Here is a 55426-nt window from a genome sequence, read left to right as displayed (position 1 = left end):
GCTGGCTTGCGGCTGACCGTCGACCTGACGGCACTGACGGAAAACTGGAAAGACATGGCCCGCCGCTCCGGCAAGGCGCGAGCCGCGGCGGTCGTGAAAGCGGATGCCTATGGCACCGGCATCGAAGACGCCGGCGAAGCACTGTTTATGGCGGGCGCGCGTGATTTCTTCGTGGCGACGGTCGATGAAGGCGTGACGCTGCGGCCCTACGCCCCGGATGCGCGCATCTTTGTCCTCTCCGGCATCTGGCCGGGCACGGAGCGGCGCTTCTTCGAAAACGATCTCGTGCCGGTGATTTCGTCGGAAGAACAACTCGCCTTCTGGATGGCGGTGCTTGCCGAATACGGTGACTACCCCTGTGTGCTCCACGTCGACACCGGCTTCAACAGGCTTGGCCTTTCCATGAATGAAGCGATCGCGCTTGCCAACGACGTTTCGCGTCCGGCAAGTTTTGCGCCAGTGCTGGTCATGAGCCACCTTGCCTGCAGCGACGACCATTCCTCCGACATGAACCGGCAACAGCTTGAATCATTCCGGCAGGTTAAGGCCGCCTATGAAGGTATCGATGCAAGCCTTGCAGCCTCGGCCGGCATCTTCCTCGGCAGCGATTATCACTTCGATCTCACGCGCCCCGGCATCGCGATCTACGGCGGCGAAGCCGTCAACGGCCTGGCGAACCCCATGCGCCCGGTGGTGACCGCCGAGGCCCGGGTCCTTCAGGTTCGAACGGCCAAGACGGACGAGACCGTCGGCTACGGCCGCGCCATGCAATTGACCCGCGACAGCAGGCTCGCCATCGTATCGGCCGGTTATGCCGATGGATACCTGAGAAGCCAGTCGAGCGGTGGCGTCCCCCTGCGCCAAGTCGTATCGCAGGGAGGGTATGGTTTCGTGGCTGGTCGGAAAATTCCCGTTGCCGGTCGCGTCACCATGGACCTGACGATTTTCGATGTCACCGATCTTCCGGAAGATGCAGTGCGCGCGGGCGATTACGTGGAACTGTTCGGAAAGAACGTGCTCGTCGACGACGTAGCGCGCGCCGCCGGCACAATCGGCTATGAAATCCTGACCAGCATCGGCCTGCGGCACGAGCGGCGTTACCTGTACGAGGAAGACTAAGGATTTCAGCGCGTCGTCAGGGCCAGCCGGGCGCCGAGCGCGACGAGCAGCGCCCCAAGCCCGCGATCAAGCCAGAGGCCGATGCTCTGCCTGCGTTTGATGAGATCGGCAAGCCGCCCTCCCGCCAGGATGAGCGGCGGCTCGATGAAGGCTGCAACGACAATGATGAGTACACCGTGGACCGTCAGCTGCAGCCAGGTCGGTCCAGCGCCCTCGACCACGAATTGCGGCAGGAAGGCGAGGAAAAAGATCGCAACCTTCGGGTTCAACAGCGAAACGAGGATTCCCTGCCTGTAGACACGCCTCCAGGGCAGGACGTCCTTTGCCGCATTGACCAGACCGCCCTCGCCCTTCGAGCGTAACGCCTGAATGCCGAGCCAGACGAGGTAGATCGCCCCCACCCACTTGACCACCGAGAAAGCCAGTGCGGAGGCTTTGAGGATCGCGGAGAGGCCGAATGCGGCCATCGCGACATGCACGCAAGCGCCGGTCCAGATACCGAGCAAAGCGGCAAAGCCGGTCCTCGTCCCGCTCTTGATCGTATGGCCGAGGATGAAAGCCATGTCGGGCCCGGGCGACAAATTAAGCAGAACTGCCGCGGTCAAGAACGCGATCCAGTGCGCGAGTGAATAATCCAGCATCGTCTTGGCCCCCAATACAGTGGAGAACAAGTGCCACCGCTACCGCTGATAGGGAAATCATTAGTTTTGATCGGTGCCGCGAATAATCTATTTGGGCAGTCAAAGTGATTCGATGCGACGTGCGAGCGACCATCCAACCGAAAGCATGATTGATGGCGAAGGCCAGGACACAATTCATCTGCCAGAGCTGTGGCGCGGTTCATAACCGCTGGGCGGGCAAGTGCGACAATTGCGGCGAGTGGAATACCATCGTCGAAGAAGACCCGATGGGCGGCATCGGCGGCGGGCCGGCAAAGACGCCGAGGAAGGGTCGCCCGGTAACGCTGACGACACTCTCCGGCGAAATCGAGGAAGCGCCACGCATCCACACAGGTATTACGGAACTCGATCGGGCGCTCGGCGGCGGCTTCGTGCGCGGCTCGGCCGTGCTGATCGGCGGCGATCCCGGTATCGGCAAGTCGACGCTTTTGATGCAGGGGGCAGCCGCATTATCGCGCCGCGGGCATCGGATCATCTACGTCTCGGGCGAAGAGGCGGTAGCCCAGGTACGGCTGCGGGCGCAGCGCCTGCAATCGGCCGATACCGATGTCCTTTTGGCTGCGGAAACCAATGTCGAGGACATTCTGGCGACGGTGGCCGAAGGCAAGCGGCCCGATCTCGTGATCATCGACTCCATCCAGACGCTTTGGAGCGAACTGGCCGAATCCGCGCCCGGAACCGTGACGCAGGTCCGCACCGGCGTTCAGTCGATGATCCGCTTCGCAAAGCAGACCGGCGCTGCGATGGTTCTCGTCGGCCATGTCACCAAGGACGGGCAGATCGCAGGTCCGCGTGTCGTCGAGCACATGGTCGATGCCGTACTCTACTTCGAAGGCGATCGCGGTCACCACTACCGCATCCTGCGCACGGTCAAGAACCGTTTCGGGCCGACCGACGAGATCGGCGTTTTCGAAATGTCCGACAGGGGGTTGCGCGAGGTCGCCAATCCGTCCGAACTCTTCCTTGGCGAGCGCAACGAAAAATCGCCCGGGGCTGCCGTCTTTGCCGGCATGGAAGGCACACGCCCGATCCTGGTCGAAGTGCAGGCGCTTGTTGCCCCGACATCGCTTGGCACGCCTCGCCGTGCTGTCGTCGGCTGGGATTCGGCACGCCTGTCGATGATCCTTGCCGTACTCGAAGCCCATTGCGGCGTCCGGCTCGGCCAGCACGACGTCTATCTGAATATCGCAGGCGGCTACCGCATCTCCGAGCCAGCCGCCGATCTCGCCGTGGCCTCGGCCCTGGTTTCGTCGCTTGCCGGTATTGCTCTGCCGGCCAATTGTGTCTATTTCGGCGAAGTCAGCCTGTCGGGCGCGGTCCGGCCGGTTTCACAAACGTCCCAGCGCCTCAAAGAAGCCGAGAAGCTGGGCTTTTCTGCCGCGCTGCTTCCCTCGGCGTCAGCCGACCTGCCGAAGGGTTCCGGCGGTCGCTGGAGCGAGATCGAGAGCCTTCCGGATCTGGTTGCGCGCATTGCCGGGTCGAAAGGCGCGCTGCGACGTGTGGAAGACGAGGTTTGATCCTTTCATCGCCAGCATCGGTGATGTTATAGGAAACACGCAATGAGGCGCGACCAAGCCGTAGATAAAACGGCGGTCCTGGAGTTAAATTTATATGCCCATTACGATTTTCGACGGTATTGTTATCGGCGTCGTTCTTTTCTCCGCCGTACTTGCAATGGTGCGCGGCTTCTCCCGCGAAGTTCTTTCGATCGCAAGCTGGGGTGGCTCCGCAGCCGCCGCATACTATTTCTATCCCTACCTCGTTCCTTACGCGAAGAAGTACACGGATGACGACCGTATCGCGATCGTCGGCTCGGCCGCGGTGGTGTTCCTGATCGCTCTGATCGTGATCTCCTTCATCACCATGAAAATCGCGGACTTCATCATCGACAGCCGGATCGGCGCTCTGGACCGTACTTTGGGCTTTCTCTTCGGCGCGGCTAGGGGCATACTTCTTCTCGTCGTCGCTGTTGCTTTCTGGAACTGGCTCGTGGACGTGGATCACCGTCCGGCCTGGGTGAACAACGCCAAGTCGAAGCCGTTCCTGGACTCAATGGTTGTCAAGTTGCAGTCCGTACTGCCGGCCGAATTCGCGCAGATGGTGCGGGCGAGCGTGATGGACAAAATTCAGCCGCAGGGCGGCAATACTGAAAGCGGCAACGCGCCTGCATCCGACCAAGCGCCAGCCGAAGATGCAGCGCCCGCCCCTGCGAATGGTGCACAGCAGCCGTCTAATTGACGCAGTGTTCAACAGCTTGACCCGCCGCCTGGCAACTGCCATTTGGGGGGAACGTGAATAAAGGTCCGGCCGGGCATCCGCTCCGCCGGGCCTCAGCCGTTTAAAACGCATGATGACGGCGTCATGCTATGGAAAGCCGATCCATTCTTGTGAGAGCAAAGGCCCGCATCGATGAACCAGTCTCATTCCTTGACGCTCAATGATGAAATCGATGGAGACACTCTCCACGAAGAGTGCGGCGTCTTTGGCATCCTTGGCCATGACGATGCGTCTACCTTGACGGCCCTCGGCCTGCATGCCCTCCAGCATCGCGGGCAGGAAGCAGCGGGTATTGTCTCCTTCGACGGACTGCGCTTCCACTCGGAACGACATATGGGCCTGGTCGGCGATCACTACACGGACCCGACCACCCTCGCCCGCCTTCCCGGCAACATCTCGATCGGCCACAATCGCTATTCAACGACCGGCGAAGTAGCGCTGCGCAACGTGCAGCCGCTCTTTGCGGAACTTGAAGTCGGTGGCATCGCCATCGCCCATAACGGCAACTTCACGAACGGGCTCACCCTTCGCCGACAGTTGATTGCCGGTGGCGCCATCTGTCAGTCTACGTCCGATACGGAAGTCGTCCTCCACCTCATCGCGCGCTCGCGCTATACCTCTACCGCCGACCGCTTCATCGACGCGATCCGCCAGATGGAAGGCGGTTATTCGATGCTCGCCATGACGCGCACGAAGCTCATCGCAGCCCGTGATCCCACCGGCATCCGTCCCCTCGTCATGGGCGAACTCGACGGCAAGCCAATCTTCTGCTCGGAGACTTGCGCGCTCGATATCATCGGCGCGAAATTCGTTCGCGATGTCGAAAACGGCGAAGTCATTATTTGCGAAATCCAGCCTGATGGGTCGATCTCGATTGACGCTCGCAAGGCTGGCAACGGCCAGCCGGAGCGCCTCTGCCTGTTTGAATACGTCTACTTCGCCCGTCCGGACTCAGTCGTCGGCGGCCGCAGCGTGTATGTCGCCCGCAAGAACATGGGCATCAATCTGGCCAAGGAATCACCTGTTGAGGCTGATGTCGTCGTTCCCGTACCGGATGGAGGCACGCCGGCTGCGCTCGGTTATGCGCAGGAGAGCGGCATTCCGTTCGAATACGGCATTATCCGCAACCACTATGTCGGCCGCACCTTCATCGAGCCGACGCAGCAGATCCGCGCCTTTGGCGTGAAGCTGAAGCATTCGGCCAACAGGGCGATGATCGAGGGCAAGCGCGTCGTTCTCGTTGACGATTCGGTCGTGCGCGGCACCACCTCGCTGAAGATCGTGCAGATGATCCGCGATGCCGGCGCCAAGGAAGTGCATCTGCGTGTCGCCAGCCCGATGATCTACTATCCCGACTTCTACGGCATCGACACGCCCGATCGCGAGAAGCTGCTGGCCAACCAGTACGACAGTCTCGAAGCCATGTGCAAATACATCGGCGCCGACTCCCTGGAGTTCCTATCGATCAACGGCCTCTACCGTGCCGTGGGCGGTGAGGACCGTAATGATGCCCGTCCGCAATTCACCGACCACTACTTCACCGGCGACTATCCAACCCGCCTTCTCGACAAGGACGGCGAAACGATGGGTCGCAAGGTTTCCTTGTTGGCGACCAACGGCTGACAGCCATTGGCTTTGACATTTGAGCAAGGGGCGCTTATTGCGCCCCTTGCTTTTTCAGCTACGGGAGACCGGGGACCATGACCATCAACCTTGAAGGCAAGATTGCGCTCGTCACCGGCGCATCCCGCGGCATCGGTTATTTCACGGCGCTGGAGCTCGCAAAGGCCGGGGCGCATGTGATTGCCTGCGCCCGCACGGTCGGTGGTCTCGAGGATCTCGATGATGCGATCAAGGCGGCTGGCGGCTCGGCAACCCTCGTCCCGTTCGACCTCGCCGACATGAACGCGATCGACGCGCTCGGCGCCTCGATCTTCGAGCGCTGGGGCAAGCTCGACATTCTCGTGGCTAACGCAGGCGTACTCGGCGTGATTTCGCCGATCGGGCACATCGAGGCAAAGACCTTCGACAAGGTGATGACCATCAACGTCACCGCGACCTGGCGGCTGATCCGTTCCGTCGATCCGCTGCTGTCGCGCTCCGAGGCCGGCCGCGCCGTTATTCTTTCGTCCGGTGCTGCGCACAAGTGTCGCCCGTTCTGGGGTCCCTACTCCGCCTCCAAGGCCGCTGTCGAGGCGCTTGCCCGCACCTGGGCAGGCGAAACACAGCGCACGCCCCTTCGCATCACCAGCGTCGATCCGGGTGCGACCCGCACCGCCATGCGTGCTCAGGCGGTTCCCGGAGAAGATCCGGAGACATTGCCGCATCCCTCGGAGGTCGCCAAGGCGATCCTGCCGCTGGTCGGACCAGATGTGACCGAGACCGGCAAGCTCTTCATCGTTCGCGAGAACAGGCTCGTCGATTATCATCTGCCGAGCTGAGCGCGTTCCTCAGTTCCTAGCAATCGCCGGGAACAGGTCGGCGAGGCCTGTTTGCGACAGGCATAGCACGTTGAGATCCACCATCCCCTGAATACCCTCGAGCCTGCCGTTGTCGGCATACTGCCAGATTGTCCAGTCGCGGCAATCGTTCTGCCGTGGCTCCTGTGCGATGCTGCGTAGCCAGAGATAGTGATCGGGGAAACGGGCCTTGTTTCCCTTCAGATATTGGTCGAAGAACTGCTGGTTCAGATAGAAGATCGGCCTGCCTGGATAGGTACCGTTCAGTTCGTCAAAAAATGCGTTGATCTCCGCGCTCAGTTCATCAAGCGTCGGCACCTTGCCGCAGTTGCCGGTGAACTCGAGGTCGATCACGAGAGGCAGCGTACCCACCTCGACCGGGACGGTTGTCATCACATTGCGCGCTTGCTCGCGGCCTGGACGGCAGAAGGTGAAGAAGTGATACGCGCCGCGCACGATACCGGCTTCCTTCGCCGCCTTCCAGTTTTCCGCAAAAAGCCTGTCGCGGTGGTCGCCGCCCTCGGTCGCCTTCATGATCGCGAAGCGGACGTTCGGTTGGCGCGCCACGACATGCCAGTCAATGACGCCCTGGTGGTGGCTAATGTCGATGCCCTGTATGGGATAGTCCGTAAGCGTCGGTGGAGTGAACGGTGCCATGGCGCGATCGTATGCCAGATACGATGCGATCGCGACAGCCAGAATCACCGCTGCGAGAGCTGTCCGATAGAGGGTTTTCACGCCACCACTCGATAGTTGCTTGCACCGTTGTAGCAAAATTTTGTGAGGTCGCGGCAGATGGCGCCAGCCCCGGACTGCATTTGCGATTCGGGCGTTCGTCGCGGCAATCGAATTGCATACGACGAACGCCCTTGACCAAACCCGGATCACGCGCCATAAAACCCGCCATGAAAACGGTTATCTGCATTATCTGCCGGAAAATTATTCGCTAGCGCGCTCGCTGGCCTGGCCGTTTTCGTCTCCTGAAAAGTCCAAGATGAGAAACGCCCCGGCCCGCCGGGCAGAAGCATTTTTCGGATCATTGCATTTGGGAGAGTAGACATGGCCGGCGCGCCAGACACGAAGAAGCCGGAACTGAAGCTTTACAACACGCTGACACGCGAAAAGACGGCATTCGCGCCGATCGATCCGCATAATGTCCGCATGTATGTCTGCGGCCCGACGGTTTACGACTATGCCCATATCGGCAACGCCCGCCCGGCGATCGTATTCGACGTTCTGTTTCGGCTGCTGAACCATGTCTATGGCGCCGAGCATGTCACCTATGCCCGCAACATCACCGACGTCGATGACAAAATCAACGCGCGGGCACTGCGTGACCATCCCGGTTTGCCGCTGAACGAAGCGATCCGGCTCGTCACCGAAAAAACCGAGACGCAATATCTCGAGGATGCAAAGGCGCTCGGCTGCCTCGACCCAACGATCCAGCCTCGGGCAACGGACAACATCGCCCAGATGATCGAAATCATCGAGAAACTGATCGCCAAGGGCCATGCCTATCAGGCTGCCGGCGAAGTGCTGTTCGACACCAAATCGATGGTCGACTACGGTCAGCTTTCGAAGCGCAATCTCGATGAACAGCAGGCCGGTGCCCGCATCGCCGTCGATGCGCACAAGAAGAACCCCGGCGACTTCATTCTCTGGAAACTTTCGAGCGAGAGCGAGCCGGGCTGGGAGAGCCCATGGGGTCGCGGCCGCCCCGGTTGGCACATCGAATGCTCGGCCATGAGCGAGCGCTATCTCGGTCAGGTCTTCGACATACACGGCGGCGGACTCGACTTGATCTTCCCCCACCACGAGAACGAGATTGCCCAGTCGCGTTGTGCCCATGGCACCAAGGTCATGGCGAATGTCTGGATGCACAATGGCTTCCTGCAGGTCGAAGGCCGCAAGATGTCGAAGTCTGAAGGCAACTTCGTGACAATCTATGAGCTACTGCACACCGAGAAGTTCGGCGGCCGGAAATGGCCGGGCGAGGTACTGCGCCTCGCGATGTTGATGACCCATTATCGCGAACCGATCGATTTTTCGGTCAAGCGTCTGGAGGAAGCCGAGCGCCTGCTGGCCAAGTGGCCTGCAGCCGATGCTGCCGATGCGCAGCCCGACGCTGCAGTCGTCAGCGCTTTGGCCGACGATCTCAACACAGTGGCAGCAATCCAGGCGTTGCATGTGCTTGCCCAGTCGGGCGACCACGCGACATTCGCCGCCAGCGCGGCTTTGCTGGGTGTCCTACCCGCCAAGGCGGAGATCGACGAAGCTGTCGCGATCGAAATTGACCGGCGTGTCAAGGCGCGTCTCGAACTTCTTAAGGCGAAGAACTTCGCCGAAGCCGACAAGATCCGTGAGACGCTGCTTGCCGAAGGCATCCAGCTCAAGGACGGCAAGGATCCGGCCACCGGAGAGCGAGTGACCAAGTGGGAGGTGAAGAGATGAACACCTATACCGGTGGATGCCAGTGCGGAGCGATCCGCTTCCGGGTTCGCGGAATGTTGAATGATTCGTCCATCTGTCATTGCCGCATGTGCCAGAAGGCGTTCGGCGCCTACTATGCCCCGCTGGTTTCCGTGCGCGGCGCCGAGTTCGAGTGGACGCGCGGCGAGCGCAAGCGATTTCGCTCGTCCAACTTCGTCGAGCGCGGCTTCTGTTCCGATTGCGGTACGCCGCTGACCTACGAGGCACCGGATGGCATGGCGGTCGCGGCGGGCGCCTTCGACGATCCGTCCGCTCTTCCTCCAGTCATCCAGTTCGGCACCGAGGGAAAGATCGGTTTCGTCGATCACCTGCATGAGTTACCCGCACGCGAGACAGAAGAAGACGCTGAGGCTGCTCCGTTCGTACTCGACATTATCTCCTACCAGCATCCGGACCACGACACGACCAAGTGGCCTGTGGAGAGAAATCCGTGACAGCGGCTGCGGAAAACATTGGCGGTTGCCAGTGCGGCGCGGTTCGCTACCGGGCCGCAGGCGAACTCGGTTATCCGCATCTTTGCCACTGCCGTATGTGCCAGAAGGCCGCCGGGAACTACTTCATGCCGCTCGCGGCGGCCAAGCGAGAGGATTTTATCCTGACGCGCGGCGAACCGAAGTGGTTTCACTCCTCCGACATCGTTCGCCGCGGCTTTTGCGCAGACTGTGGGACACCGCTTTTCTATGATGTTCCGGATGCGGATTTCATCAACATCGTGCTCGGTTCACTGGACGATCCAGATAGCGTCAAGCCGGTGATGCAATCGAACACCGGACGCAGAATGAGCTGGTTTCACGAACTCGACGCTCTGCCCATCGAGCCGGAACCTGATACGCCCGAGCGTGGGAATGCGATCGCCGCGAGCAACCACCAGCATCCCGACCACGACACAGCCTATTGGCCAACCGGAGCGTCAACATGAGCGAACCCATTCGAACCGGCGGCTGCCAGTGCGGCGCGGTCAGATTCCGCATCAGCGGCAAGCTTGGCCGGCCTTCGATCTGCCACTGCCGCATGTGCCAGAAGCAGTTCGGCGGCTTCTTTTCCGCGCTCGTGACCGCGCCCACCGAAGGCATGGAGTGGACGCGCGGCGAGCTGAGCTACTTCCAATCCTCCGTCAACATCGAACGCGGGTTCTGCAAGAACTGCGGCACGCCAATGACCTACCGCCACCCGGGCGGCCTCGAGCTGGCGATCGGCACGTTTGACGATCGTAGCGATCTGGCACCGCAGATCCAGGTCAACTACGACGCACGCATCCCGTGGGTCGAGACGATCTTCGACCAACCTGTCCACCAAGACCCGGATTATTACTCGCAGCAGGAGAAGATCATCTCCTTCCAGCATCCTGATCACGATACTGCAATCTGGCCAGCCGAAGGCGTCAAAATATGACTGAAGTGCTCCGTACCCTCTATCCTGAAATCGAGCCCTATGCGTCTGGTCATCTCGACGTCGGCGACGGCCACAAGATCTACTGGGAGCGTTCAGGCACGCCGGGCGCCAAGCCGGCGGTTTTCCTGCATGGCGGACCAGGCGGCGGCTTCTCGCCGAGCCACCGCCGTCTGTTCGATCCTGCACTCTACGATGTGCTGCTGTTTGACCAGCGCGGCTGCGGCAAGTCCACGCCGTACGCGGATCTGAACGCCAACACCACCTGGCATCTCGTCGCCGACATCGAGCGGCTGCGCGAGATGGCAGGTGTTGAAAAGTGGCAGGTATTTGGCGGGTCCTGGGGCTCGACGCTGGCGCTTGCTTATGCCGAGACCCATCCGCAACGGGTGACCGAGCTGGTTGTGCGCGGCATCTATACGCTCACCAGGGCCGAGCTCGACTGGTATTATCAGTTCGGGGTGTCGGAAATGTTCCCCGACAAGTGGGAAAGGTTCATCGCCCCGATCCCGCCGGAAGAGCGCCATGAGATGATGTTGGCTTACAATCGCCGGCTCACCGGTGCGAACCGGGCTGTCGCGCTCGAGGCCGCGCAAGCCTGGAGCATCTGGGAAGGCGAAACCATCACGCTATTGCCCGAGAAGGCAACCAGCGGCAAGTTCGAGGACGCCGACTTTGCCTATGCCTTTGCCCGGATCGAGAACCATTTCTTCGTCAATGCCGGCTGGATGGAAGAAGGCCAACTGCTGCGCGATGCCTACAAGCTGAAGGATATTCCGGGTGTCATCGTGCACGGCCGCTACGACATGCCGTGCCCGGCCAAGTATGCTTGGCTGCTGCACAAGGCCTGGCCGACGGCCGAGTTTCACCTGATCGAAGGCGCCGGCCATGCCTATTCTGAGCCCGGCATCCTCGACAGGCTCATCCGCGCCACGGACACGTTCGCCGGAAAGCGATAACAGCCGCAAGGCCGACAGGACCACCATCATGACTCGCGAAAAGATCTACCTCTTCGACACGACGCTCCGCGACGGGCAGCAGACGCCCGGCATCGACTTCTCCGTCGAGGATAAGATCGCGATTGCGAGCTTGCTCGATGAGTTCGGCCTTGATTATGTCGAAGGCGGCTATCCCGGCGCCAATCCGACGGATACTGCCTTTTTCAGTGAGAAACGCACGACACAGGCTCGCTTCGTTGCCTTCGGGATGACGAAGCGAGCCGGTATCTCGGCTTCGAACGATCCCGGCTTGGCAAGTCTGGTGCAGGCCAAGAGTGACGCAATTTGTTTTGTCGCCAAGAGCTGGGACTACCATGTGAAGGTGGCGCTCGGCTGCACCAACGAGGAAAACCTCGAAAGCATTGCGCAGAGTGTCACGGCCTGCGTCACCGCGGGCAAGGAGGCTTTGGTCGACTGCGAGCATTTCTTCGACGGCTATAAGGCAAACCCCGCCTATGCCATTGCCTGTGCAAAGACGGCTTACGAAGCGGGTGCGCGCTGGGTCGTGCTCTGCGATACCAATGGCGGCACTCAGCCGCCGGAGATCCGTGCGATCGTCGAGGCGCTGATCGCTGCGGGCGTACCGGGGAACTGTCTTGGAATTCATGCGCACAACGATACCGGTCAGGCAGTGGCCAATTCGCTGGCAGCCGTGGAGGCAGGCGTTCGGCAGATCCAGGGCACCCTGAACGGAATTGGCGAACGCTGCGGCAATGCCAATCTTGTGACTTTGATCCCGACGCTGGCGCTGAAGGAAACCTATTCCAACCGCTTCGAAACGTCCATCGACAGCGAGCGGCTGACCAGCCTGACGCGCCTGTCGCATGCGTTCGACGAGCTTTTGAACCGCTCGCCGGACCACCAGATGCCCTATGTCGGTGCCTCCGCCTTTGCGACGAAGGCGGGCATTCACGCATCTGCTTTGCTGAAAGATCCTCGTACTTACGAGCATGTGACACCTGAAAGCGTCGGCAATTTCCGCAAGGTCATGGTCTCCGACCAGGGTGGAAAGGCGAACTTCATCAACGCGCTGAAGCGCCGTGGCATCGAGGTCGGGAAGGACGATCCGAAGCTCGATCACCTGATCGCACTGGTCAAGGAACGCGAAGCTTCCGGCTATGCCTACGAAGGCGCCGATGCGAGCTTCGAGCTGCTGGCACGCCGCACGCTCGGGACGACCCCGGAGTTCTTCTCGATCGAAGGTTTCCGCGTCATGGTCGAGCGCCGCTTCGATTCCCATGGGCGCGTGAAAATCGTCTCGGAAGCCGTCGTAAAAATTGTGATCGATGGACAGACGATCATGTCGGTCGCGGAAGGCGACGGCCCGGTCAACGCGCTCGACCTCGCACTGCGCAAGGATTTCGGCAAATACCAGCATGAGATAGACGATCTGGTTCTGGCCGACTTCAAGGTGCGTATCCTCAACGGCGGCACCGAGGCCGTCACCCGCGTCCTCATCGAATCGACCGATAGCGACGGCGTTCGCTGGTGGACGGTCGGCGTGTCTGAGAACATCATCGATGCGTCGTTCCAGGCGCTGATGGACTCGGTGATCTACAAGCTGATGAAGAACCGGCAGCTAGCCGGCAAGATTGCCGCCGAGTAGGCTTCACGCTCCGAAAGCGAGGCCCCAGTCCGCCTCCGAATACCATTCCTTGCCGTGCCGCGCGGTCTTCCAGCGCAGGGCGCGGACCTGGTCCATACCCCCCTTGTAGAAGGCCGCTTCGAGCCGCCTGTAACTATCGAAACCACCCCTTACGGCCTCCGCCCAAACAAACGCGACGGCCCCAAGATATTCGGCAGCATAACCATGCTCCTCGCGGCGGAACAGGAAGAAGCCAGCGTATGAAGCAAGGCCGGTCGGCCCCGCGGCGTCGACATCAGGGACACCCAGCGGCAGAATCAGCCGACCGCCGACGCGCAACCGCTCCACCCAGGGTTCGGCCGGAAAATGAATGGCAAAATTCACATAGACGGCATCCGTCGGCTCACGCGGCCACTCGATCCCATTGCCATGGACGACATGAACGTTCGGATAGTCGCGGAGATTGTCTTCTGCGCGTCTCGCCAGTTCGCCGTCGAATTCGATGGCGGTGACATGACCTTCACTGCCAACGAGCAGGGAGATGATCGCCGTGTAGTAACCGCTGCCGGCGCCCACATGACAGACGGTGTCCCCCTGGCGGAGCGCCAACTTGTGGATGCCCCGGGCGTGGAGGCTTGGGCTACCGTTGTTGATATGCCGCTCATGCTGAAGCGCAAACAGGACGTCCTGATAGACGACGGAGGGGTCTCCCGAGGCATCGACATAACCGCCCCACCCGGCCATCCTCCATGGCGGCGGCCCCAGGAACCGCTCGCGCGGAACTGTTGCGAAGGCCCGCAGCAGCGCGTCGTCGCCTTGCACACCCTCCTTCGCTAGCACCCGGGAAGCAAATGCCCTGCGGCACTTCGCAAGAGCCTCTTCGTCCATGCTATTCACCGTCGCGATCACCCGGCATTCATTCACCGAAATGAATTGGCCTATTCACGTCCGTTACGTTAAGCGGATCCTTAACCAGACCAAATATGGAAACACTCGATGTCCTCCAATGCAAGCGCAAGCGCTCCGATCGTCAAGAACGAGGACAGTCCGCGTGGATTCGCCTTTGCGCTGACGGCCTATCTCCTTTGGGGTTTCTTGCCGATCTACATGAAGGCCGTCGCTCATATTTCGCCGGCCGAGGTCATCGCCCATCGCATTCTCTGGTCCCTGCCCCTGGCAGGGCTCGTGCTCATCGTTCTCGGCCGGACGCAGGATATCCGAACGGCGTTGCGTTCACCACGTATGATGGCCATGGCGGCGCTCACAGCCTCGCTGATCACAGTCAACTGGGGCACCTATGTTTGGGCGATCGGCACCGGTCATTCGCTCGACGCCGCGCTCGGCTATTTCATCAATCCGCTGTTCAGCATATTCCTTGGCGCCGTGGTACTGAAGGAGCGGCTACGGCCTGTTCAGATCGCAGCGATTGCGTTGGCCGGCCTAGCGGTCGTTGTATTGGCGCTTGATAGCGGCGGCGTTCCTTGGGTATCGCTCACTCTGACCATTTCCTGGGGTCTCTACGCGCTGTTTCGCAAGACGTTGCCGCTAGGTCCGAATCAGGGCTTCTTTCTCGAAGTGATGATCCTCAGCGTTCCGGCGTTTTTCTACATTCTCTATCTCGAGCTCGGCAGCGGACAAGGACATTTCTTTCGCACGGGACTGGGCGACACCGCACTGCTGCTCGGTTGCGGCGTCGTCACGGCCGTCCCCCTGATGATTTACGCCAACGGTGCCAAACTGTTGCGGTTGTCGACGATCGGGATCATGCAATACATCGCGCCGACGATGATTTTCCTGATTGCAATTTTCGTTTTCCGCGAGCCGCTCGGCACGGCACGCATGATCGCGTTCCCTCTGATCTGGGCAGGTCTGTTCCTCTACAGCTGGGCGATGCTCAAGGGGAGCCGGGAGCGCTAAGCCCGGCCTTGGCCCTAGCCTTGGCCCTGGCCTTACATCTTTGAGATGACGGCATCTTCACCGTCGCGGTCGATTGAAGCATTTTCGGCCGCCTGCGCCATAATGCCGGGGATGATTTCGGAAATGTCGTCGATGACGAGCGGCTGGACGCGATGGGCCGTGTGGACGAAGCCCTCGTCCGTCATGTGCCGCATGAGCTCCATCATCGGGTCCCAAAAACCGTTGACGTTGGCAAAGACCATCGGCTTTTCGTGACGGCCGAGCTGCGCCCAGGTCATAATCTCGACGATCTCCTCCAGCGTGCCGATGCCACCTGGCAGAGCCACGAATGCATCGGAGCGCTCGAACATCGCATGTTTGCGCGTATGCATGTCAGGCGTTACAATCAACTCGTTGAGCTGGCCGAGGGAATGGCGCGTAGCCTCCATGTCAATCAGGAACTCGGGGATGATGCCGGTTACCTGACCACCATTCGAAAGCACGCCGCTCGCCACAGCCCCCATGATGCCTTTGGTGCCTCCACCATAAATGAGGCGCAGGCCATATTCGGCGATTTCCTTCCCCAGCGCACGACCGGCCGCCATGTGGCGCGGATCGCTGCCCGGTCGGGAGCCGCAGTAAATGCAAATGGAGCGAATGGAATGAGATTGATCGGTCATAGGGGCAAACAACTATTCTATCTGCCTTCAGTCAAGAAAAATGACGGAAAACCTGCGTCCTGCATTTGCCTGGCTACTTTGACTGCTTGTGCAAAGCAGCGGGAATCGCTAGCAATTTTAGGAAGTCCGGCAGAATTGCCGCCTGGGGAGACGTGATGATGAGAAATCGTGCCGGCTTGCTGGCCCTTGCAGTGCTTGTAGTCGCAATTCTTTTGATGGTCTTTTTCGTCATGCCCCGCATCGGCGGAGACGCCGCCAAAGTTGGAGACGCAATAAACCAGGCCGGCTCCGAAGTGAAAAAGACGGTCGCCGAATCCGCGAAAACTTCACGCTCCTCAGCTCCCGACGATGCGGAAACAACTCAGAAAGTCGGCCGCCTCGCTTCAGAGGCAGGCCAAGCCATGTCGGAACTTAAGGCGCTCTTTGCAGACGGCAAGGCCCCCGATCAGGACGTTTCCGAAGCGGCCAAGTTGAAGGCGTCGACTTCGCTCCAGACACTCGCCGACTTTGCAATCCCGGACGGCACGAACCCAGTTACGGCGGCTGCCGCCACCAAGGTCAAGAATGGCGCAGCAACGGCACTGAGCATCATCAAGGCGCTGCCGGAAAACACTGCCGACGTGGCAGCCGCGATCGCAAAGGCTGAAGCAGCCCTGACCGGCTCCTCCTCGGAGCCGACGGCATCTGCCAATCAGCCATCGTCGGCGACTTCCCCAGCCGAAAACAAGCTTCCAACTTTCGACGTACTGCGGGTAGAGCCGGATGGCTCCACCGTCATCGCCGGTTCGGCTGAGCCGAACAGCAAGCTTGAAATCATTGACGGGGATAAGGTCGTGACTACGACCGACGTCGGCCCCACCGGTGATTTTGCCGCGGTGCTTGACAACCCGCTTACTGCCGGCGACCACCAGATCGTCCTGCGGGCCATAGGTAAGGATGGTGAAGCCTCGACATCGGAAGAAGTCGCGACCGTATCGGTTCCCAAGGATGGCAATACTGCCGACCTGCTGGCAATGGTGTCGAAGCCGGGCACTGCCAGCCGCGTCATCGTGGCGCCCAAGCCGGGAGCCCAGGTTGCTTCCGCCACGCCGTCCAATCAGTCTGCGGCCCAAGCCGAGCAAGCATCGAGTTCGATGGATGTGACTAGCGCGCCAGCAGCCGCCAGCCCCCCTGCCGCTGTCGACGTCATGGTCAGCGCCGTCGAGATCGAAGGTGACAAGATCTTTGTCGCGGGTACGGCCAAACCCTCGGCCAACGTCGTCGCCTATGCCGACGACAAGCTGATCGGCAAGGCGAAGGCCGGTCCCGACGGTCACTTTGTCGTCGATGGTGTTATGCCGCTCGCCGTCGGCGATCACAAGATTCGCGTCGACGTTCTCGACGACACCGGCAAGGTCGCCGTTCGCGCCTCTGTGAATTTCAACCGTCCGGAAGGAAATCAGGTGACGGTTGCCGCGCAAGGGACCAAGGCTATCGCCGGAAGCCCGGCAGCGATGGTGCCTCTGGATGAGGGCAGGCTTGGAAAACTGAAGAGTGATGCCGCCAAGGCCTTCTCTCTGCTCAGCGATCTCTTCGCCGACGGCAAGACACCCACCGCTGAACAGCTGGCAGCGGCCCGTTCCGCCAACGAATTCGCCCTGCGTGCCATCGTGGAATTCCGACCAGCGGCCGACGCCACCGCCGATTTCAAGCAGAAGACTTCCACAGCGGCACAGTCTGCTGCAGACGCCTTGAGGATACTGCAGGCATTGCCAAACGATACAAAATCCGTAGGCGCGGCCCTCGGCAAACTCGGCGCCGACATAGCCCAGTTGACCGAGCCTGCCCCAGCGCAGGCGCCGAATGCGCCTGCGACCAACGAAGTGGCGGGAAATCAAGACGGACCCACGACGATTGAGCAGGCACCGCTTGCTCCGAGCAGTGAGACGGTCATCATCCGCCGGGGCGATACCCTCTGGCAGATATCGCGGCGTGTTTACGGCGCAGGCGTTCGCTATACGACAATCTATGTCGCCAACGAGGACAAGATCATCAACCCGGACCGGATCCTGCCAGGACAGATCTTCGGCCTTCCAAAAGATGCTCTGCCGAACGCGGAAGAGCTTCACCGCAAGCGGCTTTCGGGTGAGCACCTCTAAGCGCTCATGGCCTAATCGAGCGGCTGGACGGACATCATGTCCGGCCGCTCTTTTCCTGCAGCGTCCATTTGTTGTATTGCTCCTGCCAACCCCTATATGGCGGTGACGACGATCACGTTCGGCAAGGCCGTTTCGGCATTTCCGCCGCTCCCGAATCTGTCGGCAACTCAGCGCCATGAGCGCCTTTCGGCGGGAGAATCGCATGGCAAACAACAAGACAGTCTCAGATTCCAACCTCCTGCGGACACTGTTCAATCTCTGGCCCTACATGTGGCCGGCCGGTCGAACGGATCTCAAGATGCGAGTGGTCTGGGCGTCAGTGTATCTGCTTGTCTCCAAGTTCGTGTTGCTGCTCGTCCCCTATTTTTTCAAGTGGTCCACCGACGCGCTGAACGGGAAGATGGACCTGGCTGGCAAAGTGCCGGAGCTGCTTACCGGTGCGATCGCCTTGGTAATCGCCTACAACCTGACCCGTCTCATCCAACTCGGCTTGAACCAGCTGCGCGACGCACTGTTTGCCAGCGTCGGCCAGCACGCAGTTCGGCAGCTGGCCTACAAGACCTTCGTGCATATGCACGAGCTATCTCTGCGTTTTCATCTCGAGAGAAAGACTGGAGGTCTATCCCGTATCATAGAGCGCGGTACCAAAGGCATCGAGACGATCGTGCGGTTTACGATCCTCAACTCGGTTCCGACGCTGATCGAGTTTCTTTTGACCGCGATCATCTTCTGGTGGGGCTACGGCTTTTCCTATCTTGCCGTGACCGCCATCACCGTCTGGGCCTATATCTGGTTCACGATCCGCGCCAGCGACTGGCGCATCGCCATCCGCCGCGCGATGAACGACAGCGATACCGACGCCAATACCAAGGCGATCGACTCGCTCCTCAACTTCGAAACGGTCAAATATTTCGGCAACGAAGAGATGGAGGCCCGGCGCTTCGACAGGTCTATGGAACGGTACGAGAAAGCGGCCACGGATGTCTGGACCTCGCTCGGCTGGCTCAATTTTGGCCAGGGTGTGATTTTCGGGCTGGGCACGACGGTGATGCTCATCCTGTCGGCGCTTGCGGTCCAACGCGGCGAGCAGACGGTCGGCGATTTCGTCTTTGTCAACGCTATGCTTCTGCAGCTTTCCGTCCCGTTAAACTTCATAGGCTTCGTCTACCGCGAAATCCGCCAGGGGCTGACGGATATCGAACAGATGTTCGATCTCCTCGAAGTCAAGGCGGAAGTGAGGGATGCCCCCGATGCAACGCCTCTCGATATCAAGCAAGGCGCCATTTCCTTCAAGGACGTGCATTTTTCCTATGATCCTGCCCGTCCGATTCTGAAGGGTATTTCCTTCGACGTGCCTGCCGGCAAGACCGTCGCAGTGGTCGGCCCGTCAGGCGCCGGTAAATCGACCTTGTCGCGCCTCCTCTACCGCTTCTACGACATTCAGAGCGGCTCGGTCTCGGTCGACGGCCAGGATATCCGGACGGTGACCCAGAAGACCTTGCGGGCGTCCATCGGCATGGTTCCGCAGGACACCGTCCTTTTCAACGATACGGTTTCCTACAACATCCGCTACGGGCGTCCATCGGCTAGCGATGCAGAGGTCAAAGCTGCGGCCGAGATCGCCCAGATCGCGCACTTCATCGATCTGCTACCCGAGGGCTTTGATACCAAGGTTGGCGAGCGTGGCCTGAAGCTCTCCGGCGGCGAGAAACAGCGCGTTGCAATCGCCCGGACGGTCCTGAAGGCGCCGCCGATTCTGATCCTCGACGAAGCAACCTCAGCCCTCGACACCACCACCGAGCGCGACATCCAGACCGCACTCGATGTCGTGTCCAAGAACCGGACGACGCTCGTTATTGCCCACCGGCTGTCCACTGTCATCGGCGCAGACGAGATCATCGTTCTGAAAAGCGGCGAGATCGCTGAACGCGGGACACATACCGCACTTCTTCAGAAGAATGGCTTATATGCCTCGATGTGGAACCGCCAGCGCGAAGCCACGCAGGCTGAGGAGCACCTGAAGCAGGTTCGCGAGAGCGACGACATGGGCGTCGTGAACAGGCTTGCGCCGGCGAGCTAATCTCGTGCAGGGCACTTCGCGGTGCTTTGCTGTTCAGAAGCCCGTCATAGATGTGAGGTCAGGGAGAGGCAGCATTGCCCCGGCGGCGGTTTCCCTGTAACCAGCGGTGAGAAAAGAACGCTAAAGCATGGCGCGATCTTCCAGATTCGCCTGTCGCGCTTTCGTTCTTTGTTTTCACGCATGTCTTTGTCCCGAGACCGGTTCCCGCTTTCGGCAGACATGCTTTAGGAGAGCGGTATAAATGAGCTTGTTCAATACGGTGCGCAACACGATCGTTCCGGTGCACAAGGAAGGTTATCCCTTCATCGCCGCCTTCTTCGTCGCATCACTGATCCTGGGCTGGATCTTCAAGCCGCTGTTCTGGATCGGACTGATCCTGACTCTGTGGTGCGCCTACTTCTTCCGTGATCCCGAGAGAATGACGCCTCAGGATGACGATCTCGTCATCTCACCCGCTGATGGCAAGGTGTCCTCCGTTCAGCTCGTGGTGCCACCTGCCGAACTGAACCTCGGCAGCGAGCCGATGCTACGCATCTCGGTGTTCATGAATGTCTTCAACTGCCACGTGAACCGATCGCCGGTGCGCGGGCGAATAGTCAGCGTCAACTACCGGTCGGGCAGCTTCGTGAACGCCGAACTCGACAAAGCAAGCGACGAGAACGAGCGCAACGGCCTCGTGATCGAGACGAAGCATGGCCAGATTGGCGTTGTTCAGATTGCCGGCCTGGTTGCACGGCGCATCCTTTGCTGGTCCAATACGGGCGAACCTCTGGACGCCGGCGAGCGCTTCGGCCTCATTCGCTTCGGGTCACGTCTTGACGTATTTCTCCCGGCAGGCGCAGCGCCACGCGTGACGCTCGGCCAGACCGCGATCGCCGGTGAAACCGTGTTGGCCGAGTTCGGCTCAGCCAAGGGCCCGGTCGTCAGCCGTCGAAGCTAATAGCACTGGAGAGCGACATGGAAACGCCCTTCCCGCCCTTCGAACCCAACGGCCCTCCTGATGATTCGGGGCGCGGACCGCGCCTTCGCGAGATACCGCTTCGCCTCATCATTCCTAATCTCATCACGGTTTTGGCAATCTGCGCCGGTCTCACCGGCATCCGCCTGGCTTTCGAGAACCGGTACGAACTTGCGGTTGGCATGGTCCTTCTCGCTGCATTCCTTGACGGGATAGACGGCCGCGTTGCGCGCCTTATGAAGGCCACCTCGAAGTTCGGCGCGCAAATGGATTCGCTGGCGGATATCGTGAACTTCGGCGTCGCGCCCGCACTGGTCGTCTACGTCTTCGCGCTCGATCAGGCCCGCTCGATCGGCTGGATCGCCGCCCTGATCTATTCCATTGCGGCAGGCCTTCGCCTGGCTCGCTTCAATGTCATGGCCGAGCGCGAGAACAAGGCAACGTGGCAGTCGGAATATTTCGTCGGCGTGCCTGCACCGGCCGGCGCGATGCTGGTGCTGCTGCCGGTCTATCTCGGCTTCCTCGGCCTGACGACGGATCGCACCTTCGCTTACTTTTCATCCGCTTATACGGTTCTGATCGCGTTCCTGCTTATCAGCCGTCTCCCCGTCTGGTCCGGCAAGTCCGAGGGCAGCAGGCTGCGGCGTGATCTGGTGCTGCCAGTCATGCTTGGGGTCGTTCTGTACGTGGCTCTCCTGTCGAGCTTTACATGGGAAGTCATGGTCCTAACCGCCGTTATCTACCTCCTGACGCTGCCATTCGGCGCCCGCAAGTGGAAGCGGAAATACGGCACGCTGACCATCGAGGAACCGGGCGTCGGCGAGGACGATATCGGCCGCCACATCTGACATTTTCAACTGTCTCTTGCCGAAGAATGCCTCACCCAAGCCTCGCGGATTATGCATCGGATACACAATTCCTGATAAGCGGCGCCTCGATTTTGTCGCTATTACACGCAAAAGAGCAATAAATATAAGAGTCTAGGGATAGCACACGTGAGGAGAGTATTGTGACCCCGAAGAAGACAAGCGTCGAACAGCCGGCAAAATCGGACCTCAGCGCCAATTATCGCCCGCTCGGCCTGAAGGCCGTTCTTGCAGCCGCCCTGATGCTCAAGAGCAAGCCTCCGCTCGTCAAGAAGATTGCATAGGGCGAGGCTGTTGCCCCGCTGAAACCGCAGCGAAGATCAGACCTTACCTTCCTGATTCATTGAAAATCCAACGCGCGTTTCTCGCAACGCGCGACATGGTTGAGCCGAACCGCCAAGACCAACGTCCATAAGCCTAGTTCGGAGCCTGGATGACCGAGGTCGGACAAATCGCAAGCTAAAGTGCGATCATTGTCGCTGATGTCCTTGGTTATTCGCGCATGATGACAAACGATAAGCAGACACGCTGGCGGCGCTGAAGCATCACCGGCAGGCTGTCTTCAATCCTGCGGTCCTAGGATCACAACGGCGTCATCAAACTGGGACTGGGGCAGCGCCGTTGATGCGGTCAATTTTGCGCTTTCTGTGCAACTGACGGCCGCCGCTGACAATAAGGCTTCCCACTCAAGAATCGAGTTGCCCATCGTGCCCACGTCCGCGCTGGCCAGGTCGCCAAGAACCCTGACCGGATCGAACCGATCCTCGAAGGGTTGGCGCTCGCCGGTATGCCGGACGACTATGCGGGATGGAAGAAGCGCATCAGCAGACTGATTGCCAATAGCCCCATGACAATGCCGATGATGACATCGAGAACCCGCCAGGCAGCGGGTTTTGCAAAGACTGGCTGCAAGAGGCGGGCGCCATAACCCAAACCGAAGAACCAGATGAACGAGGCGGCGGCAGCACCGACGCCGTATGCGATGCGGTCCGCACCGCTATAGGCAGCGGACAAACTGCCGAGCAAAAGGACCGTGTCCAGATAGACATGCGGGTTGAGAAAAGTGAAGGCCAGGCATGTCGCCACGGCTGCCTTCAGGCTCAGGGCCTCAGGCGCACCGGCCTTCATTGCACCTGGATGATAGGCGCGACGGAATGCAATCACCGCATAGCAACCAAGAAAGATAGCACCCACGAGCGTCACAACCGAAATGAGCATCGGTGACTGGCCAACGAGCGTTCCGAGACCAGCAACGCCTGCGGCAATTAGGACGGCATCCGATAACGCACAGATCAGGCACAGGATGAAAACGTGCGACCGCATTAAACCCTGACGTAGAATGAACGCGTTCTGTGCGCCGATTGCGATAATGAGCGAGGCGCCAAGAAAGAAGCCTGCAAGGGCGGCCGAGATTGAGATCATGGGATTTACCGGAGAACGATGCGGTGGGATTATCGAATTAGAAGAAACTCAGTTGGCCGTGGTCCGGTTTTATCTTAGGCGACGATGGCGGCTTCTCGACGGTCACCCTGTCGTGAAGATCGGCCGACATATTGGTGACTTTGTTGACCCTGTCAGAAATGGGGATCGCCTCGAAAAAATCCTCTTCGACCGACTTCATCAGGTCGGCAACGTCACGTGGCTCCTGTGTTTTGCAATCCAGCCAGCGCGAAAACTCCTCCGGCTTGATGACGACGGGCATGCGGTTATGGATCGGCGCGATGGCGGCGTTTGCCGCAGTCGTCAGAATCGCGCCGGTGTCGACTTCCGAACCATCGGCGGAGGACCACGTTTCCATCAGGCCCGCGAAGGCGACAACGCCGCCGCGTCGCGGCTTGATCCAATAGGCCTGGGGCTTTTCGCCGCTCCCCTTGCTCGGCCGATGCCATTCATAGAAGCCAGAGGCAGGTACAAGGACGCGCCGGTGACGCATCGCAGCGCGAAACGAAGCCTTGCCGATCGCTGTTTCGGCGCGAGCATTGATCAGCAGTGGAAACTGCTTCGGATCTTTCACCCAGCCCGGCGTAAAGCCCCAGCGCACAAGCACTGCGCGCCGCTCCGGAAGGTTGCTGCCCTTTTTTCGCGCTTCCTGCGAAACGACAACAAGAATAGGCTGGGTCGGGGCAATGTTGTAGCGCGCGGGAAAATCCTCGAGATCCATGATTCCGAGGATTTCATTGAGTTCCTCAGGGGATATCGTCAGAGCATAGCGTCCACACATGAAGGTTGTCTTTGCACTCCGACCGGCAGCGGTCAAGCCTCAGCCACGCGGCGCGAAGAGGATCATCGCCGTGCCAAAGAGGCAGACGATCGCACCGCCAATATCCCAGCGGTCGGGCACACGACTTTCCACAATCCACAGCCACATCAGGGAAGCCACAATATAGATACCGCCATAGGCCGCGAAAGTGCGACCTGCCGCCTCACTTGGTATCATGGTCAGGAGCCAAGCAAATAGCGCCAACGACGCCATCCCAGGTGCCAGCCACCATATGGGCTTTGCCCTTCTCAGCAAGGCCCAGAAGGCAAAGCATCCGGCAATCTCGAAAACAGCCGCAGCGGCATAGATGATATAAGTCACGAGAGCTCCTTCGAATCGCCGAGCATAATATCCTGCGGAACGATGGCGGCGCCAAGCACAACCAATAGAGATCAACGCGGCATCCATGAGTTCCATTCCGAAGGCGGCCTCCTCCGCCATCCTCCAGCGCGGCAACCGCTTCCTGCTCGTGCTCCGGCGCAATCCGCCGTCAGCCGATATGTATGCCTTTCCGGGAGGACGGGCCGAACCCGGCGAAACGCCCGAGGAAACCGCGCTGCGCGAATTAGAGGAGGAAACAGGCATAAGAGCGCGCAGCCCTCACCTCTTCGCGACGTATGACCTCAAGACACACGCCGCCGACGGCATGGTCGTTAGCCACTTCGTTCTTTCCGTTTTTCGCGTCGAGGCAGAAGACACGGCTGTCGCAGAAGCAGGCGACGATGCCGCGGGCCTCGGCTGGTTCACCATAGAAGAGATCCGCCGACTGCCGGTCCCTCAAAGTGTGCTGGAATGCGCCGAACGTTTGGCGGTCGGCAGCGAATAAGCAGGTGAAAACTCCTGAATGCGCCTTGTTCCCGTCACTGTCAGGGTATCAACTGCGGACATGATTCCCGTTCGCCGCGCGTTCCTGTCTCTCGCATTGTGCGCAAGCGTTGCCCTACCCGCCTCTACATTGGCACAGGGCCCAACGCCAACACGACCGCCAGAGGAGAATGCGCTCAAAACGGTCGCCGTGCCTTATGACGATAAGCTTTCGCGGCTTGCCGAAGTGTTGGGGTCGGTCCACTATCTGAGAACCCTATGCAAAGCGGAGGACAGCGGTGAGTGGCGAGTGCATATGCAGCAACTGCTTGATTCGGAGGCGAAAGACGAGCCGCAACGCAAGGAACAGCTGACCGCCGCCTTCAATCGCGGCTATCGTGCGTTTGCTTCGGTTTATACGGATTGCACGCAGGCAGCCATCGTGGCAGAAGAACGATACCGTGCCGAAGGTGCAACACTCGCCATAGAAATTACGTCACGGTTCGGAAATTAACGGTTAATTAACCTCTTTTCACTGGCGGCCGTGTCGTTTTGGGAAAAGGCTGATAAGGTTGTTAACCAGGTAGTAAGGCATGCAGTTTGAGGAAATGACAATGGAACCAAGCCTCAATGACATCGACGATATGATCGTTCATGAGAAGACTCAGGCGGCCTTGGAGTACCATAACGAAGCCTGGGCCGATGGCATGGCAGACGGAATCGAACCCGAGATCATCGCCGATACAGCAATCATTCACGCGCTCCGTGAGACCATTCGCCTCCATGGCGAAAATAGTGCCGAAGCGCTGCTGGATTCCCTGCGCGAGCGCATGCTTGCCGGCGAGTTTTCTCCGAACCGCACATTGCAATAACAATCACAGAGAGTTTCATGCATACCGCTAGGGACAATGCTTCGCGGCCCGCGATTGTGCCGCTTTTGCTTGCAATCGGCCTTAGCGCCAGCAGCCTTTTGACAGCGACCTCCGCACTGGCGCTGTCTGAGCTGCAGAAGACACCGGGCCAAGCCGCGCAAAGCGCCCCGGGCCCAAGCGGCGACAAGCCGGCACCCTCTCCTACCGCGCCCGGCGTTCCAATGCCCGACCCGTTGGTCAATTCACAGGCCGGTCAGGGCAACGACAAGACGCCCGGGGCCCAGGACAGTACAAAGCCCGTCGAGGTCATCTACGATATCAGCAAGGTCCCCGAGCCGGTTCGCAAGATGCGCGAACAGATCGTCGAAGCCGCTGCTTCAGGCGATCTCGAGCGGCTGCGGCCCCTGCTCGGCACGGGCGCCAACCAGACCCAGGTGACGGTCGGAGAGCCGACGGACGACCCGATCGGCGCACTCAAGGACCTTTCCGGCGATCCCGAGGGCGATGAGATCCTGGCGATCATGCTCGACGTCATTTCCACCGGCTTTGTCCACGTTGGCCAAGGCACGGCTGACGAGATGTATGTCTGGCCTTATTTCGCCGAGAAGGATCTGAAGGCACTAACACCTCCCGAACGGGTGGAATTGCTGCGCATCGTTACAGCGGGTGACCTCGCTGACATGCAGGAATTCGGTGGCTATAACTTCTACCGACTGGGCATCACCCCCGATGGCAAATGGAAGTACTTCACGGCCGGCGACTGAGGCTTGCGATCCTTTAAGCGAAGACATACTTCTGAGCGATAACGAACGCGACAGGTGCCGCCATGCCAGCCGTATATCTGAAGAACCGCTCGCTCATTAAGGTCAGCGGCTCGGAGGCACAATCATTTCTGCAGAATCTGATCACGACGGACCTCGCCGCGCTTGCTGCGAACGAAGCGCGACCGGGCGCGCTATTGACCCCGCAGGGCAAAATCCTGTTCGACTTTATGATCTGGCAGGACGGAGACGGGTTTATCATCGAAACGGACGATGATCAGCGGGATGCGCTCCTCAAGCGACTATCGATGTACAAGCTCAGGGCAGCCGTCGACATATCGCCTGCCGGCGATGGCGTGACGGTTTCCTGGGAGAACACAAATACGGGACCAGTCGACAGCCGCTTTGCCAAGGCAGGCGTTACGCTTATCCGCCAAGCAGGGCAGCACGGAACCGATGATCTCAAGACTTACGATGCGTTACGTACGGCAAACGGCATCGCTGTATCGGGACAGGACTATGAGCTGCAGGATGCTTTCCCGCACGATGTCTTGATGGATTTTAATGGCGGGCTCTCCTTCAAGAAGGGCTGCTATGTCGGGCAGGAGGTCGTCTCGCGAATGCAGCATCGAGGAACGGCGCGCCGCCGCATCGTCACCGTAAAGGGCGAGACGGCGCTGCCTCCGCCCGGGACGGAAATCACTGCCGCAGGCAAGCTGGTCGGCACGCTCGGCTCGGTTGTGGGAAAAGGCGGCCTTGCGATCGTTCGCATCGACCGTGCCGGTGAGGCCATCGCAACAGATACGCCTCTGTTGGCAGGCGAGACCCGCGTCACCCTCGAACTACCAGCCTGGACAGGACTGATATTTCCGACGGCGAACGAGGCCAGCGCGTGACCACAAAGGCGCCACGCGCATGGCAACGCATGCTCTCCGGCCGCCGGCTCGATCTGCTCGATCCCTCTCCGCTTGACGTCGAGATGAGCGATATCGCACACGGGCTTGCACGCGTTGCCCGCTGGAATGGACAGACCTCAGGGGATCACGCGTTCTCGGTCGCTCAGCATTGCCTTATCGTAGAAGAAATCTTCCATCGCCTCAATGATGCGACAGCCGATCAATGCCTGATGGCCCTGCTACACGATGCGCCGGAATACGTCATCGGTGATATGATCTCGCCATTCAAGTCGGTGGTCGGCGGGGGCTACAAGGCCGTCGAAAAGCGGCTGGAAGCGGCCGTCCATCTTCGTTTTGGCCTGCCGCCTCACCCGACACGCGAGCTCAAGGAGAAGATCAAGAAGGCCGACACTATCGCCGCTTACTTCGAAGCAACTCAGCTCGCCGGCTTTACATCGGCGGAGGCGCAGAAATTCTTTGGTCAGCCACGCGGGATTACCAAAGACATGCTGCTGATGACGCCCTTGCCGGCTGTCGAGGCGCAGCGCCTCTTTTGCGAACGCTTCGAGGCAATCGAGACCATGCGGAGCAGCAAATCATGACTGTCATCATTGTCGCGCCTCTTGCTCGGATCGCCGAGATGGCCGTCAAGCACGGCGCGCGTGAGATGATCAGCCTGACGGCGAGGGAACAGGCCTTTCATCGCCCTGGGGTGATCCAGGCGCATCGGCATCTTCTCCTCAATATGAATGACATTTCCTTCAAGGGAACCGGCAGCCTCATAGCGCCCGATGAGACGCATGTCCAAGAGATCATCGATTTCGTGCGCGGTTGGGACCAGTGCGCTCCTCTTTTGGTCCACTGCTGGATGGGCGTGTCCCGTTCACCTGCCGCCGCCTTGATTGCCGCTCTCGCCTTGGCGCCCGAGCAGGAGGACGGTGCTCTGGTTCGCCGGCTGCGTGCCGCCTCACCATATGCGACACCCAATAGCCGGCTCGTTCAGATCGGTGACGATATGCTCGGTCGCGGCGGGAGATTGGTGGATTCTGTTCGCGCTATTGGCAGGGGCGCGGATGCCGACGGAAACGCGCCGTTTGCGTTGAACGTGGAAGAGCCGACGGCCGGAACGATTTGACTCCGTACCGGTTAACCTCCTTGAGGAGGTTGACGATGTCGCTGGAGAGCTATCGTGATACGTTTGTAAGCTGTTTGGCCAGGCTCAAGGGCCTGACCAGCGCCTCGGACACATATCTGCGATTTCGATGGCAGGCGATTTATCTGACGCGTGATCGATTTTCCTATTTCTTTCGCGGCGACCTGAACGTCGGCAAAGCCAGCTTCTTCGGCCAACAGATGGATCTGATCAGCGGTGCCACGACAGCGGTTCCGGTAAGTTCGATCGCGCTTTACGGAGCAACATTTGGACTCAATGAGACGATCGCCGTCTATAATGGACCACAGAAGTCGGTGATTGACGTTGCTCATGCGTTCAACCAGGAAAGCATGCGGGATTATCAGGCCGAGTTTTTCTACGTCGGGATGAGCCTGGTGCACGTGGGGGATGATGGCCGAATGGGCTTCGCTAATCCTCGCCTGCGCGAGAACACAAATATCATATTTGTCGGGCTGGAGGATCACACAACGGCCGATCTCATCGAAACGAGCAGTCTCGGGCGGTGGATCGCAACGGATAAACCCATGGCATCAAGCGAGTGGTACGCCGAGCGATACTACTATCACTGACCGACCAACGCCGAATAGAAAACTTACTTAATGACACCGCATGCTAAACGCTCGCCCGCGTCTCCTGCAGGTTGACTGCGATAATCATCGGAATTGGAATGAACGATCAGTGCTCGACCACGGATGCCATCGGTTTTGCCGTCCAAGGTGACCATAGTGTCAAACACCTGCGCCCTCAGAACGCCATCCTGGCCAACATATTGGTTGGGCATGTCGCCGGCGTGGGGTCCCTTTGCGGACAGCAGGCCATGTTCGGCATTGCTCGGATTGAAGTGCTTTCCGGCGGACTCGTGACGCCCGGCGGCATCACACTTGCCAGTCTCATGAATATGGAATGCGACCCACTTATTCCCAGGCAATCCAGTCACCTCGACTTCGATGAGAACGCCACCTCCAGCTGCAGCCGTCAGAGTAGCCCGACCGCTTGCCTTTCCATCTGCACCCACGAAGTCCGCCGTGGCTGTCTGCTTGTCCTGAGCCAACCCGGCTGAAGAGGCCGCAATGAACGTCAGAGCGGCAATCGAAAGAATTGCTTTCATTGGAGCTTCCCTTCCTTTGCATCGCTGCTTTCAACGTGCGAGGCATGAAGCTGTTCCGGAATTGGCGACAAAGAAAAGCCGGCCGCGACGGGCCGGTATCACATTCGCACGATCCATCAGGCGACGATGTCGAGATCGTATTGACCGTACGTGCTCTTATACAAGTCGTCAGAGATACTTTGCTGCGACTGCTGGTAGAAGTTGACGCTTCCGGTCTCACGCGTAGCCATCATGAACTGAAGCACGCCATCAGAGAGCTTTGGTGCGAATTCCTGTATTCTATCTTCTTCGCTCAGCTGCTTAAGAATGCCTGGCTTATCATCAGCCGCCCGTTCGCCACGGCTCAACACGCCGTCGCCATTTGTGTCCAGCCGCGACAATGTTGCGAGATACGCGTAGGACGTATCACTGACCGACGAAACCCGGCCCATACAAACCTCCATTCACCGCTCGTTGGTGATGTTTGTACGCAATACGAAATTGGAAAAATCAAAGAATGATCGGTGGTTAAACTGATTTGCGCATTGCGTCAATAAGCTGTTAATACCCTATTAACCATGATTGACAAAGTGTAACCGAGGCGCACCGATGACATGTAGCGCGGACCGAGATCGCTTGCATCAGCTGGTATTGCGGCCGAACCGGCCAGACAGAGCGCCGCCGATACATTCGTTTGCGTTGCAACAAAATTTTAATACGACCTGCGGATTATCTTGACCGCGTTGGCACATCGCCGATCGAGTTTTAAGATTGCATTTTTTATATTTTTCGATTGTTTCGGAAGGCCCTTTCATGTCTGACGTGCCGCGTCGAAATTGCAGATTAGGAGCAGGTTCCCTCGCCTCGGCCCATGCTCGCCCCTCTCCTGACTTAAAGATTGCTGCAAATGGAAGCTGAGGCCCTTTTTCGGCAACAGTGCATGACAGCAATCAATGAGGACGGGACTGCCAACGCACAACGTCTCATGGCTCTTGCCGTCGAGACGTATCGGCTGCAGGCGGGAAAGAAGCGCGCTGCCGAAGATCGCGCTCAACGCCTCGCGAAGAAAAATGGTGAACTGAAGGGCAGCCTCAGCTCCATAAGGGAAGATCTCGCGGAGCAGAAGCGCCTATTCGGGATCGTTCTCGACAACCTGCCGCAGGGCCTGAGTGTTTTCGATTCGGAGCAACGGCTGATCGTCTGCAACATTCGCTTCCGGCAACTCTTCGGGTTCAGCGCTGAGGAGGCATTGCCAGGCTCGGCGATGGGATCCCTGATCGCAAAGATCCGCGGAACCGAGCGCGCTGAGAAAAAGGTTTCCCGCCTTCGGGACGCCATCTTGGAGGGAGGACACATCCGTCATCGCGAATGGGTGATGGAAGACGGCCGCACCGTCCAGAGCGTTATCACCGTTTTGCCCGATGGGAGCAATATTTCCATCCATGCCGACGTCACCGAAGATCGAAAGGCGGCTGAGCGCATCGCCTATCTCGCCCACCACGATCAGCTGACGGGCCTCCCAAACCGCATCTACCTGCGGGAACGCATCGACGCAGCGCTCGCAAGCCGCAAACGCGACGAACAGATTGCCCTCGTGCATCTCAATCTTGACCGTTTCAAATCGATCAACAATACGCTCGGTGTTTCGACCGGCGACAATATCCTGAAGCAGGTCGCCGAACGCATCCGCATGTCGGCTGGCGCCGGCAATGTGCTGGCCCGCCTCGGCTCCGACGAATTCGCCATTCTCCAGTCCGGTCGGCAGCAGCCGTGGAACATTATGGCGCTTGTCGATCAGATCAGGCGTGAACTGTCAGAACCATTCTTTCGCGGGGAGAAGGCCGTCGAACTCAGCGTGTCGATGGGTATCGCGATCAGTCCGCAGGACGGAATCGAGACGGACATCCTGCTCAAACACGCCGGCGTCGCTCTCTCGCACGTCAAGAACAACGGCGGTAAAGGAGAGCGTTTATTCACCGCCGAGATGGAAGCACAAATCGATGCGCGGCATGCGCTTGAAGCGGATCTGCGCACGGCCATTGAGCGGGATGAGTTCGATCTTCACTATCAACCGCTCTATGATCTGAGCCAGCAACGGGTCTGCGGGTTCGAGGCACTGCTGCGATGGAATCACCCAACACGGGGTCGCGTGCCGCCGATGGAATTTATCCCACTGGCCGAAGAGGTCGGCTTGGTGGTCGACATCGGACGTTGGGTGCTGCGCCGCGCCTGCCACGATGCACTCCACTGGCCGGACAACATCAAGGTGGCGGTTAACGTATCAGCCATCCAGTTCACTGATAGCGACCTGCCGGGCGACGTGGCCGCAGCTCTTTCTGCAGCAAGACTTCCCGCGAACCGCTTGGAGGTGGAGATTACCGAAAGCGTGCTGATGGAAAATCTCGACGAGGCCCTGCCTGTCCTGCACGCGCTGAAGCAAAGCGGAATTCGCATCGCCATGGATGATTTCGGCACCGGCTATTCGTCATTGAGCTATCTCCGGCGGTTTCCGTTCGACAAGATCAAGATCGATAAGTCGTTCGTCAACGGCATTGTCGAAGACAGGGAGGCCTTTGCGATCATGCGCGCCATCATTCTTCTTGGTGACGCGCTCGGGATGCGCGTCACGGTAGAGGGGGTGGAGACCGCCGAGCAATTGGCCCTGCTCCAACGCGAAGCCTGCGACGAGATCCAGGGCTATTACATAAGTCCGCCGCAGCCCGCCGCTGACGCGCCCTACCTTTTGGCCCTACCGCAACGGGAGCATATCAGCGCCGGGTGAGTGCGCTCGTTGCGACTCGTCGTCCCTGCAGTTATGGAAGGACGCCTTCTTCCAAAGCGGTGATCCCATGTTCCACGCGAAAGCATTCGCTCCATTTGAGAACCTAGCAACCAAGCTTCAGCCGCATGCGTCAGGGAGCGATGACGGCTCGCATGATATCGCGCATATCTTGCGTGTCTTCAAGAACGCCATGAGAATCCAGGCTGTTGAGGGTGGAGATGCAAGGATTCTGGCGGCCGCCGTCCTGCTGCACGACTGCGTCGCCGTGGAGAAGAATTCCCCTATGCGGTCGCAAGCGTCGGCGCTCGCGGCAAAGAAGGCATCGGTCATACTCGTGGAGCTTGGCTGGGATCGTGACGATATCGCAGCAGTCGCACATGCCATTGTCGCGCACAGCTTCTCCGCAAATGTCCCGCCGGAAACGCTGGAGGCCAAGATACTACAGGATGCCGACCGGCTCGACGCGATAGGCATGGTCGGCGCGGGCCGATGTTTCTATATCGGCGGCCGCATGTCGTCCGCACTCTATGATCCGTTCGATCCAGCTGGTGACAACCGCGAACTTGACGACAAGAGATATGTCATCGACCACTTTCAGACCAAGCTATTCAAACTGGCAGGTGGCTTTCAAACGAAGACCGGGCGGGCGCTTGCGGCCACGCGTGACCAACGGCTGCGTGACTTCTTCGCCGCGTTCTTGGATGAAATATAGGAGCACCTCATGCGCATTGCCGACCTTTTCATCTATCCGCTCAAGAGCGCCCGGGGCATTGCCCTACCATCAACCGAGATCGACGCATTCGGCCTACCGGGAGATCGGCGGGCGATGATCACAGATCGTGACGGGCACTTCATCACACAGCGCGAGTTGTCCGAGTTAGCCCGCATTTCCCTGCAGCCCGGGACTTCGGAGCTGCGCCTCACCATGGGTGGCCAGGAGATTACTGTGCAAATCCCCAACGCCGCGCGGCGAATGGATGTCTCGATCTGGAAGTCCATCGTCAACGCCGCGGTTGCCGACGACGCCGTAAATGACGAACTTTCAACCTGGCTTGGACGAGCGGTGAAACTGGTGTTTTTCGATCAGGACGCGTGGCGTTCTGCAAGCGTGGAATGGGCCGGCGAAGGTACACCGGTCACATTCGCTGATGGCTACCAGATCCTTTTGACGACAACCGGCTCCCTGCGGGCGCTGAATGCCGATCTTGAAAAACACAGCGAAGGTTGTGTCGGGATGGATCGGTTCCGGCCGAACATCGTCGTCGACACCGAGGAGGCCTGGCCGGAAGACCGCTGGGCGGCTGTCGAGATCGGCGGGATTCGTTTCGATCTCGTCAAGCCCTGCTCACGCTGCATCATGACGACGCAGGATCAGTCAAGCGGATCACGCGACGTGCCCAATCCGATGCCTGCCATGGGGCGCATTCGAATGTCTGCGGACCGGCGCGTACCCGGTCCGCTCTTTGGCTGGAATGTCACTCCTCGCGGGACCGGTCGGATTGCTGTCGGCGATCCGGTCAAGGTGATCGAGGAAAGGACCGAAGGCTGGGCTTTCAAGGTGCGCGACCGTGCCTAGGCCCGAAGCATAAGCGCCTCATCGATCTCACCCATGACCGCCTGAGATAGCGGGCCCTTGGCGAGCGCGCCGGCGTTTTCTTCAACCTGGGCCACAGTGCGGAAACCCGGGATCGGCAGGGTTCGGGGAGAGCGCGCCCAGAGCCATGCCAGAGCACCTTGCGTGAGAGTTCGACCGTCAGACTTCAGCAGCTCGCGAACCGCCTCCAATCGCGCCGCAAATTCGGGCGCGATCCGGCCGTCCTTGAAATACACCATCCAGTCGAGGCTCGCGCCGCGAACATCCTTATCGCCGACTTTGGTTTCGGCGCGGAATTTTCCACTGAGCAACCCCATCGCGAGCGGCCCGCGATTGATCGAGATCAGTCCATACCGTTCAATTACCGAAATCATGTCGGGCACCGGCTCGAAGACGTTCATCGTATGCTGGACGGAAACGAAGCCGGGGCGCTTAGCATGTCGCGCGGCACGATCGGGATAATCCGTACTCCAGCCGAAGGCATCGACCTTGCCCTCGCTTTGCAATTTCTCCAGGGTTTCGAAGACGTCATTCGACTGCTCCAGCGGAAAGTCGTTCAGATGAAACTGAAGCAGATCGAGGCGATCCCGCTTTAACCTGCGTAGGGATGTTTCGGCGGAGCGGCGGATAAAGTCCGGATCGGCGAAGGCGCCTGTTGCCTGCTTCGATTGAGGGTCGGTGGCAAAGCCGAACTTTGTCGCGATGACAATGTCGCTCCGGTTCCCGATTGCGCGGCCGAGCACTTCCTCTGAATGTCCTGCCCCATAATTCGAGGCCGTATCAAAGAAACAGATGCCGAGTTCGATCGCGCGATGAATGGCTGCGATGGATACCTCGTCATCGACCTCGCCCCACCCGAGCGGTGTATCGCCGGCATAGAAGGGGCCGCCGATTGCCCAGCATCCCATGCCCAACCGGGGTATTTCATAATCATTCCATAGCTTTATCGTTGTCAACACATCCGGCTTGGTCAGCATCATCTACTCCCTCGCTGCTGCATGCGATCGAAATAGGAAGGCGCGCGAGGCGCGTAAAGCACCTGCTCTGCATGATATTTTTCAAAAATGAAAAATGGGCGATCAGACCGAGAGCCCGTCCTGCGCGGCGACTGTCTTCAGTGCTTTCAGTGCCGCATGTACAAAGCCCTCGCGCGCGGCCGCTGCTTCCACTCCACGCGGCTCATAGACATGGCGGTGAAGGAAGAATGCCGTCAGGCGGAACGCGGCGTTGAGGCTGTCGATATCCGCTGCGCGGTTTTCCTCACTGTTCAGAAATGGCGGCAGGAGCAGCATCTTGTCCGCCCAGGGGGCACCTGCAGTCCGACTGACCGCCCTCCCTGACTTTGGGGATACATAAGCAAGGTCGGAACGAGCACCGGTCGCGGCGCACTCGGTCAAATCGAGGCCAAAACCGAGATCGTTGAGAACCGCGAGTTCGAAGCGAACGAAAAGCTCACCGGCATCGGCGGGGTTGTGGAGATTGTCGAGGATGACCTCGAGTGCCTCGAAGAGATGCGGATGCGGATCGCGCTCCGGCAACAACCGCAACAGCGCGCCCATAGCCTGCACGCCATAGACGCCAGTCGCGGTTTCCATCAGGCGCGCCGCCCGCAAAGTCAATGGCTCGATACGAAACTCACCAAGATGCTCATCAAGGCGCGCACGCCACGTGATCTCGACCTCATTGCCGGGCTGAAGAACAGGCTGCATGCTCCGGGACCGGCCGGAGCGGACCATGCCGAGATAGCGGCCGCGCTCGCGCGTCATCACCTCGGCGATGACGCTGGTCTCGCCGTGGCGCCTGACGCCCAAGATAATTGCCCGGTCGTGCCACTGCATCGGAAGAGAACTCTGAACTTTACGATTCGATCGTAGCGGAATACCGACGCTCTGTCATAAAAAGGCGTTCAGGAGCTCGCTGGGAACAGTTTTTGAAGGAAGTCGCGCATCGCCGTTTCGCCAAATGGCTTGACGAGCAGCGGCACATTTCGAAGGTCTTCGGGAAAGTCCTTCGTATCGGAATAGCCGCTCACAAACCCGAAAGGGATGCGAATCCTCGCTAGATGACGGGCAAAATCGAAACTCATGACTTCGCCAAGGTTGACGTCCAGCAGGGCGAAATCGAAGGTTTCGCGCATGGTCGCCTCCATCGCCTGCTCGAGACTGCTGGCGATGCCTATCGCTTCCACACCCACCTGGCGCAGAATATCCTCCGCCTCCATCGCGATGATCAAACTGTCCTCAAGGACCAGAACACGGTTTGCCTTCATACCCAATTGGCCCCTGCTGAGTGTCATCTAAGACGCTCGGCGCTGCATTTCCCGGATTTCCACCTCTGACCCCTATGGCTCATTGGCCTACGACCATTTACCGCTTAGCTTGCATAGCCGCTTTTTTGTTTCGCGTCGATAAAAAGCAAGCAGGAAGAAAGATGGCAAAAGGGACCTTAAGTCCACTTCGGATGATGTGCATTTAAAAAAGACATAGAGGCGGCACGTATCATATGAATGGACGGACTTTCTTCCCGGGTCCCTCCCAGCCGGCGGCAGCCATCAGGCCGTCGCCGTCAAGCACCTCGCAGGTGCGCTCCTGCCAGCGGATAAGATTGCGATTAGCAAGTTTTTTCAATGTCTTGTTGGTATGGACAATCGAAAGCCCCAACGTGTCTGCCACATGCTGCTGCGTGATCGGAATCGACGCATGACTGTTGAAGAGCTTTAACGCCTTCCCGCGCTCAAAGAGAAAGGCGATGAGATAGGCGGCCCGTTCGAGCGCCGTCCGGCGGCCAATGCTCAACAGATGTTCGTCGAGGATACGCTCCTCCTGGGCGGCAATCCAGGTGATGTCGAAAGCCAGGGATGCATGCTTGTTGTAGAGGGTCATTAGCTTGTCGCGCTCGAAGACGCAAAGCGACACAGGTGACAACGCTTCGACGGAATGCTGCATTTCCCCCGCAATGGTTCCCTGGAGACCAACCAGATCGCCCGGCATCACATAATTCAGTATTTGCCGACGCCCATCCTCCAATGCCTTGTAGCGAAAACCCCAGCCAGAGAGAACGGTGAACAAATGCGCACTGTGCGCGCCCTCGACGAGTATCGTGGCGCCGGGATCCACAGTCAGCTCTCCTTTCTTGAACTTCGAAACGAAGTCGAGCTCCTCGCTGTTGAACTCCCTGAACGACGGGTTGGCACGTAGCGGACAGCGCTCGCAAGGCGTTTTGAAGGAGTGGGAAGGCCACGCAGTCGTCATGGAGGTCCCTATGCTCAAAGAACGCGAGCCGGCAGCGGCAGCACATTTGCATAGGAACACGCAAGCACCAGCGATTGTTCCACTCTGAAAGCATTTTTACCACAAAAACAAAGGCGTAGAGGTTCCGCCTATCGTGGGAAATCCAGGCCCATCTCGCGGAACCGCTCCGGATCATCGCCCCAGTTTTCGCGAACCTTCACGAACAGGAAGAGATGAACGGGCTGCTCGAGGATTTCGCAAAGCTCGCGACGCGACGCCGACGAGATCGCCTTGATCGTTTCGCCACCCTTGCCGAGGGCGATCTTCTTTTGGCTGTCGCGCTCGACATAGATGACCTGCTCGATCCGCACTGAGCCGTCCTTGCGCTCCTCCCACTTTTCCGTCTCGACATGCGACGAATAGGGAAGCTCCTGATGCAGGCGCAGGAAAAGTTTCTCGCGCGTGATCTCGGCCGCAAGCTGGCGCATCGGAAGATCGGAAATCTGGTCTTCCGGGTAATACCACGGGCCTTCCGGTAGCGTCTTGGCCAGATAGTTCATGAGGTCGTCGCAGCCGGAGCCGTTTTCTGCCGAGATCATGAAGGTCTGATCGAAAGCGATATTCTGGTTTGCGGCAGCAGCAAGCGCCAGCAAGTCCTCGCGCTTGACGCGGTCGATCTTGTTCAGAACAAGGATCTTTGGCTGGTGGACGTCCTTTAGACCTTCCAGTATGGCTTCAGCATCGCCGCGCAGACCGCGCTCGCTATCAATCAGCAACATGATCAGGTCGGCATCCTTCGCGCCGCCCCAGGCCGACGTGACCATGGCGCGGTCAAGCCGCCGGCGCGGCTTGAAAATACCAGGTGTATCCATAAACACAATCTGCGCGTTGTCATGGATTGCGATGCCGCGCACGATCGCGCGGGTCGTCTGCACCTTGTGGCTGACAATCGAGACCTTGGCGCCGACGAGGCGGTTGACCAGCGTCGACTTACCGGCATTGGTCGGCCCAATCAGCGCAACGAAGCCCGACCGTGTCGCACCCGCAGTTTCAGGGGCGTCATTCGCCATATCGTGTTCTTCCGTCATTTATCCCGTCAGTTTCCGGCAGAGGGTTTCTGCCAAATGCCTTCGCGTTCCAGCATTCGTGTGGCCGCGACCTGCTCTGCAGCTCGCTTTGAACGTTCGATGCCCGTCTCGGGCTGAACACCTGCGACCTCCACCGTCACCGTAAAGCGCGGATCATGATCCGGTCCCGTGCGTTCTTCAACCCGGTAGATCGGCGTGACACCGAACTTGGCATGCGACCATTCCTGCAGCTCGGTCTTTGCGTCGCGCCGTGCACCGTCGGCGCGGGCTGCCCGCTTCTCCCAGAACTTCAGGATAAAGCGCCGCGCGACCTCAAGACCGGCGTCGAGGTAGATCGCCGCAATGAGGCTTTCGACCACATCGGCCCGGACATTCATCATGCGCTTTCCGGTCAGCTTCTTGACGTCGGCGCCGGTGCGAATGAAGTAGTGCAGGCCGAGTTCATCGGCCACCTCAGCGCAGGTGTCGGCACTGACGAGCTGATTGAGGCGCACTGAAAGTTCACCCTCGGTCGCCGCCCCGAACGTGCGGAAGAGCAGTTCGGCGACACAAAGGCCAAGCACCCGGTCGCCAAGAAATTCCAATCGCTCGTAGTTGCCGCCCTTTTGCGTGCGGGCACTCGCATGCGTCAAGGCCCGGTCCAGCCGCTCTTTCTCGAGGAACGCATGACCGATCAGGGCTTCGAGCCGTGTCCGATCCGCCGCCGAGAGCGCCTGCGCCTTACTCATTCAACGCCCTTGAAAAGACGATCCCAACGCATGTTCGTCGGCCACTTCCAGATCTCGCGGAACGAGGTGTCATTGCCCAGCGAGAAGAAGATAACGCTGGCGCGACCGACCAGGTTTTCGGCAGGCACGAAGCCAACATCGAAGCGGCTGTCGAGCGAATTGTCACGATTATCGCCCATCATGAAGTAGTGACCTTCAGGAACGATGAATTCACGGGTGTTGTCGCCACGTGAAACTGGGGACTGGTCCAGGGTATCGTAGCTGACGCCGTTTTCCAGCGTCTCGCGAAACACCGGCACGTCCTGGCCCGGGTCCTGGGCATAATCGGAATTGAACGTACCATCCGGCACCTTCGGAACCGGCTTGCCGTTCACATAAAGAACGCCGTCCTTAACCTGAATGTGATCGCCTGGAAGCCCGACCAGACGCTTGATGTAATCAACATCGGGGTTCGGAGGGAAACGGAAGACGACGATGTCGCCACGCTTCGGCTCGCTCGCGAAGATGCGGCCGCTGAAGAGGTTCGGCGAGAAAGGCAACGAATACTTCGAATAGCCGTAGGCGAACTTGTTGACGAAGATGTAGTCGCCGACAAGCAGAGTCGGCATCATGGAGCCGGACGGAATGGTGAACGGTTGAAAAAATACCGTCCGGATAACCATTGCCAAAATCAGCGCCTGGGCGATGACCTTGATGTTTTCCCACAGGGCGTTCGGCTTGGTTTCGACTTTTTCGGACACGCAGTCTTATTCCTTCAATGCGCCCCAAGGGCGCAACTCTTGTTTTGCTTCTCTCTAGCGGCTTCGGCCGATTGCGGCAATGGCGCCAACATTAAAAGCGACTCTACGTCGCTGATCGAGCATTTTCCGGCAGCGCTTCGATAATGACGAAAGCCTGCGCCAACGGATAATCATCCGTTATCGTCAAATGAATGGCAGCCTTGTGGCCAGCCGGCAGCAGCGACTGCAGCATCTCGGCTGCCCCGCCGGTCAGCCTCATCGTCGGCTTGCCACTCGGCAGGTTCACGACGCCCAGATCTTTCCAGAACACCCCTTGCGCCATGCCTGTTCCAAGAGCCTTGGAACAGGCTTCCTTGGCGGCAAAGCGCTTTGCATAGGAGGCCGCACGATTGGCACGGCGATCGGACTTTGTCCGCTCGACTTCGGTGAAGCAGCGATTGGTAAAGCGCTCGCCGAAGCGCTCGAGGGATTTTTCCACCCGCCGGATGTCGATGAGATCGCTGCCGATACCGATGATCATACAGTTTCCTGCGCTGGATGTGACAGCCGCGCCCGGGCACGCGTCATCAGGCGTTCGCGGCGGCGCGCCTGGAAGCCTTTCACGGCGTAGAAGGTTGCGAAGTACACGATAACCGAGGTCAAAAGTGCCGGGGGGATGGAACCGACAAGCATCGGCTCAAGTACGGGGCGCCAGAGCTCGCTGAAGTGCAGCTCATGGAACAGGGCACCGAGGTCAATTGAATGGCCCTGCATCGTATCCTGACGCGCGAGCAGTAGGTGACCGATCTCCCAGGTTGCTCCCCAGATAAACGGATACGTCAGCGGATTGCCGAAAGCCGCGCAACCAAGAGCGGCGGCAACCATATTGCCGGAGAAGAGATAACTGAGCACGAAGGCCATGATGAAATGAACGCCAATAAACGGCGTCCAGGACACGAAGGTCCCTGCCGCGACACCCATGGCGACGGCGTGCGGCGACGCCGTCAGGCGCAGAACACGCATCGTGAGATAGCGGAGCGGCCGCAAGAATCCCTTTCGGGGCCACAACAACTCACGCAGCTTTTCAAGAAATCCAGCAGGTTTTCGACGTCGGAACAACATGGCGCGTATGTAGTGCAACCCGCACCAGCGTGACAAGAGCGTCAAACCATCTCAGTCATTATTTGATCACTGCAGACTGAGCACTCACCAGGGGCGCGATATGCAATACGCCCCCTTCCATTCTTCAAGTATAGTTCCGATATTAACGGGAACGGAAAAGGCCGCGATCAACCTGACGCTGACGATACTCAAGATCGATACGGTCAAACGAGCCGTTCAGGTAAGCCATCTCGCGTTCTTCGGCAGTCGGAGCACGCAGCGCGCGAGCAATCTTCTTGATAGGAGTAAACATTTCTCTTACCTCATCTTCTGTTCATTTTCTGATGACTGGAAGATAGGCGCTCGCGACAGCAATTACCAACGCTCTAACATGAGCGCAGCCATGCACTGAGTGCATACATCGCCTTATATCGGTGCGATTTCGCCCACAAAACGATCACAAAATGTGCAGACGTTGTCGCCGACCTACTCGTAAAGCCGGCGGACAGTTGCGACGCACTCCAGATCCTTCAACTGGGCAAGTAGCTGATTGAGCTGCCGAAGGTCCCAAACCTCGACGTCGAGCGTCATTTCGGTAAAGTCTGTCGCGACACGCACCGTATTGAACACCCGAATATTAACGTCGACACCAGCAACAGTCTGGGCGAGTTTTGCCAACGTGCCCGGCTCATTCAAGGCATTGACCATGATGCGGGCCATAAAACGGGATTTGTTGGCCTCATCGAGATCCCAGCGAACATCGATCCAGCGGTCAGGCTGATCATCGAAGCGCTGCAGCGTCGGCGACTGGATCGGATAGATCGTGATGCGATTGCCCTTCTCGGTCGTATTCATGATCCCGACGATACGGTCACCGGGTACGGCACCGGTCGGCGCAAATTGCACATCGACATTGCTGGAAATGCCGCGGATCGGCATCGTATCCATATCGATATCGGTCTTTAGTTCAGAGCCGTCGATGCCCGACTTCGGCTTGCCCGGGATCTTGAAGATCATGCCGGACGCACTGCGAACGTTGAACCACCCGTCGTCGCCGCTCGGTTTTGCGGTCACGCGCTCTTCCAGATGATCTGGATAAACAGCGCGCAAGACGTCGAGCGACGACATCTCGCCACGACCGACAGCGGCGATGGCGTCTTCGACATCTTTTTGCCCAAGGCGATGGAGCGCCGGCTTCATCGCATCGCGCGAGAAGATCTTGCCTGCTCGCTCGAAGGTGCGCTCCAGAATGCGGTGGCCGAGGCCGGCATACTGCTTGCGAATGGCCAGTCGGGTAGCCCGGCGGATTGCCGCCCTCGCCTTGCCGGTCACCACGATCTCTTCCCACGCAGCCGGCGGCACTTGCACGCCGGAGCGAATGATCTCGACCTCGTCGCCATTGGCCAGTCGCGTCACGAGCGGCATGATGCGACCGTTAATCTTCGCACCCACCGTCGTGTCGCCGATATTTGTGTGAACGGCATAGGCAAAGTCGATCGGCGTTGCCCCGCGCGGAAGCGCAATGAGCTTGCCCTTCGGTGTGAAGCAAAAAACTTGGTCCTGGAACAGTTCGAGCTTGGTGTGCTCGAGGAATTCCTCGGGGCTGTCTCCTTCTGCAAGCGCCTCAATCGTATGACGCAGCCAGGAATAGGCATTGGATTCGCGAGAAAGGATATCGTTGTCTGACGTTGAAGCGCCATCCTTGTAGAGCGTGTGGGCGGCGATACCAAATTCCGCGATCTCGTGCATGCGCTTGGTACGGATCTGCAGCTCGATACGCTGGCGGGAGGGGCCGACGATCGTCGTATGCAGTGAACGATAGTCGTTCTGCTTCGGCGTCGAAATATAGTCCTTGAAGCGTCCGGGCACGACGCGCCAGCGGGTATGCACAATTCCAAGAGCCCTGTAGCAGGCCGGAATATCGTCGACGATGATGCGGAAGCCATAGACATCCGAAAGCTGTTCGAAGGACAGCGACTTCGACTGCATCTTGCGGAACACCGAGTAAGGCTTCTTTTGGCGCCCCTTGACGATGGCGTCGGTCAGCCCGTTTGCGACGAGCAGATCACCCAATTCGGTCTCGATCTTCTTGACCAGACCTTCATTGCGCTTCGACAACTCCTCGAGCCGCCGGGTGACGGTCTCGTAGGCCTCGGGGTTGATGTGGCGGAACGAGAGATCTTCCAACTCCTCGCGCATGTCTTGCATACCCATGCGTCCGGCTAGCGGCGCATAGATATCCATGGTTTCTTCGGAAATGCGCGCGCGCTTTTCCGGTGACATGTGATCAAGCGTGCGCATGTTGTGCAGACGGTCGGCGAGCTTGACGAGGAGCACACGCACGTCGTCGGAGATGGCGAGAAGCAGCTTGCGGAGGTTTTCGGCCTGTTTTGCCTTCTTGGTGACGAGATCGAGTTTCTTGATCTTCGTCAGCCCCTCGACCAGCCGGCCGATATCCTCACCGAAGAGTTCGTCGATCTCGGCACGCGTTGCCGTCGTATCCTCGATTGTGTCATGAAGAAGCGCGACCGCAATCGTTGACTCATCCAGGTGCATGTCTGTCAAGATGGCGGCAACTTCCAGCGGATGCGAGATGTAGGGGTCCCCGCTCGCACGCTTTTGTTGTCCATGCTTTTGCATTGCATAGACGTAGGCTTTGTTCAGCAGTGCTTCGTTGGCATCGGGCTTGTATTTCTGAACCCGCTCCACGAGCTCGTACTGCCGCATCATCCCGAAACCGCTCCATTAAAAAAGAAAAGCGCGCCAATCACGGATTGGCGCACATGATATGCAATAATATGCCGAAGCTATAATGGTGCAAGGTTGACGATTAGTAATCGTCGCTCTTTTCCGGCGGAACCAGGCCTTCGATGCCCGCGAGAAGCTCTTCTTCCGACATCTGGTCGAAAGTGATCGTTTCCGGCAGATCGTCCTGCTCTTCGCTGTCGGCCGCCGCAACACCACCGGCAGCGATGAGGCTCGCCGGATCGGGCTCGGGCTCGTCGATTTCGACATGCTTCTGCAGCGAGTGGATCAGATCCTCCTTGAGATCGTCAGGAGAAAGCGTCTCATCGGCAATCTCGCGAAGGGCCACAACGGGGTTCTTATCGTTGTCACGATCGATGGTGATCGAAGCGCCCTGGGAAATTAGCCGGGCACGGTGGCTGGCAAGCAGAACCAGCTCGAAGCGGTTCTCAACTTTATCAATGCAGTCTTCTACGGTGACACGGGCCATTGCCTGTCCTTTACGTCGGGATCTCGGGATTAACACGCCCGATACAATTAAAACCGGGCAAATTCAAGTTTTCATTGCGCCAAGCGTCAACCGGCATCGGCGGCAAATTTTGAAACGAAAGCGGATTTCCACCAAAAGTTGCTTGGAATATCGCGAATCGTGCCCTAAATCTTTCTTATATGAATAGTTCATAAAGTAAGAATTGTTCTAGGCGGTCGCATAACCCTTTGTTTTTTTGGGTTTTTGACGGAAGCGCTAAGATTGCTCACATTGGATTGGTACGCGATGTTTGATCCACGCGAAAAAATTGCCCTTTTTATCGATGGCGCCAACCTCTACGCTGCGTCCAAAAGTTTGGGTTTCGATATCGACTACCGCAAGCTGCTGAAGGCATTCCAGAAACGCGGCTATCTTTTGCGCGCCTACTACTACACGGCGCTAATCGAGGATCAGGAATATTCCTCCATTCGCCCGCTGATCGATTGGCTGGACTACAACGGATATAAGGTCGTGACGAAGCCGGCCAAAGAGTTCACGGATTCGATGGGCCGACGGAAGATCAAGGGCAACATGGACATAGAGCTTGCGATCGACGCCATGGAGCAATCGGAAACTGTCGACCATCTCGTCATCTTTTCCGGCGACGGAGATTTCACGACGCTCGTGGAGGCGCTGCAGCGCAAGGGCCGAAAGGTTTCGGTCATCTCAACGATGGCAACCCAACCTCCGATGATTGCTGACGACCTGCGTCGGCAGGCCGATCATTTCATAGACCTTCTATCCTTGAAGAGCGAGATCGGGCGCGATCCTTCGGAGCGGCCGCCGCGGCCGACGGAAGCAGCAGCGCCAACCGATCTGGAAGGTTAGGCCGAATTCGGCAGGAATGCCGGCCCGGATGTTGCCTAACCGTTATCCTTGAGAAGACGGCTCTTTTGGCGGTTCCAATCGCGCTCCTTCTCCGACTCTCGCTTGTCGTGAAGCTTCTTGCCCTTGGCGAGCGCCAGCTCCATCTTTGCGCGGCCGCGATCGTTGAAATATATCTTCAACGGGATCAAGGTCATGCCTTCACGGTTGATCCCGGCCCGCAAGCGATTGATCTCACGGCTGGAAAGGAGAAGCTTGCGGCGCCGACGCGGCTCGTGATTGAAGCGATTTGCCTGCAGATATTCGGGCAGGTAGGAATTGATCAGCCAGATCTCGCCGTCCTCGTCCGAGGCATAGGATTCCGCGATATTGGCCTTGCCTTCGCGCAGCGACTTGACTTCGGTGCCCTTGAGCACGAGGCCGGCTTCGTAGGTATCGATGATTTCGTAGTTGAAGCGCGCCTTGCGGTTTTCCGCCACGATCCTCTTGACCACGCGCTCGCTGCCTTTGGGGGCCATAACACATTCCAAATGCTCAAGGGCGCGACTGTCGCGCCGTTATCTCTTTCCTTTTATGTACGGGAACATCGGCCTCCTGTGAAGGCAGGTCGAGCGGATTGCCTTAGTTCAGCAACCCGGCATGGCGCATTGCGGCGTCGATCGCCGCTTCCGTGGCAGGCTCCAACGTCGATACCAACGGCGAACGCACATTACGGCTCATGCGCCCCAACTTTGCCAAGCCATACTTTGCTCCGCAAAGGCCGGGCTCCATGAAGATCGCCTTGTGCAGCGGCATCAGGCGATCCTGATATTCCAGCGCCTTTGAGTAGTTACCGGCAAGCGTCGCGGCCTGGAACTCCGCGCAAAGACGCGGCGCCACGTTTGCAGTGACCGAGATGCATCCGACACCACCATGAGCATTGAAACCAAGCGCGGTCGCATCCTCGCCGGACAACTGCTTGAACTCCTTGCCGCAAGTCAGACGCTGCTCGGAAACGCGTTCGATCTTGCCGGTCGCATCCTTGACGCCAACGATGTTGGAGTGTGCCTTGGCAAGTGCGCCCATCGTTTCGGGTGTCATATCAACCACCGAGCGGCCAGGGATATTGTAAATATAAATCGGTAGTTGCACAGCCTCTGCAATTGCCGAAAAATGCGCGATCAAACCCTTCTGGGTCGGCTTGTTATAGTAGGGCGTGACAACAAGGATCGCATCCGCCCCCGCCTTCTCGGCATGCTGAGCAAGCTCAATTGCTTCACGCGTATTGTTCGAACCGGCGCCGGCCATCACGGGCACGCGCTTGGCTGCGGCTTCGATGCAAAGTTCCACGACCCGTTTATGCTCGGCATGCGACAGCGTCGGAGATTCACCGGTCGTGCCGACCGGAACGAGACCGCTGCTACCTTCCTTGATCTGCCAGTCGACATGGCTTGCGAACGAAGCTTCATCCACTTGTCCAGCATCGGTGAAGGGAGTGACGAGAGCGGGAATGGATCCCTGGAACATGCAGAACTCCTCATGGCCAAATTCACGCTTCGGCCGCATTCCTTGAATATTGGTGGGGCACCATAGTGCGGCGAAATCGCCGCGACAAGCGCGCATGGATCGGTTTAGGGCAAATTCCGACAGCAAATGTGAACGAAGTTTACTGGCATTAGTAAGCATTCGTTAAGATGGCTCCCGCCAAATGGTTGGGCGTGTTTTCGTTGTGAGTGTTCCATGAAGAGAGCAGTCCTGATCCTGTCCGCCCTTGGCTTTACCGCCGTCGCATGGAGCAGCGTCGCGTCGTCACTTCCGAATGAAAACGCCCCCGTTTCCGACGTAAAGCCGATCGGTTTTGTCCCACAAACGTCGGTGCCGGAGTCAATCGTGACCGGCTCAATTCCGCGCAGCCAGGCATTGGCACCCGTCAGCAGCGATTTGAAGTCAGGGCTGGATGCGCTTTCGGATAATAATCCCCTGCAGGCGCTCTCAATCCGCAACGGCATGGAGCGCGGGACGCTCGACCGGCACATTTTGACCTGGGCGATTGCGGTCTCCGGACAGAAGGGCATTCCGTCGACGGAGATTGCAGCAGCGGCGCAGGAACTCAAGGCATGGCCAGGGCTTTCGAAACTGCGGGCCTATTCCGAACGCGCCCTTTACGATGAGAACCCCGATCCAACGGCCGTCTTGGCAGCCTTCGGGCAGAGTGCACCGGAGACGACTTCGGGCGCGATGATCCTTTCGCGTGCACTCGTTGCAACCGGCAAGCAGAGCCAAGCGGCGAAATACATTCGCAAGGTTTGGCGCGGCGAGACGCTGGACAAGTCGACGGAAGACAAGATTCTGGCCGAGTTCTCCGGTTTGCTGACCTCGCCCGATCATAAGGCGCGAATGGACTTTTTGATGTATCGCAACCGCGCCGCGCAGGCCAAGCGCTTTGGCGACATGGGTCAGGCTCAATCGCTCTACAAGGCCTGGGCGGCCGTCATCAGCAAGGCCCCGAACGCTGGTGCGCTTCTTGCAGCGGTCGACGGCCAATGGAAAGGCGATGCCGGTTACCTTTTCGCACGCATCGAATACCTGCGAAAACAGGAGAAGTATGAGGAAGCCGCCAAGCTGCTGCAGCAGATGCCTCGAAATCGAAACGAACTGGTCAATGCCGGCGAGTGGTGGAACGAGCAGCGTATCGTCAGCCGCGGCCTCGTTGACCAGGGGGAATTCAAGGCCGCCTACACGATCGTTGCCAATTACGCCGCAACGACGCCGACCGACATCGTCGAGGCCGAGTTCCATGCGGGCTGGTATGCGCTGCGCGGCCTGCAGGATCCGGCGGCCGCACAGGCTCATTTCCGCAAAATTCTCGATTTCTCCAGCGGGCCGATTTCCGTGGCACGCGCCTGGTACTGGATGGGACGGTCCGCCGAGGCCGGCGGGGCTGGGAAGGCTTCTGAGTTCTACGACAAGGCCGCCAGCTATCCGACGACCTTCTATGGGCAACTCGCCAGCGACAAGCTCGGCCGCAAGACGTTGAATGTGGCTTACCCTTCACCCAGCCAGGCAGACCGCCAGCGCTATCTCGCACGGGAAGCCGTACAGGCGATTAGCCGTCTTGAGGCCGCCGGCCATAGCTGGCGGGCCAAGGACCTGTACCTGGCACTCGCCGAACAACTGCAAAGCCCCGGTGAGCTTGCGGTTCTGAGTGCGCAAGCGGAACGTTCAGGCGATCACCATCTGTCCCTGCAGGTCGGCAAGATCGCCTATTCCCGTGGCGTCGATGTCGCGGCTCTCGCATTCCCTCTTGGGGTCATTCCGACCAATGCCAACATCTCCGGTTCCGGCAAGGCGCTCGCTTACGCGATCGCCCGCCAGGAAAGTGCTTTCGATCCAGCCGCCGTTTCAGCCGCAGATGCTCGCGGGCTGTTGCAGATATTGCCGGGAACTGCGAAGGCTGTCGCCAAGCGTCACAACATTGCCTATTCCAAGGACCGGCTGACGGCGGACGCCGGCTACAATGCCACACTGGGGGCGCACTATCTCGGCGAACAGATCGACGCTTTTGGCGGCTCCTACATCATGACCTTTATCGCCTACAACGCGGGCCCCAAGCGAGTGCCCGAATGGATCGGCCGTTACGGCGACCCACGCGGCCAGTCGATCGACGCCATCGTCGACTGGATCGAGCGGATCCCCTTCCCCGAGACGCGCAACTATGTGCAAAGGGTGATGGAGAATTACGAGGTGTACAAAGCGCGTCTCGGGCAGCCGAGTGACATCGTCCGTGACCTGACCGGCGGCCGCGCGTCCTGATCGGGATTTGCGAATAAGGCCGACCTCGCTAATCTGTGCCTCGTATAACCGGGACGATGCGAGTGGGCGAGACAAAAGATGACGGCTTCCGAGCGATAACCTACCTCTCGGAAGATGGATTGAGGCTCTATGCGCGGGACTATGGCGGTCCACAGGTGGCGGGCAGCTGGCCGATCGTCTGCCTCCCGGGTTTGACGCGAAATTCCCGTGACTTTCACCAGCTGGCGCTCTTGCTGTCCACCGACGCGGCGACACCGAGACGCGTCGTCAGCCTGGACTATCGTGGACGGGGCCGCTCCGCTTGGGATCTCGACAAGACCAACTACAATCTCGGCGTCGAAACACGGGACGTCATTTCGGCCTGCCAGCATCTCGCAATCGACCGTGCCATCTTCATCGGAACGTCCCGCGGTGGGCTAATTCTTCATCTTCTGGCTGAGATGCGGCCGGATCTGATTGCAGCGGTCATTCTGAACGACATCGGGCCGAAGATCGAAGCCAACGGCCTGAAGCGCATTCGAGACTACCTGAACTTTCCCGTGCCGCCGAGCGATTGGCCGGAAGCCGTCGCATTTCTCAAGGCCTGCCACGGGCGGCACTTCCCCGCTCTCCACGAGCCTGATTGGCAGGAGATGGCAGCCGCAATCTATCGCGACGTGGACGAAAGACCCGTGGCCGACTTCGATCCCGCCATTGCCGCTCAACTGCAAACGATCGATTTCGACCGGCCGCTGCCTGATTTCTGGCAATATTACGACGGGCTGGCAGCTTTCCCGATCTTACTCATCAAGGGGCAAAATTCCGATCTTCTCTCGGAGAGGACGATTGCCGAAATGGCAGTCCGCAACCCGTCGCTTGCGGTGCTGGAGGCAATTGATCAGGGACATGCACCATTGCTTCATCTTGAGCCGACGCTTCGGCGCTTAAAAGGGTTTCTGCAGGAGATCTAATTAATTAGGCAAGCGAGCTTCCAACCCGACTGAAATGAAAAAGCCCGGCTCGAAAGCCGGGCTTTCCTGATTGACATCAGTCAGATCAGATTAGAATGCACGCTGCAGACGGAAGTAGCCAGTCGTCTGGTCGTCGATGTCGTCACCGTCGAGGTACTGAACCGAAGCCTTGGCGTAGAAGTTGTCGGTGATCTGGTAGTCAAGCGTCAGACCAACCTTCCAAGCGTCGCCGTCGGCGAAATCCTGGTTGTTGGACTCGAGGCCGTAGTTCCAGAAATACTGAGCACCGGGGGTGATCTTCAACTTGTCAGTCGCCTGGATGGCGTACTCAGCTGCGATGGTCCACTCGGAAGCATCGTAGTAGGAGTTGCCGCCAGATGCCCAGACCGCTGCGAGGCCGAGCGTGCCCGGGCCAATTGCAACCGTACCCATGCCACGGATCGCACCTTCTTCATTGTCGGTGTCATAGCCACCGGTAACCTGATAGGTGAAGGCACCGGCCTTGCCGCCGAGACCGAGGGCAACACCAACGTTGTTCGGGTTCTCGCCAGGATTGTAGTGGCCGTCTTCCAGCTCGTCAACCGAGATACCGGCGTAGAAGTCGCCAGACTCGTACTGATAGCGGATGGAGTTGTGCAGCGTCTCGTGGCTTGCGAGAACGTCCGTCTCACCCGAGAGACCATCGTCCCACCAGCTGTAGAACAGACCAGCGCGGAAGCCGGCGATGTCGATGTAAGCCGAGTCGAGCTTGGTGTTCTGGAACGCGCTGTTGGCAGCATCAGCGTTTGCCTGCAGAACGATCACGCCGGTGAGCGGACCATACTCGGTGTCGCTCTTGGCCGTGAACTGAACCTGACCACGGGTAAACGCATCCCAGTCAGACGTGCCTTCCGGAAAGCCACCAGGGCCAGGATTGCCGTGATCAGACTGATCTTTGCCAAAATCTACCTGGAAACGGATGTAACCTTCGATCTTCAGGCAGGTTTCCGTGCCCGGGATGTAGAAGTAGCCAGTGCCGTAAGCGTCGCAGACGCGAACGTATTCAACCGGTTCCGGCTCAGCAGCAACGATAGCGTCAGCAGCCTGAGCACCGGAAACTACTGCGAGAGCAGCAGCGGAGCCGAGAAGAAGGCTCTTGATGTTCATATTGACCTCCAATTCAAAGTTTCGATCGGGTCTGGGTTTTTCGCCGTTAGAGCAGCGTTCCCTGCCCCATCCCCATGTTTCAAGAAGTCGGACGATCAACCGCCCTCGCTTCCGAAGTTGAAAATACAAGACCGGGACTGTCACGCAATCACCAACTTGCCCGTTTGGGGTATTTGCGACAGCCTTCCGCATGCGCTGTTGCTGAAAGGTCACAAATGCGGCACGCGCCGCTCCCGTTTCTTTATACTTTATTAAGAAACCCCTGATTCTGCGGGAGTTTACCGGCTTCGGGCAACGATGTGGGGCTGTGGATTGTGCCACATTGGAACCAGTTTCTTGCCGGATTCGGGTCTTTTGGGTGAGATGCGGATGACAAGAGTTGGCGCCCGCCCCGTGGCTACAGCTTCAATCCTAAGCAGAATCAGTTTCGCTGACGAAGGATGATTCTCAGTTCGATTCTGCTGACGCGAGATTCGGAGTGCCAAGCGCCCAAGTGGTAGCCAGGATCGCGCCGTAGTAGTCAGAACACATTGACGTGCCAGACCGGAGAGATCGGTGACGTTTTGACGAGCTGACAAGCCTATGGATTGCGATCTGCGATACGTCGATGACGAGACATGAAGGCTTGAACATTTGCCGAACCCTATCGGCCCAAGGAGCTACCATGTCTTGGGGACGATCTGCTACCTATGTCTCCGGGTCGGACAAAAATCGTGATGGCGGAGAGGAAGGGATTCGAACCCTCGATACGCTTTTGACGTATACTCCCTTAGCAGGGGAGCGCCTTCGACCACTCGGCCACCTCTCCGGTGGGAGCCTGATAGAGTCATTCGACAGGTGACGCAAGCGCTTTTTCGGCTTTTTCACCTGATGCTGGGGCGACCGACCTCAGCTCAACAGTTGCTTGAGATCGGCGGAAGCATCGGCAATGATCGCCTTGTCAGGATTGATCCCGGATTCCAGCATCTTCTTGCCGCTGACATAGGCCTTGGCGTCGTTGATCGCATCAACGGCGATAAACGACCCATTCTTGAAATACCAGATCGAATGGGCGCCGTCGCGCGAGCCCGGGCGCAGGACAGTGTCGTCATAACCCATATTGAACCCGGCGATCTGCAGCTTCACGTCATACTGGTCCGACCAGAACCAGGGCTTGGGGTCGTATGCTTCGTTGCCGCCGGCGATGATGGCGGCAACGGCCTCGGCCTGATCGACGGCGTTTTGCACCGATTCTAGGCGAATCCGTCCACCTTGCCACGGCAGGACTGCACAATCGCCGGCAGCGAAAATCGACGGATCAGATGTGCGGGCAAACTCGTCCACAATGATTCCGTTGGCGACCTCGAGACCGGCCTCCTTGGCGAGCTGGTCGTTCGGAACGACGCCGATGCCGACGATCACGAAGTCGACCTGGATTGTCGACCCGTCGGAAAGCTCGGCAGCAACGACCCGGCCTGCATGGCCAACAAGGTGCTTGAGCCCCGTCTTCTCCCGGATGACGACGTCATGGGTTTCATGAATGACCCGCATGATGTCGGCCGTCTCCTTGGCGGCGACACGCTGGAGGATGCGGTCGGCCATCTCGATGACGGTGACTTCGAGACCGCGGTGACGAGCGACAGCAGCCGCCTCCAGGCCGATATAGCCACCGCCAATGATGAGCACGCGACGCCCCGGGCGCATCTCCTCGGCCAACAGATCCGCATCGCGCTTGTCGCGGGCCACGTAGACACCTTCGAGATCTCCGCCGATTGATGCGGGCAGCGCTCGCGGCGTCGAGCCGGTCGTCAGTGCCAGCGTGCCGTAGTCCAACACAGAACCGTCCTGCAGCAGGACCTGCTTCTTGTCGCGGACGATCTGCTCGGCCCATGTGGAAAGTCTGATTTCGACATTGTTGTCGGCGTACCAGTGTTCCGGTCGGAAGAGCAGACGGTCGAATGTCATCTCGCCGAGGAGATATTTCTTTGTAAGGGGCGGCCGCTGATAGGGCAGCGCGTCTTCCGCACCGATGATGGTGATTGGTCGCGTGTCCTTGAGTGCGCGCAGTTTGGCGGCCAATGCAAAGCCCGCCTGCCCCGCGCCGATGATCACCAGTCTGTCCGTCACGTTCTTACTCCCAGCATGCAGTCGCCCCGTTCGAGCAAAGGCCTACGCCCTGCCTCCAGCGCCGTCAACCGGAAGCAAAGCGACCTATTCGATCTCAATCCAGCGGCGCTCGTGGAATGACTGTGCCATGGCGTGAACAGACTTCTCTATCCTAAGACCGTCTTCGAATGTCACGATCGACGACGGCTCACCGGAAATTGCGCGGATCAATTCGCGGCATTCGATGATTTTCAGATCGTTGAACCCGAGCCCGTGCCCAGGCGCTGGGATGAAGCGGTCGTAAGGCAGATGCGCCGGGCCGGCCAGTATCTTGCGGAAGCCCTGCTCCGAGGCGCGGCCTTCCGCCTGATAAAGTTCGAATTCGTTCATGCGCTCCTGATCGTAAGCGATCGAGCCTTTCGAGCCGAAGATCTGCAGCGCGATTCGCCCCTTACGGCCCCAGGCTGCGCGGTTTGCCATCAGCACAGCGGAGATTCCGCCGCCCAGACGCATCAGCACGTTGGCCGCGTCGTAATTCTCGACATCGCGGCGCCCGCCTTCCTTCAGCGGCCGGCTACCGTAGGGCTTCACCATGTCCGTGATGACGGCCTCTACGTGGCCGAACAGGTACCAGAGCAAGGACAAAGGATGCACGGCGAAATCATCCAGCGCCCCGTATCCGGCCGAAAGCTCACTCTTCCAATAGAAGAAAGCATTGGGATCGGCCATGAAGTCCTCATCCATCTCGACGCGGATGTGATTGACCGCACCGATCGCTCCTTGCTCGATCAACGCCCTGATATGCCGCATGACGGGATTTTGAATATAATTGTAGCCGAGAACGGCGACCTTGCCCGCGGCCCTCGCGGTCTTCAACATACGCTCGGCGTCGGAGTATGCCGGCGCCATCGGTTTCTCGCACCAGACATGCTTACCGGCTTCAAGCGCAGCAATGGCCATCTCCGCGTGGAACTGGTTCGGCGTAGTGATCGACACGACATCGACTTCGGAATCGGCGATCAGGGTGCGCCAATCGGCCGTTGCTTTCTCGAAGCCAAACTCGGATGCGCGCTTCTCGGCAAGGTCGCCATTGGCTTCCGCCAGATGGATCAGGCGCGGGCGTTCGATATCGCCGAACACGGTCTTTACCGCATTCCATGCGAGGGCGTGACATTTGCCCATATAGCCGGTGCCAATCAGACCGATTCCCAGTGATTTCATCGTATCTCCTCCAGATGCCGGCCGAATTTTTGGAATATTTAGATCATTTTGACAAGCAGCCCTCCCGCATACCGTTGCTGTGGCTCCGCTGAAAACTGTTCAAAACACTTGGATTTCAATGGAATAAAAACAATTGGGCTCGCGCATTAAAATCAATTATGCTCGTAATTATGGAATGTTTATTTCGTTCGATGGACAGCGTGCATGGACAGTGACAGCAAAACGCCCGCCAGGGTTCCGCGCGACTTCGAGAGCCTGCGCAGCATTATCATCGAACGCAAAGCAACCATGCCGAAGCGACTTGCACAGGTCGCAGCTTTTGCACTCGGTAACCCCGACGAAATCGCCTTCGGCACGACGGCCAGCATCGCCGCGGCATCTGCTGTGCAGCCGTCGACCCTGGTGCGCCTGGCGCACCACCTCGGCTACGAGGGTTTCTCCGACCTTCAGAGCATTTTTCGCGAGCGCCTGCGCGACCGTACGCTGACGTATGAAGAGCGGCTTGTGACGCTGGAGCAGGCAAGCGGCGAGGACGAGGACGCCAACCTGCTTTCCGGCTTCATTTCGGCCGCAAACCAATCGGTCAACCGGCTCGCGGCCACGGTACAGACGGACACCTTTACCAAAGCCGTCGATATTCTCGCGGCTGCCGAGACGATCTATCTGATTGCCAAGCGGCGCTCGTATCCGCTCACAGCGCACATGACCTATGCCTTCTCGAAGCTGAATATCCGGCACCAGATCGTCGCCTCGCCGAACGGCGTCGATCCGGAAATGGTGCAATTCGCGACTGAGAAAGATGCAGCGATTGCGGCAAGCTTCTCTCCCTATGCGGCTGATAGCCTGAGCCAGACGGAAGCGTTGGCCGATCGCGGCGTGCCTGTTGTCGCCATCACCGATTCGGCGTTTTCGCCGCTTGCCGCCCGCGCCACCTGCTGGTTCGAGGTGGCTGAGGCAGACTTTGCCGGTTTTCGTTCGCTCTCCGCCTCGATGGCCTTGACGATGGCGCTCCCGGTTGCAATCGCCGAGCGGCGGCGCAAGCGTACACACGCAAAATCGACAAAATGAAAAATGGAACAAACATTCCGAATTGACATCAAGACGGAACCGATGTTTCATTATGAGCAATCAGCAGGCGCCAAGTCGTAGCTAAAAATCTAGCGGGAGGACATCATGGCACAACCGAACCTGGGCTCGCAGCCGGAACTTGACGTGATCACGATTGGCCGCTCGTCTGTCGACCTCTACGGGCAGCAGATCGGCTCTCGGCTCGAAGACATCGGCTCCTTTGCCAAGTCTGTCGGCGGCTGCCCTGCCAACATCGCGATCGGGACGGCGCGCCTCGGCCTCAAATCGGGCCTGATCACCCGCGTCGGCGACGAGCAGATGGGTCGCTTCATCATTGAGCAGTCCGCACGCGAA

59 protein-coding genes and 1 tRNA gene (2 of these 60 only partly in view) are annotated in these 55426 nt (G+C 58.9%); 33 read left to right on the top strand and 27 right to left on the bottom strand.

The window, feature by feature from the left end; all coding sequences use genetic code 11:
- Positions 1-1119: the 3' portion of an alanine racemase gene (gene alr / locus BN77_RS10175; RefSeq protein ID WP_007531265.1), read on the top strand. The gene continues 48 nt to the left of window position 1, outside the view; the window shows 1119 of its 1167 coding nt (coding positions 49-1167); its start codon lies beyond the left edge, outside the window; it ends in the stop codon at positions 1117-1119.
- A 5-nt stretch (positions 1120-1124) separates the two neighbouring features.
- Here the strand turns inward: alr and BN77_RS10170 are convergent, their stop codons facing one another.
- Positions 1125-1760: a LysE family translocator gene (locus tag BN77_RS10170; protein WP_007531263.1), complete on the bottom strand. Its 636-nt coding sequence runs from the start codon at positions 1758-1760 to the stop codon at positions 1125-1127.
- Positions 1761-1912: 152 nt separating this feature from the next.
- Between BN77_RS10170 and radA the strand changes: the two genes are divergently transcribed.
- From radA to BN77_RS10150, 4 genes are all read left to right on the top strand, one after another.
- Complete coding sequence (gene radA / locus BN77_RS10165) at positions 1913-3316, top strand: DNA repair protein RadA (protein ID WP_007531261.1); 1404 nt, start codon at positions 1913-1915, stop codon at positions 3314-3316.
- Between the two features lie 94 nt (positions 3317-3410).
- Positions 3411-4037: a CvpA family protein gene (locus tag BN77_RS10160; RefSeq protein ID WP_007531259.1), complete on the top strand. Its 627-nt coding sequence runs from the start codon at positions 3411-3413 to the stop codon at positions 4035-4037.
- 171 nt (positions 4038-4208) lie between these two features.
- A complete protein-coding gene (gene purF, locus BN77_RS10155) occupies positions 4209-5699 on the top strand; it encodes an amidophosphoribosyltransferase (RefSeq protein ID WP_007531257.1) in 1491 nt (496 codons plus the stop codon).
- 77 nt (positions 5700-5776) lie between these two features.
- Positions 5777-6517 (top strand): SDR family NAD(P)-dependent oxidoreductase, encoded by a 741-nt coding sequence (locus BN77_RS10150; protein WP_007531255.1) that lies wholly within the window; start codon positions 5777-5779, stop codon positions 6515-6517.
- A 9-nt stretch (positions 6518-6526) separates the two neighbouring features.
- Here BN77_RS10150 and BN77_RS10145 read toward each other — a convergent pair whose 3' ends face one another.
- Positions 6527-7192 carry a glycoside hydrolase family 25 protein gene (locus tag BN77_RS10145; RefSeq protein ID WP_425280233.1) on the bottom strand — a complete coding sequence of 222 codons (666 nt, stop codon included), beginning with the start codon at positions 7190-7192 and terminating at the stop codon, positions 6527-6529.
- Between the two features lie 402 nt (positions 7193-7594).
- Between BN77_RS10145 and cysS the strand changes: the two genes are divergently transcribed.
- Genes cysS through cimA form a run of 6 tightly spaced genes read left to right on the top strand, consistent with a single transcriptional unit; the run spans position 7595 to position 13018 of the window.
- Positions 7595-8986 carry a cysteine--tRNA ligase gene (cysS, locus tag BN77_RS10135; RefSeq protein WP_007531249.1) on the top strand — a complete coding sequence of 464 codons (1392 nt, stop codon included), beginning with the start codon at positions 7595-7597 and terminating at the stop codon, positions 8984-8986.
- Positions 8983-9459, top strand: coding sequence for a GFA family protein (locus tag BN77_RS10130; RefSeq protein WP_040677016.1), 477 nt, complete (start codon positions 8983-8985; stop codon positions 9457-9459). The genes cysS and BN77_RS10130 overlap by 4 nt, the downstream gene beginning before the upstream one ends.
- Complete coding sequence (locus BN77_RS10125) at positions 9456-9944, top strand: GFA family protein (protein WP_007531245.1); 489 nt, start codon at positions 9456-9458, stop codon at positions 9942-9944. The genes BN77_RS10130 and BN77_RS10125 overlap by 4 nt, the downstream gene beginning before the upstream one ends.
- On the top strand, positions 9941-10417 hold the full coding sequence (locus BN77_RS10120; RefSeq protein WP_007531243.1) for a GFA family protein: 477 nt from the start codon (positions 9941-9943) through the stop codon (positions 10415-10417). Before BN77_RS10125 ends, BN77_RS10120 begins: the two co-directional genes overlap by 4 nt.
- Positions 10414-11373 carry a prolyl aminopeptidase gene (gene pip / locus BN77_RS10115; protein WP_007531241.1) on the top strand — a complete coding sequence of 320 codons (960 nt, stop codon included), beginning with the start codon at positions 10414-10416 and terminating at the stop codon, positions 11371-11373. The genes BN77_RS10120 and pip overlap by 4 nt, the downstream gene beginning before the upstream one ends.
- A gap of 28 nt (positions 11374-11401) precedes the next feature.
- Entirely contained in the window at positions 11402-13018 is a 1617-nt protein-coding gene (gene cimA, locus BN77_RS10110; protein WP_007531239.1) for a citramalate synthase, read from the top strand.
- Between the two features lie 3 nt (positions 13019-13021).
- Here the strand turns inward: cimA and BN77_RS10105 are convergent, their stop codons facing one another.
- Positions 13022-13885 carry a protein-L-isoaspartate O-methyltransferase family protein gene (locus BN77_RS10105; protein ID WP_007531236.1) on the bottom strand — a complete coding sequence of 288 codons (864 nt, stop codon included), beginning with the start codon at positions 13883-13885 and terminating at the stop codon, positions 13022-13024.
- Between the two features lie 108 nt (positions 13886-13993).
- On the opposite strand from BN77_RS10105, the gene rarD reads away from it, so the two are divergent.
- A complete protein-coding gene (gene rarD, locus BN77_RS10100) occupies positions 13994-14914 on the top strand; it encodes an EamA family transporter RarD (protein WP_007531234.1) in 921 nt (306 codons plus the stop codon).
- Between the two features lie 32 nt (positions 14915-14946).
- Here rarD and BN77_RS10095 read toward each other — a convergent pair whose 3' ends face one another.
- Positions 14947-15573 carry an LOG family protein gene (locus BN77_RS10095; RefSeq protein ID WP_028746087.1) on the bottom strand — a complete coding sequence of 209 codons (627 nt, stop codon included), beginning with the start codon at positions 15571-15573 and terminating at the stop codon, positions 14947-14949.
- Between the two features lie 155 nt (positions 15574-15728).
- On the opposite strand from BN77_RS10095, the gene BN77_RS10090 reads away from it, so the two are divergent.
- The 5 genes from BN77_RS10090 to BN77_RS34100 all read left to right on the top strand — a co-directional run bounded on the left by BN77_RS10090 (position 15729) and on the right by BN77_RS34100 (position 21899).
- Positions 15729-17711, top strand: a complete 1983-nt coding sequence (locus BN77_RS10090; RefSeq protein WP_007531232.1) for an Ig-like domain-containing protein — start codon at positions 15729-15731, stop codon at positions 17709-17711.
- Between the two features lie 202 nt (positions 17712-17913).
- A complete protein-coding gene (locus BN77_RS10085; protein ID WP_007531231.1) occupies positions 17914-19791 on the top strand; it encodes an ABCB family ABC transporter ATP-binding protein/permease in 1878 nt (625 codons plus the stop codon).
- A gap of 241 nt (positions 19792-20032) precedes the next feature.
- Positions 20033-20731: a phosphatidylserine decarboxylase gene (locus BN77_RS10080; RefSeq protein ID WP_007531230.1), complete on the top strand. Its 699-nt coding sequence runs from the start codon at positions 20033-20035 to the stop codon at positions 20729-20731.
- Between the two features lie 17 nt (positions 20732-20748).
- Positions 20749-21597 carry a CDP-diacylglycerol--serine O-phosphatidyltransferase gene (pssA, locus tag BN77_RS10075; RefSeq protein ID WP_007531229.1) on the top strand — a complete coding sequence of 283 codons (849 nt, stop codon included), beginning with the start codon at positions 20749-20751 and terminating at the stop codon, positions 21595-21597.
- A 161-nt stretch (positions 21598-21758) separates the two neighbouring features.
- Positions 21759-21899 carry a hypothetical protein gene (locus tag BN77_RS34100; protein ID WP_007531226.1) on the top strand — a complete coding sequence of 47 codons (141 nt, stop codon included), beginning with the start codon at positions 21759-21761 and terminating at the stop codon, positions 21897-21899.
- A gap of 514 nt (positions 21900-22413) precedes the next feature.
- Here the strand turns inward: BN77_RS34100 and BN77_RS10070 are convergent.
- Genes BN77_RS10070 through BN77_RS10060 form a run of 3 tightly spaced genes read right to left on the bottom strand, consistent with a single transcriptional unit; the run spans position 22414 to position 24196 of the window.
- The gene (locus tag BN77_RS10070) at positions 22414-23037 is read right to left on the bottom strand and encodes a LysE/ArgO family amino acid transporter (RefSeq protein WP_007531225.1); all 624 of its coding nucleotides are present in this window, start codon (positions 23035-23037) and stop codon (positions 22414-22416) included.
- 37 nt (positions 23038-23074) lie between these two features.
- Positions 23075-23836, bottom strand: coding sequence for an SOS response-associated peptidase (locus BN77_RS10065; RefSeq protein ID WP_007531221.1), 762 nt, complete (start codon positions 23834-23836; stop codon positions 23075-23077).
- Positions 23837-23875: 39 nt separating this feature from the next.
- Positions 23876-24196: a YnfA family protein gene (locus tag BN77_RS10060; protein ID WP_007531220.1), complete on the bottom strand. Its 321-nt coding sequence runs from the start codon at positions 24194-24196 to the stop codon at positions 23876-23878.
- 85 nt (positions 24197-24281) lie between these two features.
- Here BN77_RS10060 and BN77_RS10055 point away from each other — a divergent pair, with 85 nt between their 5' ends.
- From BN77_RS10055 to BN77_RS10020, 8 genes are all read left to right on the top strand, one after another.
- Positions 24282-24701 (top strand): NUDIX hydrolase, encoded by a 420-nt coding sequence (locus tag BN77_RS10055; protein ID WP_007531218.1) that lies wholly within the window; start codon positions 24282-24284, stop codon positions 24699-24701.
- 18 nt (positions 24702-24719) lie between these two features.
- Entirely contained in the window at positions 24720-25193 is a 474-nt protein-coding gene (locus tag BN77_RS10050) for a TIGR02301 family protein (protein WP_007531216.1), read from the top strand.
- Between the two features lie 100 nt (positions 25194-25293).
- Positions 25294-25551: a hypothetical protein gene (locus BN77_RS10045; RefSeq protein ID WP_018857413.1), complete on the top strand. Its 258-nt coding sequence runs from the start codon at positions 25294-25296 to the stop codon at positions 25549-25551.
- A 17-nt stretch (positions 25552-25568) separates the two neighbouring features.
- Positions 25569-26315, top strand: a complete 747-nt coding sequence (locus tag BN77_RS10040) for a hypothetical protein (protein ID WP_007531214.1) — start codon at positions 25569-25571, stop codon at positions 26313-26315.
- A gap of 62 nt (positions 26316-26377) precedes the next feature.
- A complete protein-coding gene (gene ygfZ, locus BN77_RS10035; protein WP_007531213.1) occupies positions 26378-27208 on the top strand; it encodes a CAF17-like 4Fe-4S cluster assembly/insertion protein YgfZ in 831 nt (276 codons plus the stop codon).
- A complete protein-coding gene (locus BN77_RS10030) occupies positions 27205-27810 on the top strand; it encodes a YfbR-like 5'-deoxynucleotidase (RefSeq protein ID WP_007531211.1) in 606 nt (201 codons plus the stop codon). The genes ygfZ and BN77_RS10030 overlap by 4 nt, the downstream gene beginning before the upstream one ends.
- Positions 27807-28343, top strand: coding sequence for a tyrosine phosphatase family protein (locus BN77_RS10025; protein WP_007531208.1), 537 nt, complete (start codon positions 27807-27809; stop codon positions 28341-28343). The genes BN77_RS10030 and BN77_RS10025 overlap by 4 nt, the downstream gene beginning before the upstream one ends.
- A gap of 35 nt (positions 28344-28378) precedes the next feature.
- A complete protein-coding gene (locus BN77_RS10020; RefSeq protein WP_007531207.1) occupies positions 28379-28951 on the top strand; it encodes a hypothetical protein in 573 nt (190 codons plus the stop codon).
- Between the two features lie 23 nt (positions 28952-28974).
- Here BN77_RS10020 and BN77_RS10015 read toward each other — a convergent pair whose 3' ends face one another.
- Together BN77_RS10015 and BN77_RS10010 are read right to left on the bottom strand one after the other, a co-directional pair.
- A complete protein-coding gene (locus BN77_RS10015; RefSeq protein WP_007531205.1) occupies positions 28975-29490 on the bottom strand; it encodes a superoxide dismutase family protein in 516 nt (171 codons plus the stop codon).
- Positions 29491-29606: 116 nt separating this feature from the next.
- The gene (locus BN77_RS10010) at positions 29607-29921 is read right to left on the bottom strand and encodes a hypothetical protein (RefSeq protein ID WP_007531204.1); all 315 of its coding nucleotides are present in this window, start codon (positions 29919-29921) and stop codon (positions 29607-29609) included.
- A 455-nt stretch (positions 29922-30376) separates the two neighbouring features.
- Between BN77_RS10010 and BN77_RS10005 the strand changes: the two genes are divergently transcribed.
- The 3 genes from BN77_RS10005 (at position 30377) to BN77_RS09995 (ending at position 33827) form a co-directional block, all read left to right on the top strand.
- Positions 30377-32251 (top strand): putative bifunctional diguanylate cyclase/phosphodiesterase, encoded by a 1875-nt coding sequence (locus BN77_RS10005; RefSeq protein ID WP_007531202.1) that lies wholly within the window; start codon positions 30377-30379, stop codon positions 32249-32251.
- Between the two features lie 67 nt (positions 32252-32318).
- Positions 32319-32963, top strand: a complete 645-nt coding sequence (locus tag BN77_RS10000; RefSeq protein WP_007531200.1) for an HD domain-containing protein — start codon at positions 32319-32321, stop codon at positions 32961-32963.
- A 9-nt stretch (positions 32964-32972) separates the two neighbouring features.
- The gene (locus BN77_RS09995) at positions 32973-33827 is read left to right on the top strand and encodes an MOSC domain-containing protein (RefSeq protein WP_007531198.1); all 855 of its coding nucleotides are present in this window, start codon (positions 32973-32975) and stop codon (positions 33825-33827) included.
- On the opposite strand, the gene BN77_RS09990 is transcribed toward BN77_RS09995, so the two are convergent.
- From BN77_RS09990 to rpoZ, 12 genes are all read right to left on the bottom strand, one after another.
- On the bottom strand, positions 33824-34822 hold the full coding sequence (locus BN77_RS09990) for an aldo/keto reductase (protein WP_007531196.1): 999 nt from the start codon (positions 34820-34822) through the stop codon (positions 33824-33826). The genes BN77_RS09995 and BN77_RS09990 overlap by 4 nt on opposite strands.
- Positions 34823-34924: 102 nt before the next feature.
- Positions 34925-35683, bottom strand: coding sequence for a DNA repair protein RecO (gene recO / locus BN77_RS09985; RefSeq protein WP_007531194.1), 759 nt, complete (start codon positions 35681-35683; stop codon positions 34925-34927).
- Between the two features lie 68 nt (positions 35684-35751).
- Positions 35752-36114 carry a response regulator gene (locus BN77_RS09980; protein ID WP_007531191.1) on the bottom strand — a complete coding sequence of 121 codons (363 nt, stop codon included), beginning with the start codon at positions 36112-36114 and terminating at the stop codon, positions 35752-35754.
- Positions 36115-36343: 229 nt separating this feature from the next.
- A complete protein-coding gene (locus BN77_RS09975) occupies positions 36344-37096 on the bottom strand; it encodes a Crp/Fnr family transcriptional regulator (RefSeq protein WP_007531189.1) in 753 nt (250 codons plus the stop codon).
- Positions 37097-37224: 128 nt separating this feature from the next.
- Positions 37225-38163 carry a GTPase Era gene (gene era, locus BN77_RS09970; protein ID WP_007531187.1) on the bottom strand — a complete coding sequence of 313 codons (939 nt, stop codon included), beginning with the start codon at positions 38161-38163 and terminating at the stop codon, positions 37225-37227.
- A gap of 8 nt (positions 38164-38171) precedes the next feature.
- Positions 38172-38891 carry a ribonuclease III gene (rnc, locus tag BN77_RS09965; RefSeq protein ID WP_007531185.1) on the bottom strand — a complete coding sequence of 240 codons (720 nt, stop codon included), beginning with the start codon at positions 38889-38891 and terminating at the stop codon, positions 38172-38174.
- Positions 38888-39631, bottom strand: coding sequence for a signal peptidase I (gene lepB, locus BN77_RS09960; protein ID WP_007531183.1), 744 nt, complete (start codon positions 39629-39631; stop codon positions 38888-38890). The genes rnc and lepB overlap by 4 nt, the downstream gene beginning before the upstream one ends.
- A 103-nt stretch (positions 39632-39734) precedes the next feature.
- On the bottom strand, positions 39735-40151 hold the full coding sequence (gene acpS / locus BN77_RS09955; RefSeq protein WP_007531181.1) for a holo-ACP synthase: 417 nt from the start codon (positions 40149-40151) through the stop codon (positions 39735-39737).
- Positions 40148-40732, bottom strand: coding sequence for a DUF2062 domain-containing protein (locus BN77_RS09950; RefSeq protein ID WP_040677013.1), 585 nt, complete (start codon positions 40730-40732; stop codon positions 40148-40150). The genes acpS and BN77_RS09950 overlap by 4 nt, the downstream gene beginning before the upstream one ends.
- 142 nt (positions 40733-40874) lie before the next feature.
- Positions 40875-41024 carry a DUF3563 family protein gene (locus BN77_RS32020; RefSeq protein ID WP_081593537.1) on the bottom strand — a complete coding sequence of 50 codons (150 nt, stop codon included), beginning with the start codon at positions 41022-41024 and terminating at the stop codon, positions 40875-40877.
- Between the two features lie 173 nt (positions 41025-41197).
- On the bottom strand, positions 41198-43441 hold the full coding sequence (locus BN77_RS09945; RefSeq protein ID WP_007531177.1) for a RelA/SpoT family protein: 2244 nt from the start codon (positions 43439-43441) through the stop codon (positions 41198-41200).
- 100 nt (positions 43442-43541) lie between these two features.
- Entirely contained in the window at positions 43542-43946 is a 405-nt protein-coding gene (rpoZ, locus tag BN77_RS09940; protein WP_007531175.1) for a DNA-directed RNA polymerase subunit omega, read from the bottom strand.
- A 285-nt stretch (positions 43947-44231) separates the two neighbouring features.
- On the opposite strand from rpoZ, the gene BN77_RS09935 reads away from it, so the two are divergent.
- Positions 44232-44813: a LabA-like NYN domain-containing protein gene (locus BN77_RS09935; RefSeq protein ID WP_007531172.1), complete on the top strand. Its 582-nt coding sequence runs from the start codon at positions 44232-44234 to the stop codon at positions 44811-44813.
- Positions 44814-44848: 35 nt separating this feature from the next.
- Here BN77_RS09935 and smpB read toward each other — a convergent pair whose 3' ends face one another.
- Both smpB and dapA read right to left on the bottom strand, forming a co-directional pair.
- The gene (smpB, locus tag BN77_RS09930; RefSeq protein WP_007531170.1) at positions 44849-45328 is read right to left on the bottom strand and encodes an SsrA-binding protein SmpB; all 480 of its coding nucleotides are present in this window, start codon (positions 45326-45328) and stop codon (positions 44849-44851) included.
- A gap of 103 nt (positions 45329-45431) precedes the next feature.
- Positions 45432-46316, bottom strand: coding sequence for a 4-hydroxy-tetrahydrodipicolinate synthase (gene dapA, locus BN77_RS09925; protein WP_007531168.1), 885 nt, complete (start codon positions 46314-46316; stop codon positions 45432-45434).
- 213 nt (positions 46317-46529) lie between these two features.
- On the opposite strand from dapA, the gene BN77_RS09920 reads away from it, so the two are divergent.
- Both BN77_RS09920 and BN77_RS09915 read left to right on the top strand, forming a co-directional pair.
- On the top strand, positions 46530-48602 hold the full coding sequence (locus BN77_RS09920; RefSeq protein ID WP_007531165.1) for a lytic transglycosylase domain-containing protein: 2073 nt from the start codon (positions 46530-46532) through the stop codon (positions 48600-48602).
- Positions 48603-48664: 62 nt separating this feature from the next.
- Positions 48665-49552, top strand: a complete 888-nt coding sequence (locus BN77_RS09915; RefSeq protein ID WP_007531164.1) for an alpha/beta fold hydrolase — start codon at positions 48665-48667, stop codon at positions 49550-49552.
- A gap of 90 nt (positions 49553-49642) precedes the next feature.
- On the opposite strand, the gene BN77_RS09910 is transcribed toward BN77_RS09915, so the two are convergent.
- The 4 genes from BN77_RS09910 to BN77_RS09895 form a co-directional block, all read right to left on the bottom strand.
- Positions 49643-50698: a porin gene (locus tag BN77_RS09910; protein WP_007531162.1), complete on the bottom strand. Its 1056-nt coding sequence runs from the start codon at positions 50696-50698 to the stop codon at positions 49643-49645.
- A gap of 717 nt (positions 50699-51415) precedes the next feature.
- Positions 51416-51506: transfer RNA gene (locus tag BN77_RS09905), tRNA-Ser, on the bottom strand.
- Between the two features lie 80 nt (positions 51507-51586).
- Positions 51587-52804 (bottom strand): NAD(P)/FAD-dependent oxidoreductase, encoded by a 1218-nt coding sequence (locus BN77_RS09900; protein ID WP_007531159.1) that lies wholly within the window; start codon positions 52802-52804, stop codon positions 51587-51589.
- 84 nt (positions 52805-52888) lie between these two features.
- On the bottom strand, positions 52889-54004 hold the full coding sequence (locus BN77_RS09895; RefSeq protein WP_007531156.1) for a Gfo/Idh/MocA family protein: 1116 nt from the start codon (positions 54002-54004) through the stop codon (positions 52889-52891).
- Positions 54005-54208: 204 nt separating this feature from the next.
- Here BN77_RS09895 and BN77_RS09890 point away from each other — a divergent pair, with 204 nt between their 5' ends.
- Together BN77_RS09890 and BN77_RS09885 are read left to right on the top strand one after the other, a co-directional pair.
- Positions 54209-55072, top strand: coding sequence for a MurR/RpiR family transcriptional regulator (locus BN77_RS09890; RefSeq protein WP_007531154.1), 864 nt, complete (start codon positions 54209-54211; stop codon positions 55070-55072).
- 105 nt (positions 55073-55177) lie between these two features.
- Positions 55178-55426: the 5' portion of a bifunctional 5-dehydro-2-deoxygluconokinase/5-dehydro-2-deoxyphosphogluconate aldolase gene (locus BN77_RS09885; protein ID WP_007531152.1), read on the top strand. 1680 nt of this gene lie beyond the right edge of the window; 249 of the gene's 1929 nt are visible here — the first part of the coding sequence; the start codon lies at positions 55178-55180; the stop codon falls past the right edge of the window.

The organism is Rhizobium mesoamericanum STM3625 (genome assembly GCF_000312665.1).
Lineage (GTDB): Bacteria > Pseudomonadota > Alphaproteobacteria > Rhizobiales > Rhizobiaceae > Rhizobium > Rhizobium mesoamericanum.
The sequence above is the reverse complement of the archived record's forward strand: the minus strand, read 5'-3'. Positions and strand labels throughout refer to the sequence as shown.

Excerpts from the sequence above, each read along its gene's own strand:
- BN77_RS10170 (WP_007531263.1), bottom strand. The coding sequence starts at position 1,760 with ATGCTGGATTATTCACTCGCGCACTGGATCGCGTTCTTGACCGCGGCA.
- radA (WP_007531261.1), top strand. The coding sequence starts at position 1,913 with ATGGCGAAGGCCAGGACACAATTCATCTGCCAGAGCTGTGGCGCGGTT.
- BN77_RS10160 (WP_007531259.1), top strand. The coding sequence starts at position 3,411 with ATGCCCATTACGATTTTCGACGGTATTGTTATCGGCGTCGTTCTTTTC.
- purF (WP_007531257.1), top strand. The coding sequence starts at position 4,209 with ATGAACCAGTCTCATTCCTTGACGCTCAATGATGAAATCGATGGAGAC.
- BN77_RS10150 (WP_007531255.1), top strand. The coding sequence starts at position 5,777 with ATGACCATCAACCTTGAAGGCAAGATTGCGCTCGTCACCGGCGCATCC.
- BN77_RS10145 (WP_425280233.1), bottom strand. The coding sequence starts at position 7,192 with ATGGCACCGTTCACTCCACCGACGCTTACGGACTATCCCATACAGGGC.
- cysS (WP_007531249.1), top strand. The coding sequence starts at position 7,595 with ATGGCCGGCGCGCCAGACACGAAGAAGCCGGAACTGAAGCTTTACAAC.
- BN77_RS10130 (WP_040677016.1), top strand. The coding sequence starts at position 8,983 with ATGAACACCTATACCGGTGGATGCCAGTGCGGAGCGATCCGCTTCCGG.
- BN77_RS10120 (WP_007531243.1), top strand. The coding sequence starts at position 9,941 with ATGAGCGAACCCATTCGAACCGGCGGCTGCCAGTGCGGCGCGGTCAGA.
- pip (WP_007531241.1), top strand. The coding sequence starts at position 10,414 with ATGACTGAAGTGCTCCGTACCCTCTATCCTGAAATCGAGCCCTATGCG.
- cimA (WP_007531239.1), top strand. The coding sequence starts at position 11,402 with ATGACTCGCGAAAAGATCTACCTCTTCGACACGACGCTCCGCGACGGG.
- BN77_RS10105 (WP_007531236.1), bottom strand. The coding sequence starts at position 13,885 with ATGGACGAAGAGGCTCTTGCGAAGTGCCGCAGGGCATTTGCTTCCCGG.
- rarD (WP_007531234.1), top strand. The coding sequence starts at position 13,994 with ATGTCCTCCAATGCAAGCGCAAGCGCTCCGATCGTCAAGAACGAGGAC.
- BN77_RS10095 (WP_028746087.1), bottom strand. The coding sequence starts at position 15,573 with ATGACCGATCAATCTCATTCCATTCGCTCCATTTGCATTTACTGCGGC.
- BN77_RS10090 (WP_007531232.1), top strand. The coding sequence starts at position 15,729 with ATGATGAGAAATCGTGCCGGCTTGCTGGCCCTTGCAGTGCTTGTAGTC.
- BN77_RS10085 (WP_007531231.1), top strand. The coding sequence starts at position 17,914 with ATGGCAAACAACAAGACAGTCTCAGATTCCAACCTCCTGCGGACACTG.
- BN77_RS10080 (WP_007531230.1), top strand. The coding sequence starts at position 20,033 with ATGAGCTTGTTCAATACGGTGCGCAACACGATCGTTCCGGTGCACAAG.
- pssA (WP_007531229.1), top strand. The coding sequence starts at position 20,749 with ATGGAAACGCCCTTCCCGCCCTTCGAACCCAACGGCCCTCCTGATGAT.
- BN77_RS10070 (WP_007531225.1), bottom strand. The coding sequence starts at position 23,037 with ATGATCTCAATCTCGGCCGCCCTTGCAGGCTTCTTTCTTGGCGCCTCG.
- BN77_RS10065 (WP_007531221.1), bottom strand. The coding sequence starts at position 23,836 with ATGTGTGGACGCTATGCTCTGACGATATCCCCTGAGGAACTCAATGAA.
- BN77_RS10055 (WP_007531218.1), top strand. The coding sequence starts at position 24,282 with ATGAGTTCCATTCCGAAGGCGGCCTCCTCCGCCATCCTCCAGCGCGGC.
- BN77_RS10050 (WP_007531216.1), top strand. The coding sequence starts at position 24,720 with ATGCGCCTTGTTCCCGTCACTGTCAGGGTATCAACTGCGGACATGATT.
- BN77_RS10045 (WP_018857413.1), top strand. The coding sequence starts at position 25,294 with ATGGAACCAAGCCTCAATGACATCGACGATATGATCGTTCATGAGAAG.
- BN77_RS10040 (WP_007531214.1), top strand. The coding sequence starts at position 25,569 with ATGCATACCGCTAGGGACAATGCTTCGCGGCCCGCGATTGTGCCGCTT.
- ygfZ (WP_007531213.1), top strand. The coding sequence starts at position 26,378 with ATGCCAGCCGTATATCTGAAGAACCGCTCGCTCATTAAGGTCAGCGGC.
- BN77_RS10025 (WP_007531208.1), top strand. The coding sequence starts at position 27,807 with ATGACTGTCATCATTGTCGCGCCTCTTGCTCGGATCGCCGAGATGGCC.
- BN77_RS10020 (WP_007531207.1), top strand. The coding sequence starts at position 28,379 with ATGTCGCTGGAGAGCTATCGTGATACGTTTGTAAGCTGTTTGGCCAGG.
- BN77_RS10015 (WP_007531205.1), bottom strand. The coding sequence starts at position 29,490 with ATGAAAGCAATTCTTTCGATTGCCGCTCTGACGTTCATTGCGGCCTCT.
- BN77_RS10010 (WP_007531204.1), bottom strand. The coding sequence starts at position 29,921 with ATGGGCCGGGTTTCGTCGGTCAGTGATACGTCCTACGCGTATCTCGCA.
- BN77_RS10005 (WP_007531202.1), top strand. The coding sequence starts at position 30,377 with ATGGAAGCTGAGGCCCTTTTTCGGCAACAGTGCATGACAGCAATCAAT.
- BN77_RS10000 (WP_007531200.1), top strand. The coding sequence starts at position 32,319 with ATGTTCCACGCGAAAGCATTCGCTCCATTTGAGAACCTAGCAACCAAG.
- BN77_RS09995 (WP_007531198.1), top strand. The coding sequence starts at position 32,973 with ATGCGCATTGCCGACCTTTTCATCTATCCGCTCAAGAGCGCCCGGGGC.
- BN77_RS09990 (WP_007531196.1), bottom strand. The coding sequence starts at position 34,822 with ATGCTGACCAAGCCGGATGTGTTGACAACGATAAAGCTATGGAATGAT.
- recO (WP_007531194.1), bottom strand. The coding sequence starts at position 35,683 with ATGCAGTGGCACGACCGGGCAATTATCTTGGGCGTCAGGCGCCACGGC.
- BN77_RS09980 (WP_007531191.1), bottom strand. The coding sequence starts at position 36,114 with ATGAAGGCAAACCGTGTTCTGGTCCTTGAGGACAGTTTGATCATCGCG.
- BN77_RS09975 (WP_007531189.1), bottom strand. The coding sequence starts at position 37,096 with ATGACGACTGCGTGGCCTTCCCACTCCTTCAAAACGCCTTGCGAGCGC.
- era (WP_007531187.1), bottom strand. The coding sequence starts at position 38,163 with ATGACGGAAGAACACGATATGGCGAATGACGCCCCTGAAACTGCGGGT.
- rnc (WP_007531185.1), bottom strand. The coding sequence starts at position 38,891 with ATGAGTAAGGCGCAGGCGCTCTCGGCGGCGGATCGGACACGGCTCGAA.
- acpS (WP_007531181.1), bottom strand. The coding sequence starts at position 40,151 with ATGATCATCGGTATCGGCAGCGATCTCATCGACATCCGGCGGGTGGAA.
- BN77_RS09950 (WP_040677013.1), bottom strand. The coding sequence starts at position 40,732 with ATGTTGTTCCGACGTCGAAAACCTGCTGGATTTCTTGAAAAGCTGCGT.
- BN77_RS32020 (WP_081593537.1), bottom strand. The coding sequence starts at position 41,024 with ATGTTTACTCCTATCAAGAAGATTGCTCGCGCGCTGCGTGCTCCGACT.
- BN77_RS09945 (WP_007531177.1), bottom strand. The coding sequence starts at position 43,441 with ATGATGCGGCAGTACGAGCTCGTGGAGCGGGTTCAGAAATACAAGCCC.
- rpoZ (WP_007531175.1), bottom strand. The coding sequence starts at position 43,946 with ATGGCCCGTGTCACCGTAGAAGACTGCATTGATAAAGTTGAGAACCGC.
- BN77_RS09935 (WP_007531172.1), top strand. The coding sequence starts at position 44,232 with ATGTTTGATCCACGCGAAAAAATTGCCCTTTTTATCGATGGCGCCAAC.
- smpB (WP_007531170.1), bottom strand. The coding sequence starts at position 45,328 with ATGGCCCCCAAAGGCAGCGAGCGCGTGGTCAAGAGGATCGTGGCGGAA.
- dapA (WP_007531168.1), bottom strand. The coding sequence starts at position 46,316 with ATGTTCCAGGGATCCATTCCCGCTCTCGTCACTCCCTTCACCGATGCT.
- BN77_RS09920 (WP_007531165.1), top strand. The coding sequence starts at position 46,530 with ATGAAGAGAGCAGTCCTGATCCTGTCCGCCCTTGGCTTTACCGCCGTC.
- BN77_RS09910 (WP_007531162.1), bottom strand. The coding sequence starts at position 50,698 with ATGAACATCAAGAGCCTTCTTCTCGGCTCCGCTGCTGCTCTCGCAGTA.
- BN77_RS09895 (WP_007531156.1), bottom strand. The coding sequence starts at position 54,004 with ATGAAATCACTGGGAATCGGTCTGATTGGCACCGGCTATATGGGCAAA.
- BN77_RS09890 (WP_007531154.1), top strand. The coding sequence starts at position 54,209 with ATGGACAGTGACAGCAAAACGCCCGCCAGGGTTCCGCGCGACTTCGAG.